Here is a 57671-nt window from a genome sequence, read left to right as displayed (position 1 = left end):
TGCGCCGGCCGGCAACAGGGCGCCTGCGAGAGGCAGGCACGAAAGGGCGAGTGCGCGCGCACGCGCGCGCTTCAGTGAATTCATGGCTTGCGAGTCTCCGGATTGAAATAGTGACTTTTGTTCTTCAGGTCGGTGCTGCATGTTTTTTTACTGCGGCAGGGAAATCGTCAGGCGCCGCCAGCCGTCAGCTGAGTGCTCGGCTACCAGCCTGCCGCCGACGCAGACTGCGGTGCGCGCGTCGTCCATCGGCACGAGGATTGAGACTTCCGCCCGCGGTTGTGGCATCCAGCCTTCACGTTCGACCGAGATGCGCAGCGCGCTCGCGTCGCTTTCGATCGTGACGTTCCAGCGGCCTTGCGCACCCGTGCGCCAGGCTTCGCTTTCGCCGTCGTCTTCGACGCAACTGCCGCGTGCGATGCCGACGCCTGCGGGCGGCACGGCGATGAACGCGCGCTCGTCGGCCGGACGGCCGAAGTGTTGTTCGGCGATGTTCAGCGGGATCACGCTGCCTTCGCGCAGCAATACAACCGGCTGCTCGAGCGGTGCGGGCAGCGTCACCGTCTGGCCGCCGTCGAACGCGTTGCCGCTCCAGTACGACACCCACCGCGTGCCTGAAGGCAGATAGACGTCGCGCTCCGACTGGCCCGCCTTGACCACCGGCGCGACCAGCATCGACGAACCGAGCATCATGTCGTCGCCGTCGGCGAGGCAGCGCGGGTCGTGCGGAAATTCCGCGAACATCGGCCGCGTGACCGGCTCGTACGCGCTATGCGATTGCCACAGCAACTCGTACAGATACGGAATGAAGCGGTAGCGCAGTTTGATCAGCGCTGCCACCTGGTGCGTGACTTCGGGGTGCATCCACGGTTCGTTGACGGTGCCGTCGTCATTCCACGAGTGAATGCTGAAGCGCGGCAGGAAGATGCCGAAGGCCACCCAACGTGCGAACAGTTCTGGTTCCGGCGCCGGGCCGGAGAATCCGCCAATATCGTGCCCGCTGTTCGACACGCCCGACATGGCGAGTCCGAGACCCATCTTCAGGTTGAAGCGCAGCGTTTCCCACGAGGTGTAGTTGTCGCCCGACCATGTCTGCACATAGCGGTGCATGCCGACGCCGCCCGAGCGGGAGACGAGAAACGGACGCCGGTCAGGCGCGTGCGCGCGCTGCGCGTCGTGCGAGGCGCGCATCATCAACTGGGTTTGCAGCACCTTCGCCTGGCGTGCCGGATACGCGTTGCCGAAGCCGCGGGCGATTGCGTCGGGCGTCCAGATCTCGAACTCGTTGTTGTCGTTCCACGTGGCCGCGATGCCGTGTGCGAGCAGGCTCTCTTTCACGCGCGCTTTCCACCAGGCGATGGTGTCGGGATTCGTGAAATCCAGATAGGCGCCGACTTCGTCCCAGAACTGCACCCATGCCGGTTCGCCGTCTTGCGCGGCGATCAGCAGACCCGAGCGGGCCACGTCGTCGAACGCCGGATGATCCTGCAGAAGGCATGGCTTGATGTTCGCGCACAGACGCACGCCGTGGTCGAGGTAGCTCTGCACGAAGCCGTCGATATCCGGAAACTTCTCGTGATTCCAGTTGAACACGTAGCGTTTCGCGCCGATCGACGTGTAGCCCGACGACAGATGGAACGAGTCGCACAGTATGTCGTGCTCGCTGCATCGTTCGATGAATTCCCCCATGCGCTGCTGCGCGTCGGGTGCGTCGGTGTAGCTCATGGTCGAGCCGGAGTAGCCGAGGCCCCACTTCGGCATCCAGGCCGGCCGCCCGGTCAGCCACGTAAAGCGGCGCACCGCGTGCAAGGGCGTGTCCGCCGAGGCGATGAAGTAGTAATCCAGATCACCATGCTCGGCGATGAAATGGCGGTAGTGACCGTGATAGTTGTCGAGCTCGCGCCCCATGTCGAAGCGGCAATCGGCGAGGGTGTCGTAAAACAGGCCGAACCCCGTCGACGTTTGCGGCTGCCAGGTGATGTAGAAGGGGATGTGCTTGTAGAGCGGATCGGTCGTGCGCGCGCTGTAGCCCATCGCGTCGATATTGCGCATCTCATAGCTTTGTTCGGCGCGATCGAGCGAACCGGCGCGCTCGCCCAGCCCGACGTACATTTCGTCCTTGCGGCGCTCGATGTAGTGGTACACACGCTCGTCCCACCAGCCGAAGTTATAAGCCTGGGTTTTGCGATCGTTCATGACGCGATGCCAGTCCGGCCCACGCAGAATGTCCCACGCGCATGCGCCGCCATCGAGCGTGACCGTCAGGCGGATGCGCGCGGTTTCAACCACGAGATGCGCAGCGTCGCCCGATACCTTGAACGGCGGCGGCGCGAAGCCGCTCATGTCGCGGCGCTCGCGGCCTTCGAGCGGCGTGTCGTCCGCGCCCGGCGCGATGGCCCAGGTGCGCGGTCCATGCAATTCGCCGTCGGGCAGCACCAGCACCCGGATGATGTCTTCCGCGAGCACGAACAGTTCGATCCGGCAGTGCGCCTGCGCGGTCAGAACGATATGGTTGCCGAGCTGGGACGACAGCGAAAAACGCGGCGGAGTTTTCAGGTTCATCGGTGAGCGCATCATGAGTCTTCGAGTAAGGTCAGGCAGGAGTGCTGGCGCTGCCGTTGGCCTGGCGCGGGCGTGCGTCGCTCGTGACGCCCCGCATCAGAATGATCAGCAGCGTGGCGCCGATGAGGTCGAAAGCGCCAAGGGCACCGAATAGCGGCGTGTAGCCGATCGAATCGGCCAGCGCGCCGACGAGCAACGAAAAGCCGAGGCCGCCGATCCACGCCGACATGCCCGCAAAGCCCGCCACGGTGCCAACCTCGCTCGGGTCGAACACGTCGGCTGCCAGCGTATTCACGAGCGCGGAGATCATCTGGTGCGCGAAGCCGCCAACACAAAAGAGGGCAATTGCCTGGTAGGGCGAAGCAACCAGGCCGATGCACGCCGGCCCGAGCATCATGAGAGCGCCAAGCGCCACGCCCGTGATGCGCGACCAGATCAGCGGCACGCGCAGATGCTTCATCAGGAACGGCGAGAGATAGCCGCCGAACAGCCCGCCCAGGTCGGCGGCAAGAAACGGCAGCCACGCGAACAGCGCAATCTGCTTCAGGTCCATGTGACGCTGGGTGGCGAGATAGAGCGGAATCCAGAAACTGAATGTCTGCCATGCCGGTTCCGCGAAAAAGCGCGCTTGCGCGATGGCCCAGAAACGGCGCGTGCGCAGGACTTCACGTATGCTGCGCCGCTGCGTCGTGGCCGGCGTGTGCCCGCTGATGATCGCGTCGCGCTCTGTCTCACTGATGCGAGGATGCCCGGTCGGCGAACGGTACAGCAGATACCAGGCAGCGGCCCAGACAAAGCCGAGCGCGCCGGTCACGGCGAACGCGCTTTGCCAGCCATAACGCAGCGACAGGAACACGACGAGCGGGGGAGCCAGCAGTGAGCCGAGCGAGGTGCCCGCGTTGAAGTAGCCGACCGCCACGGACTTCTCGCGATTGGGAAACCACTCGGCGACCACCTTCATGCCCGCCGGAATGGCGACGGCCTCGGTCAGCCCCATGAGCCCGCGCAATGCCGCGAGGGACAACCAGCCGCTCGCGAAGCCATGCAGGACGCCGGTCAGCGACCACAGGCAGGCGAACAGCGCAAAGCCCAGCCGCAAACCGATCAGGTCGATGATCAGGCCGCATATCGGCTGCATGATCGTATAGCCGACCTGAAAGGCGCCGACCACATAGGAATACTGCTGCGTGCTCATGTGCAGCAGCTTCATCAACTCCGGCGCCATGACGCCGAGCGCGTTGCGCGACAGATAGTTGACGATCGTCCCGAGGCAGACGAGTGCGATGATCCACCAGCGCAAACCTATGATTGTTTTCAAATCTGTCTCCGTACCCAATGTATCCGCTGGCTGGCCGCCGGGTGGGCCAGAATGCGCGAATTCGAACATTTATCGCTGTCTTGTGTCAGTCATCGTATCACTGATGTGGTGTGGAAACACCAGGGAAAACCATTGAATTTGAGGCGTTATGGCCTTTAAAGCCGGTGGAGTCGCGCCTTTCGCTGATTTTCCTTTATCGTAGAGATCGGACGACGGGTCACTTGAGAATGTTCATGTAAATGTTCTTTCGAACGAGAAATGTTCGTTTTTTGTTGCCGGGTGGGGAGTAGGGGTGCGAGGGCCAATCGCAGCGTGAGCGCGATAGGGTGCCGTCATGATTCGGTACCGTCGGTGGCATGCCGCGGGTCGTATGAAGCGGATCGCAAACAATCCGTGCGGTTTCAGATGCTGGAGTAGGGAGGTGGCGTGCGAGGCAATAATGATTCGCTATCCTATGTTTTGTAAATGCGCCCAATGCCGTTGTCCGTTCCCGACTCACCCTCCCGCAGCGACAACGTCCCCATTTATTTTGACCAAAGCTTGTCCAATGTAACGAGACGTAACAAGGCGATCAGGCAGGCGATGTTATGCATCAGTTATTACAAAGTTGAAATACGCGGAGCGCGGCCTTGCGCTATATTTCGCCCAACAACACATTCTTCCAAAGGGTGATCGATGAAGTCCGTCCGTCTTGTTCCACTTCTGATCGGGGTTTTCGCGTTGGGCGCATCGGGCGCCGCAATGGCCGGTGGCGTCAACATCGGCGTGAACATCGGCATTCCCGCGCCGGTGTACGTTGCTCCGGCGCCGGTCTATGCACCGCCGCCGCCTCCGCCGCCCCCCGTCGTCTATCAACCGGCGCCTGTGTACTACGGCTACGGCGGTCCGGCGATCGTGATCGGCTGGCACGGCGACCGCTATTGGGACGGGCGTCGCTATTGGGCGCGCGATGACTGGTATCGTCATCATCCCCCGGGCCGTTATGACTATGGCCGCGATCACTACGACAACCGTCACGGTTGGCACTAAGCGTCTGGATCACGGCTAATCGCGCTGTGGAATAAAAAACCGCCTTCGGGCGGTTTTTTTATTGGGCCTTCGCAAGCCGGCGGGCCGACGCGGCGCGACGGGGGAGGCCACAGGGCCACGCACTAATATGAAAGGCCCACTCGCTTATTCACCCACAGCGGCCATGCCGCCGACTACCGCGCTAAACCCGCTGTCGACGTGCACGATTTGCGCCGTCACGCCGGCGGCCAGATCCGAGAGCAGGAACGCCGCCGTGTTGCCGACCTGTTCGATCGTCACATTGCGTTTGAGCGGTGCGTTCTGTTCCACGAAGTCGAGAATCTTGCCGAAGCCTTTGATGCCGCTTGCGGCCAGCGTCTTGATCGGCCCCGCCGAAATGCCGTTCACCCGCACGCCTTTCGCGCCGAGCGACACTGCCAGATAGCGCACGCTGGCCTCGAGCGAAGCCTTGGCGAGACCCATGGTGTTGTAATTCGGAATTGCGCGTTCGGCGCCGAGGTAGCTCAGCGTGAGCAGCGAGGCCTGCGGCGTGAGCATGGACTGCGCGGCCTTGGCGAGCGCCGGGAAGCTGTACGCGGAAATGTCGTGCGCGATGCGGAAGTTTTCGCGCGTCATGCCGTCGAGGAAATCGCCGGCAATCGCCTCGCGCGGCGCGAAACCGATCGAATGAACGATGCCGTCGAGGCCCTCCCAGCGTTCCTTGAGCGAGATGAAGAGGGCGTCGATCTGTGCGTCGTCGGCGACGTCGCACGGGAACACGAGATCGCTGCCGAACTCGGTGGCGAACTCCGTGATGCGATCCCTGAAGCGTTCACCGACATAGGTGAACGCCAGTTCCGCGCCTTCGCGCTTGCAGGCTTGCGCGATGCCGTAGGCGATCGAGCGGTTCGACAGCAGTCCGGTCAGCAGGATACGTTTGCCAGCGAGGAAGCCCATGGTCTCTCCTATCGGGTTCTGCGTGCCGCATGGGCGCGCGCCGCATGCCCCGGATGTGCGAATTGCGCGGGTTTATTGGGTAGAATTCTCGCACACTGCACTTGCCCATAGACCAACAAGGCCCCCATGACAACTGGTTCGCGAAGGGTTCAAACGCCTCGCGCACTTCGGTGCAGCGCGCTTCATCAACCCTCGCTTCTCAGACCCTCGCGTGCCGGGTTCGCGGCGATGCCGCGCTCATGGCGCTCCGCATGCGCCGCGGCGATGTGCGGTGTGGTGGCCGTGGCCGGTTTGCTCGCGGCGCCTCGGGCGCACGCGGTCTATGCAATCGCGCAATACGGCGAGCCGAAATATCCGGCGGATTTCAAGCACTTCGACTACGTCAATCCCGACGCTCCGAAGGGCGGCACGCTGGTGCTGGCCAATCCAAGCCGTCTGACGAGCTTCGACAAGTTCAATCCGTTCACGCTGCGCGGTAATACGGCGCCGGGTGTGGACCAGCTGTTCGAAAGCCTGACTATCGGCAGCAGCGACGAAGTGGCGTCCGCCTACGGACTGCTCGCCGACGACATCAGCATCGCGCCGGACGGCCTGTCGACTACTTTCCACATCAACGCTCGCGCGCGTTTTTCGAACGGCGATCCGGTCACCGCGGACGACGTCAAGTTCTCGCTCGACACGCTGAAAAGTCCGCAAGCGGCGCCGCAGTTCGCGTCGATCTTCGGCGAGATCACGCGTGCGGTGGTCGTCGATCCGCGCACCATCCGCTTCGAGTTCCGCCAGCGCAATCGCGAGTTGCCGCTCCTCGCGGGCAGCATGCCGGTGTTCTCGCGCAAGTGGGGAATGAAGCCCGACGGCAGCCGGATTCCGTTCGACCAACTGGCGTTCGAAAAGCCGATCGGCAGCGGACCCTATCTGATCGAGCGATACGACAACGGCCGCACGATCACGTACCGGCGCGATCCGAACTACTGGGGCGCGGCGCTGCCGGTGCGCGTCGGCATGAATAACTTCGAGCGTATCGTCTATAAGCTGTATTCGGATGGCACGGCACGGCTGGAAGCGTTCAAAGCGGGCGAGTACGATGCGCTGGTCGAATATGTCGCGCGCAACTGGGTGCGGCGTGACATCGGCAAGAAGTTCGACAGCGGCGAACTGATCAAGAAGGAGTTCCCGCAACATAACGGCACCGGCATGCAGGGCTTCTTCCTGAATGTGCGGCGGCCGTTGTTCCAGGACGTGCGCGTGCGCAAGGCGCTCGATCTCGCGCTCGACTTCCAGTGGCTGGACCGCCAGTTGTTCTTCAACCAGTACACGCGTATCGACAGTTACTTCGCCAATACCGATTTGCAGGCGAAAGGGTTGCCTTCACCGGGTGAGCTGGCCTTGCTCGAGCCGTGGCGCGCGAAGCTCGATCCGGCAGTGTTCGGTCCGCCGCCAAAGCAACCGGACACCGATCCGCCAGGCTCGCTGCGCGCCAATTTGCTGGAGGCGCGCGCGTTGCTGCAACAGGCCGGCTGGACCTATCGCGACGGCGCGTTGCGCAACGCCAAGGGCGAGCCGTTCCAGTTCGAGATTCTCGACGATTCCGGTTCGTCCGCGCAGATGGAGCCGATCGTCGCGACGTATATCCGCAACCTGCAGAAGCTCGGCATTACTGCTACGTTCCGCGTGTCGGACTTTGCCGTGTATCAGAAGCGTCTGGACGACTTCGAATTCGACGCCACCACCATTCGCATGCCTGACGTGCAGGTGCCGGGGTCCGAGCAGATCGAGCGATTCGGCAGCAAGGCCGCGGATACGCACGGCTCGGACAATATGATCGGGCTGAAGTCGCCCGCGGTCGACGCGATCCTGAACGCGCTCGTGCATGCGCAAACGCGCGAGCAGCTGGTCGACGCAACGCACGCGCTCGACCGCGTGCTGATGCATGGCTACTATGCGGTGCCGCACTGGTACAGCGGGACGCACCGGGTGGCGTTCAAGCGCGGCCTCGCGTGGCCAAAAACATTGCCGCTGTACTATTCGGCGGAAGGCTGGATCACGTCGATGTGGTGGATTGCGCAGCCGCAGTCGCAGCCGGAGTCCCCGCCACAAGCGAACGCTCAAGCACAGCCACGCTAACGCGTCCTTCATTTACCCTCGCCGCACCGGAGCGCCGCCTATGTGGAGCTACATCCTCAAACGCCTGCTGTTGATGATCCCGACGCTGCTCGGCGTGCTGACGCTGACTTTCGTCGTGATCCAGTTCGTTCCGGGGGGCCCGGTCGAACAGATGCAGCACGAACTGCGCAAGGGCGCCGAGAACGGCGCGCCGTTCGGGCTGCGCGCGCATACCGGTGTCGACGCCCAGCAGATTGCGCAACTGAAGGCGCTCTACGGTTTCGACAAGCCGCCGCTTGAGCGCTATGTGCTGATGCTCAAGCGTTTCTCGACCTTCGATCTTGGGCAAAGCTATTTCCGCCATCAAAGCGTGTGGTCGCTGATCGTCTCGAAGCTGCCGGTGTCGATCAGCATCGGCTTGTGGACGTTCTTCCTGACCTACCTCATATCGGTGCCGCTCGGCATCGCGAAGGCGATACGCAATGGTTCGCGCTTCGATGTTGCCACGAGCCTCGTGGTGTTGATCGGCTATGCGATTCCCGGCTTCGTGCTGGGTGTTCTGCTGCTTGTGCTGTTCGGCGGCGCCTCGTTCCTGCAACTGTTCCCGCTGCGCAATCTCACCTCGGACAACTGGGCGCAGTTGAGCTTCTTCGGCAAGATCGTCGACTATCTGTGGCATATCGCGCTGCCGATCACGGCTTCGGTGGTGGGTAGTTTCGCAGTGGTCACCATGCTGACGAAGAACGCCTTTCTCGACGAGATTCGCAAGCAATACGTGCTGACCGCGCGCGCGAAGGGGCTGTCCGAAAAGCGTGTGCTGTGGAAGCACGTGTTTCGCAATGCATTGCTGCCGCTGATCGTGGGCTTTCCGGCGGCGTTCATCGGCGCGTTCTTTACGGGCAGTCTGCTGATCGAAACACTGTTTTCGCTCGACGGCCTCGGGCTGCTGTCATATGAATCGGTGGTGCGGCGCGATTATCCGGTCGTGCTCGGCACGCTATATCTGTTCACGCTGATCGGTCTGGCAACCAAGCTCATTTCCGATCTTTGCTACGTGTGGGTCGATCCCCGCATCCAATTCGAACAACTGGAGCGTTGATGAATCGAGCCCGCCTTTCCGCCGACGCGGCGGCGCGTAACGAGACGGCGCGCGCGTTCGTGTCGCCGTCGCCTGCGCGCCGTGTGTGGCAGCGCTTTCGCCAGCAACGCCTCGGCTACTGGAGTCTGATCGTGTTCGTCGTGGCGTTCGCGGCGAGCCTCGCCGGCCCGCTGTGGTCGAACGACAAGCCGCTCGTGGTGCGCTACGACGGCAGCCTGTATTTCCCGATGTTCAAGACCTACGCCGAGACCACGTTCGGCGGCGATTTCCCCACGCCGGCGGACTATCTCGACCCGTACATCAAGCATCGTTTCGATGCGCCGGGCAACTTCGCGCTGTATCCGCCGAATCGCTACTACTACGACACACTGAACTACTTTTCGAAAGCGCCAAACCCGGCGCCGCCGTCGCGCGACAACTGGCTCGGCACCGACGACCGTGGCCGCGACCTGTTCGCGCGCCTGTTGTACGGCTTTCGCGTCTCGGTGGAATTCGGCCTGGTGCTGACGCTGATCGGCACGATACTCGGCATTGCAGCGGGTGCCGTGCAGGGTTACTTCGGAGGACGTACCGATATCATCGGGCAACGCCTGATCGAAATCTGGAGTGCCATGCCCGAGCTTTACCTGCTGATCATTTTTTCGTCGATCTTCGAGCCCGGTTTCATTCTGCTGATCGTGCTGCTCTCGCTGTTCGGCTGGATCGGCTTGTCCGATTACGTGCGCGCGGAGTTTCTGCGCAATCGCCAGCAAGACTATGTGCGTGCGGCACGCGCCATGGGACTGTCGAACTGGCAGATCATGTGGCGGCATGTGCTGCCCAATAGCCTGACGCCCGTGATCACGTTCCTGCCGTTTCGCATGAGCGGCGCGATTCTCGCGCTGACCAGCCTCGACTTTCTCGGCCTGGGCGTGCCGTCTCCGACACCGAGCCTCGGTGAGCTGCTCGCGCAAGGCAAGGCGAATCTCGACGCCTGGTGGATTTCGCTGTCCACCTTCGGCGTGCTGGTCGTCATGCTGTTGCTGCTGACCTTCATGGGCGACGCGCTGCGCAACGCGCTCGACACCCGCATCTCCGATGCGATGCGCGCCGGAGGCAATCAATGAGCGCCAGCTTGCAAAACGACGCACAACGGGCCGCCGGCCCGCTGCTGGAGTTGGAGCGCCTGCGGGTGAGCTTCGGCGACACCGTCGCGGTGGACGACGTCACGCTCGCGATCCAGCGCGGCGAGCGGGTCGCGCTGGTGGGCGAGTCGGGTTCCGGCAAGAGCGTGACCGCGCTGTCCATCTTGCGCCTGCTGAGCGACGCCCAGGTGAGCGGATCGATCCGCTTCGACGGCGAAGAACTGCTCATCCGCAGCGAGCGCGAAATGCGCGGGCTGCGTGGCTCGGACATCGCGATGATCTTTCAGGAGCCGATGACCGCGCTCAATCCGCTCTACACGGTGGGCGACCAGATTGCGGAGACCATCGTCGTGCATGACGGCGTGAGCGCGAACGAAGCGCGCAAACGCGCCGTCGCGCTTCTGGGGCGCACCGGTATCGCGGAGCCGGGCAAGCGCGTGAACAGCTACCCGCATCAGCTCTCCGGCGGCCAGCGCCAGCGCGCGATGATCGCCATGGCGCTCGCGTGCCGTCCGCGTCTGCTGCTGGCCGATGAGCCGACCACGGCGCTCGACGTGACGATCCGCGCGCAGATCGTCGACCTGCTTCTGGAACTGCAGCGCGACGAAGCGCAACGTCGCGGCATGGCGGTGCTGCTGATCACGCACGACCTGAATCTGGTGCGCCACTTCGCGCAACGCATCGCGGTGATGGAGAAGGGCGTGCTGGTGGAAAGCGGACCGGTCGAGCAGGTGTTCGAATCGCCGCAGCATCCGTACACGCAACGTCTGCTGGCGAGCCGGCCGGAACGCGCGGTCGTGCCGGTGTTGCCGATTTCGCCGGTGCTGCTGGAAGCGCGCGACGTCTCGGTCGACTTCAAAACGAAGCTGCCGGGCATGGGCGGCTGGTTCCGCTCCGGACGGTTTCGCGCGGTGGCGGACGCGAGCCTGTCCGTGCGCCAGGGCGAGACGCTCGGCATCGTCGGCGAATCGGGCTCCGGCAAATCGACGCTGGCGATGGCGCTGCTCGGCCTGCAACGCACCGCGCACGGCGAGATCGAATTTCAGGGCAGGGCGCTTGGCAGCTATCGCGGCGCCGATCAGACCGCCTTACGGTCGAATATGCAAGTTGTCTTTCAGGACCCGTTCAGTTCGCTTTCGCCGCGTCAGACCATCGAGCGGATTGTCGGCGAAGGGCTCGCGCTGCACCGGCCGAATCTGAGCCCGCCCGCGCGGCGCGACAAGGTGATCGCGGTGCTGCGCGAAGTCGGCCTCGATCGCACGGTGCTGCAACGTTATCCGCACGAATTCTCCGGCGGGCAGCGTCAGCGGATCGCCATTGCGCGCGCGCTGGTGCTGGAGCCGAACATCCTGATCCTCGACGAACCGACCAGCGCGCTGGACGTTTCAATCCAGCAGCAGGTCCTGAAATTGCTAGCTGGGTTGCAACAGAAGTACAACCTTGGCTTCGTTTTCATCAGTCATGATCTGGCTGTGATCGGGGCGATGGCGCATCGTGTCGCGGTCATGCAAAACGGATCGATTGTCGAAAGCGGGGAGGTTGAGAAGATTTTTGCGACACCCTCCCACCCCTACACTCGAAAGCTGTTGAAAGCCGCGCTTGATCATTGATTTTTCACCCTTTCACCAATTGGGTGCGTGTCCCGATTGTATTTTTCTATTTGTTTTGACAGTTGAATACTTACTGGCTAGTATCGACCAAACTTTTTTCCGTAGACCTCTGTTTTTTAGGCAGAAAATACCGACCAATGCAGCACAGAAACCTAACCCAGGCTTGCACGCGCGTCGTCGCCGGGATGTTCATTGGCGTCTTGATGGCAGCAACTCCCGGCGCGTTCGCCGACGAAGTAAGCAGTTTTAATCAGAATGCCTCAAATTCGACCCTCAACGGGTCGAATTCTTTGTCTACTCCCTCCATTCCCAACACCCAGGCAGGCGCTCCCGATAGCGACAGCGGGGCCAAATCGTTCCTGTCCGGCATGGCCGGAAAAGCGGGCGACGTGGTCGTCGGCGCGCTGAACATGATCGGCGTGCGCTATCGCTGGGGCGGCAACACGCCGGATTCGGGGCTCGATTGCAGCGGCTTCGTCCGTTACGTGTTCCAGGACACGCTCGGTATGGCGCTGCCGCGCCGCGCCGAGGAAATGAGCCGGGTGGGCGAAAAGGTGCGCGTGAGCGACCTGAAGCCGGGCGATCTGGTGTTCTTCAATACGATGCGCCGTACGTTCTCGCACGTCGGCATCTATATCGGTGACAACAAGTTCGTGCATTCGCCGTCCACCGGCAGCACGATCCGCGTCGACGACATGGATAGCGGCTACTGGGAAAAACGCTTTACGGGTGCGCGCCGGATCGAGACGTCCTATCAGGACAATCAGGATCTGCGCAAGCGCGTGAACGCCTCAATCGGCGGCAATCAGTAACTGATTTGTCTGCAGCATAGAAAAGCCTGCTTCGCATGAAGCAGGCTTTTTGTCTTTGTGCTGCAACCGGGCCGCTTACACCGCCGTGCGGCTCGCCGCGAGCTTGCGTTGCAACTCCGGCATCATCTTCGCCACCGCTTCCTCGCCGGCCAGAATCGCGGCATTGCGCTGCGAGAAATCGCTGCCGCTCATGGCGGCCAGATTCGGCCGGATCACGATGTCCGCATACTTTTCGAGTTCATAGGTCTTGATGGTCTGGCCCATGATCGTGAAGGTCTGCATCAGCACGTCGAACGAGCTGGCCGTCAGGCCGCTTTCAGGACTCTGCGAGATATCCACGGCAATCACGAAGTCCGCGCCCATCTTGCGGGCGAACGAGGCCGGCACGGGGCTCACCAGGCCGCCGTCGACGTATTCGTGGCCGCCGATCTTCACCGGCTCGAAAATCGACGGCACGCTGCACGACGCGCGCACCGCGATGCCTGTGTTGCCGCGCTGGAACAGGATCGGCTGGCCGGTCCTCAGGTCGGTGGCGACCACGCCGAGCGGCTTGGCCATGTTTTCGATCGGACGATTTTTGAGCGTCGTGTTCAGATAGTTCTGCAGCGCGACGCCCTGCAGGAAGCCCCGCGTGCGGAACGGCATGGCCCAGTCGCTGATCGACGCTTCGTCCATGGTCAGCGCAAGCTTGTTCAATGCGAAGCCGTTCATCCCCGACGCGTAGAGCGCGCCGACCACCGAACCGGCGCTCGTGCCGGCCACCAGATCGACCTGGATGTTGCGCGCCTCGAGCGCCTTGATCACGCCGATGTGTGCAAAGCCGCGCGCTGCGCCGCCGCCGAGCGCGAGCCCGACGCGGATCGGCCGCTGCGGTTTGTCGACGGGCGGCGTGCCGGTAGTGGGTGTGGCGGCGACTGGCGCACTGGTTTGACTGCCGGTCGTGGTGCAGGCGGCCAGCACGGCGGAAGCGGCGGCCAGCGAAAAGTTGCGGCGGGCGAGGCGGGGTGACGACGGTTTCAACGAATTCTCCAGCAACGGCACGAGCGACGCGATCAGCGTGGCCGTGGGCCGCATTCAGGCGGATAGTCAGACGGATGGCGCCGCCGGCGGCGATGCCATGCGCGGTGGCTCTATTCCCAGCCGTAGCGCGCGCACATCATAAATCAAAGCCTCGCGAGCGCGGCGGCGCTGTAATGAAACGTTGCAGAGGAAGTCCTCGGGCGCTGCGTTGCGTGTCTTGCCAGCGGTTATAGGCTCTTTTTTGAGCACCGGGGTACCCCATTCAAACGTCGGGACGGACATTTCAGCGCGCGGTCGAACGCGCACTCAGCGCGGCTGCCGATATGGCACGCGCGCCGCAACTGGCCATTTGGACGAGGGCTGGCAATCCGCTCGTGAAAGGTATAATTCGCCTCTCGTTTGTTATTTCCTTCGTGTCCATGCACGGCGTAGTTCTGCCGCATGGGCGCGGTCCGCTGCCGCGCTTCACAGGTGAATTCCGCCCGGGCGCCGGCGCCTGTCTTCCGAGTAATCGCTAATGACCACCTCTGTTCGTACCCGTTTCGCACCGAGTCCCACCGGCTTCATCCACCTCGGCAACATTCGCTCCGCGCTGTACCCGTGGGCGTTCGCGCGCAAGATGAAAGGGACCTTCGTGCTGCGGATCGAGGACACCGACGTCGAGCGCTCCACCAGCGAATCCGTCGACGCCATTCTCGAAGGCATGGCGTGGCTCGGCCTCGATGTCGATGAGGGCCCGTTCTACCAGATGCAGCGCATGGACCGTTATCGCGAGGTGCTCAAGGAGATGCAAAGCGCGGGGCTCGTGTACCCGTGCTACATGTCGACTGAAGAGCTCGACGCGTTGCGTGAGCGTCAGCGTGAAGCCGGCGAAAAGCCGCGCTATGACGGCACGTGGCGCCCGGAGCCGGGCAAGGTGCTGCCGCAGCCGCCGGAGGGCGTGCAACCAGTGCTGCGCTTCCGCAATCCGCTCACCGGCGTGGTGGCATGGGACGACGCCGTGAAGGGGCGCATCGAGATCTCGAACGAAGAACTCGACGACCTCGTGATCGCGCGTCCGGACGGCACGCCGACCTACAACTTCTGCGTGGTGGTCGACGATCTGGACATGCGCATCACGCACGTGATCCGCGGCGACGATCACGTGAACAACACGCCGCGGCAGATCAACATTCTGCGCGCGCTCGGTAGTGAGCCGCCGGTGTACGCGCACTTGCCGACCGTGCTCAACGAGCAGGGCGAGAAGATGAGCAAGCGCCACGGCGCGATGAGCGTGATGGGTTACCGCGACGCCGGTTTCCTGCCGGAAGCGGTGGTCAACTATCTGGCACGTCTGGGCTGGTCGCATGGCGACGCGGAAATTTTCTCGCGTGAGCAGTTCGTTGAATGGTTCGATCTGGAGCACCTGGGCAAGTCGCCGGCGCAGTACGACCATGACAAGCTGAACTGGCTGAACGCGCACTACATCAAGGAAGCAGATAACGCGCGTCTCGCGGAGCTGGCCAAGCCGTTCTTCGCCGAGCTGGGCATCGACGAGGCCGCGCTCGCGCAGGGCGCGGATTTGACCGCCGTGGTCGGCTTGCTGAAGGACCGCGCGTCGACGGTCAAGGAGATCGCCGCGAACGCCGCAATGTTCTATCTCACGCCGGCGCCTGACGCCGAGTCGCTCACCCAGCACGTGACCGACGTGGTGCGTCCGGCGCTTGCCGATCTGGCTGCCGCGCTCAAGACAGTGGAGTGGACCAAGGAAGCAATCGCCGCAGCATTGAAGGCAACGCTTGGCGCGCACAAGCTGAAGATGCCGCAGCTGGCCATGCCGGTGCGCCTGCTGGTGGCGGGGACGACACACACGCCGTCGATCGACAGCGTGCTGATGCTGTTCGGCCGTGATGTCGTGGTGGGCCGCATCGAAAAGGCGCTTGTTTAAGGGCGCTTGCGTGTGCCGTGAGAGGGTTTGCATGCGGCTTGTGAAAAAAGTCGCATGCAATTGCTCAAAGGGTATTTACAAGACGCAAATTGGCCTCTAGAATCTCGTTTCTGTTCTGCAAGGGGGGTATAGCTCAGCTGGGAGAGCGCTTGCATGGCATGCAAGAGGTCAGCGGTTCGATCCCGCTTACCTCCACCATCAGAGCAGAGTGAAGTGGTTCCGAAGCTTGGAACTTGTAGCAAAAAAGACTTCACAAACGGTTGTAACGTAGTTAAAATAGCGGTCTTCGCAGATAACGAAGCGAATAACTGAGAAGTTAGCGTAAGTTAGCAGCGAATTAAAGACAGATCTGAAAAGATTATGTCCCCTTCGTCTAGAGGCCTAGGACATCACCCTTTCACGGTGAGTACAGGGGTTCGAATCCCCTAGGGGACGCCAAACATCAGCGTCGCTTGGTAGTAAAGCAGCGCAGCTTGCAGAGAAATAACCGACGCTCGCAAGCCAGGGTGTAAAGACTGGAGTGGTAGTTCAGTCGGTTAGAATACCGGCCTGTCACGCCGGGGGTCGCGGGTTCGAGTCCCGTCCACTCCGCCAGACAAAGCCCGTTCATCCAAACCTGAACGGGCTTTTTCATTAAAGGTGTAAGCAGTACGTTGTCCCCTTCGTCTAGAGGCCTAGGACATCACCCTTTCACGGTGAGTACAGGGGTTCGAATCCCCTAGGGGACGCCAGCAGATCGGCGTCGTTCGGTTGGAAGTTTGATCGATGCAGTGGTGGATGAGCCAAGCTCACAAGCCATGTTGTAGAAATCTGGAGCGGTAGTTCAGTTGGTTAGAATACCGGCCTGTCACGCCGGGGGTCGCGGGTTCGAGTCCCGTCCGCTCCGCCAGATTTGAGAAAGCCCACTTCGAAAGAAGTGGGCTTTTTTTATTTCCGCCGTTTTTATTCCCCTGATCTTCGCGTCCAGGTATGCTCGGGAAAAACAGCCATTGCCAGCACGCGCGGCCTGTTTTACCGTTGACCGACTTACCTTCGTCGCTCCACCATGTTCGATCCAACCGAAGCCCCGTTGCCGTTTCATCTGCGCGAAGCCAGCATGGATGATTTCGAGTTCGCCGAGGCGCTGACTCGCAACAACATGGGTGGCTACTATCGCCGTCATCATCTGGTCTGGCGCGGTGATCTGTTTCTCGGCAGCTGGCGCGAGTCGGAGAATTTTATTCTCGAGATGGATGGTCAACCCATCGGCGTGCTGCGGATCACGCAAGAGGGCGATTCTCTGCATATACGTGACGTGCAGATCGCCGAAGGATACCGCCGGCTCGGTGCCGGAACCTATCTGCTCGATGTCTCGCATCAATGGGCACGCGAGCGCGGGCTGCGCGAGCTGCAGTTGCGCGTGTTCGTTGACAATCCCGCTGCGCGGCTCTATCAGCGCAAAGGTTATAAGCTGGCCGGGCCGCGTCTTGCCCAGCTCGGCGCGATCCGTCATCTGGCGCGGCGGGTCTGAGCGGCGCGGGCGCGGTGAGCTAACAGGTTCGCTCAGCGCTGGTCGCCGCTCGTGGAATCCGCACGATCCTGCGCCGTCTCGTCGTCCACTTCGGGGCCGGCAGGTTCGCCGTTCGCCGCGCGATGTTCCGAGCCCCGCTCGATAAACGCCCGGGGACTCTCACCAAACGCGCGGCGGAACATCGCGGAGAATGCGCTCTGACTCTGGTAGCCCAATTCCTGTGCGACATGCGAGAGCGGCCGTCCCTGGCTCAGCAGCGGAATCGCGCGCGCCAGAATCGCCTGCTGGCGCCATTGCGAAAAACTCACGCCCAATTCCTGACGAAACAGCCGCGCAATCGTGCGCGTGCTTGCGCCCACGCTAGTCGCCCATTGTTCGAGCGACTCGCCATGCGTCGGGTCCGCGATCACGGCTTCGCACAGCGCGCGCAGACGCTTTTCGTTGGGCATCGGCACCGACAGCGGCAGCGGTTCCGAGCGCGTCAGTTCGTCGAGTGCGAGTGCGCCGAGCAGTCGCTCGCGCGTGACGGAAATGCCGGGTGTATCGAGCGCGGCAATCACCTCCCGCAGCAGATCCGAGACTTCAACCACGCGTGGCGAATCGAGGCCGGCCGGCACGGTGCTTTCGGTGATGTAGAGCGTGCGCAGAAATGCGTCTTCGACGGCCACCACTTCGTGCGTCACATGCGGCGGCACCCAGATCGCGCGTGAAGGCGGCACCATCCACGTCGTGCCGGTCGTCGCGACGCGCAGCACGCCGCGCGACGCGTAGGCCACCTGGGCCCATGCGTGCGTGTGACGGGCGATGCGCCACCCCGAGGGCATGGGCCGCGAGCGCACGCGGATCGGGTGGGCGTCGGTCGGCTGGAACTCCGGCGGAATGTCGGCAAAGCGGACGGAGCTCGACGAGTCTGAGTCGACAGATGCGGTCATGGCGTAGATCGATTCCGGTTGAAAGCCGCGGCCTTGCAAGGGTAATCCCGGCGTGCCTCTCATTGTAGGTGTTGCCTGCAAGCGGGCGTTGCATAATGTCCCGATTGCCCGACCCGAGGAGAACTCCATGAGCTTTGCTACCGCGGACTTGTGCGATGCACACGAAGACCAACTGGCGCTCGGCACCTTGCGCGTGCTCGACCCGGTCTTTCATCTGTTTAGCCGAACCGAATGTTTCAGCGGCGAAGCGGTCACGCTGAAGGTGTTCGAAGACAACGCGCTGGTGCGCGCCACACTCGAGGAGAAGGGCGCGGGCCGGGTACTGGTGGTGGATGGCGGCGGCAGTCTGCGTTGCGCGCTGGTGGGCGGCAATCTGGCCCAGATCGCGGAACAGAATGGCTGGGCGGGGATCGTCGTGAATGGCTGCGTGCGCGACGCGCTGGAACTCAACGAGATCAACGTCGGCGTGGCGGCCTTGACGACCTGTCCGCGACGCGGCCAGAAACGCGGCACCGGCGAGCGCGGCGTGGTAGTGCAATTGCCTGGCGCGCTGGTACAACCCGGTGAATGGATCTACGCGGATATCGATGGTGTGCTCGTGGCGAGCACGCCGCTAAACTGAAACATCAGCAACCCGATCCTCATGCAAGGAGATCAAACGACGATGCAGACAGTCTTTGTATACGGCACGCTGCGAGCCGGTGAAGTGAACGACATCAGCAAGGCCGCGGCACGCCACGAGATTGCCGCGCCCAACCGGCTCGGCACGGCCACGGTCCGCGGCCATCTGTTCGACTTCGGCTCGTATCCGGGCCTGCTGGTCGACGAAGGCGGTATCGACGTGGTCGGCGACGTCTATGAGATCGACGACGAACTGGTCGCTGTGCTCGACGAAATCGAAGCGGTATTCCCCGGTGTCGAAGACCGCTTTCTCGCGCGTGAAGTGATGGTGAAGGTCGACGGCAACGTCGTGAACTGCCGCTTCTATCCCGTCGCGCCGTCCGCGGTGAAGGGCTTGCCCGAAATCAGGTCGGGTGACTGGGTCGAGTACCGCAGCACGCGTTGAAGTGACTGGCTGACGTTACTCGCCACCGCACGTAGCGGTGGAAAAAGCAGTGGCGAAAAAAACGGCCCGGCAGGCATGCGCCTGTCGGGCCGTCCGGTCGGTCAGCCTTGTGACCCAAGCCGTTTGCACGCCGTGCGTGGGCACGTGCGTGAAAACAGGCTTGCTACTGCGTCGTCCGTTGTGGCTCATGCATCGGCTGCATGAGGCCTTTCGCCTGCCTCAGATTTCCTCGTACAGCGGCAGCGTCAGGAAGTCGGTGAACTGCTCCGAAGTCGACATCTCTGCGAAGATCTGCGCGGCGCGGTCGTACGGTTTCGTATCGCCGCCCACGGCCTGCTTCACCTTGTCGAGTTCCTGTGCCGACAGTTCACGCACCAACTCGGCGGTGACCTTGCGGCCGTCTTCGAGCTTGCCCTTCGGAGAGCGGATCCATTGCCACACCTGCGAGCGCGAGATTTCCGCCGTGGCGGCATCTTCCATCAGGTTGTGGATCGGCACGCAGCCATTGCCCGCGAGCCACGCACCCAGGTAGTGAATGCCGACGTTGATGTTGTTGCGCAGGCCGCCTTCGGTGATCGGCGCTTCCGGACGGAAGTCCGTCAGATCGTTGGCCGTAACCTGCACGTCGTCGCGCTGCTTGCCGATCTGGTTGGGCTTGTCGCCGAGCACCTTGACGAACTCTTCCATCGCGATCGGCACGAGGCCCGGATGCGCCACCCAGCCGCCGTCGTAGCCGTCGCCGGCGTCGCGCGCCTTGTCGGAGCGCACGCCGCCCATGGCCTTGTCGTTCGCCGCCGGATCGTTCTTGATCGGAATCAGCGCGCTCATGCCGCCGATAGCGGGTGCATTGCGGCGATGGCACGTCTTCAGCAGCAGCAGCGCGTAGGCACGCATGAACGGCGAGGTCATCGTGATCTGCGAGCGGTCGGCGAGGCAGAAGTCGCGGTCCGCCTTGAACTTCTTGATCGCCGAGAAGATGTAATCCCAGCGGCCGGCGTTCAGGCCCGAGCTGTGTTCACGCAGTTCGTACAGGATCTCGTCCATCTCGAACGCGGCGACGATCGTTTCGATCAGCACCGTTGCGCGGATCGTGCCGCGCGGCACACCGACCGCTTCCTGCGCGGCGACGAAAATGTCGTTCCACAGGCGCGCTTCCAGATGGCTTTCCATCTTCGGCAGATAGAAGTACGGGCCCGAGCCGCGTGCAACGAGTTCTTTCGCGTTGTGAACCATGAAAAGCGCGAAATCGAAAATGCCGCCCGACACCCGCTTGCCGTCCACCTTCACGTGCTTTTCGTCCAGATGCCAGCCGCGCGGACGCACGATCAGCGTGGCGACCTTGTCGTTCAGCTTGTACGACTTGCCGTTCTGTTCCAGCGAAATCGTGCGGCGCACCGCGTCGTTCAGATTGATATGGCCGGTGATCTGGTTATCCCAGCTCGGCGCATTTGAATCTTCAAAGTCGGTCATGTACGAATCCGCGCCGGAATTCAGCGCGTTGATGATCATCTTGCGCTCGACCGGACCGGTAATTTCCACGCGGCGGCATTGCAGGTCTTGCGGCAGCGGCGCGATGGTCCAGTTGCCTTCACGCACGCTTTGCGTTTGCGCGAGGAAGTCGGGACGCTCGCCGGCGTCGAGCCGCTTCGTGCGTTCCACCCGTGCCTGCAGTAATTGCTGGCGGCGCGGCTCGAATGTGCGATGCAGCGCGGCGATGAGTTCGAGCGCTTCGCGCGTGAGAATCGCTTCATAGCCCGGCTTGATCTCAGCCGTAATTTCCATGCCCTGCGGCAGCGACAATGATGACTGCGGATTCGCCATGTTTTCTCCTTGGTCGGTCAGATTGCAAAGATGCAAATGTTGAGGTGCGGTTGATGAACGTCGTGGAAGCCAACGGTTGCCGTCATGCGCCAGGGCTGTGGCGCGGACGGTTTCCGCCGGGGCCGTTGATGCGGCCGGGCGACGCGGGGGTTTTCAGAAAAGCGAGCAGATCGGTCATGCCTCCGCCCGCGCCGTGCGGCGTGACGCCCAGTTCTTCGACAGGTGCGTTTTGCCGGTTGAGCCAGAAAGTGGTGAAGCCGAACCACGTCGCGCCCGCCACGTCCCAGCCGTTCGACGACACGAAGACGATCTCGCGCGCTTGCGCGCCGAAGGCCTGGGTGCCGAGCGTGTAAGCGGCGGGCGAGGGTTTGTAGGCGCGCACGGCGTCGACGGAAAGAACGTGGTCGAACAGGCCCGTCATGCCGGCGCTTTTCACGGCGATGTCGAGCATTTGCGGATTGCCGTTCGAGAGAATTGCCAGACCTGGGCGAAGAGCGGACTCGCTGCCCGCGGCTGCCGCCGAAGTGAACGGCGCGTCGCGCAACTGGCGCAGTGCGGGCACGGCATCGGGGAAGGCGGACAGGCACGCGTATTCGTCCATCAGGCGCTTTTCGGCCGTGCGGCCCAGCGTGAGCTGAAGCTTCTTCGCGGCGAAGCGCAACGCGTCGAGCGTAATGTCCCAGAATGGCCGGTAGTGAGTGCCGGGCGCACCGGCCGGATCGGCCAGCGTGCGCAACTGCGTGTATTCGATCTGTTTCTGCCGCCACAACTGCGAGAGTGCGTCGCCGTGGCCGGGGAACATCTGCTCTGCCGCAGCGATCACCGAATGCACGTCGAAGAGCGTGCCGTAGGCGTCGAAAATCACTGCTTTAGGGAAGAGTGTCGTTGTGGCCGACATTGCCGTGCGCTCCTATCAGAGGTCAGGGTGGATTGTATTAGTGATGCTCTATGCTAAAAAAGAGGCTAAACATCACTTGATCTTTTACTTTCATACACCTAATCTGACGCGCACCGACCACTTTCCCGCGCCACTCCGAGGGGACTACCTTCGCGGCGTCGCGGCTTCAATTGCTCATGGACCGTTTCAAGCAGATCGAGACTTTCGTGACCGTCGCGGCTAAAGGCAGCCTGTCCGCCGCGGCGTCGGCCGAAGGCGTCGCCCCGGCGATAATCGGCCGCCGCATCGACGCGCTCGAGGAGCGCCTCGGCGTCAAATTGCTGGTACGCACCACGCGCAAGATCACGCTGACCTTCGAAGGCTCGGCCTTTCTCGAAGACTGCCAGCGCATCATTCACGACATGCAGAACGCCGAAGCCAGCGTCTCGGCGGGCGGTGTGAAAGCGAGCGGCCATTTGCGGCTCTCCGCGCCGGCGGGTTTCGGACGCCGGCACGTGGCGCCGCTGGTGCCCGCTTTCACGGTTGCGCATCCGGACGTGTCGATCACGCTCGATCTGTCCGACCGCCTCGTCGATCTGGTCAACGAGGGGTTCGATTGCGCGGTGCGCCTCGGCGAACTGCCGGACTCGTCGCTGGTATCGCTCAAGCTCGGCGAGAACCGACGTGTGTGCGTGGCGTCGCCGTCGTATCTGAGCCGGCGCGGCGCGCCGCACAGCCTCGCCGACCTGGCGCACCACAACTGCCTGGCTCTCGGGGCGAGCGCCAACCAGCAACGCGGCTGGGTGTTCCAGCACGACGACAAGGTCGTCTCGATCAAGGTGTCCGGCACGATGGAGTGTTCGGACGGCGCGGTCCTGCACGAGTGGTGTCTCGAGGGCTACGGCCTCGCGTGGCGATCGTGGTGGGAGGTGGGCACGGATATCGCGGCCGGCCGGCTCGTGAGCGTGCTCGACGAGTTCGCGGCGCCGCCCATCGGCATTCATGCGGTGTTCCCGCAGCGCCGCCATTTGCCGCTGAGGGTGAGACTGTTCCTGGATTTTCTCAAGCATACGTACGGCCATCCCGGCTACTGGGGCTGACGCCGGCCGGCGCTGACCGGCAGCGCGAGGCCTTGCCCAACGGCGACGGCGCCGCGAACAGGGGGTTTCCGATATGCGGACAGACCCTCGGCGAATCCATGCCCGCATTTCCGCGACCTACAATCGATTGAAGCGGCTTGCACGCCGAGCCTTGTTGGACGCAGACGCCGCGCTGCGCGCAGCCGGCGACGGAGGGCAATATGTTCAGGCACATCCTGGTTCCGACCGACGGTTCAGACCTGTCGCGCAAGGCGATCAACGGCGCCATCGATCTCGCTCAGGCAGTCAACGCGCGCATCACCGCGTATGCGTGTCTGCCGCAATATCCGTACTCGCCGTTCTCCGACGTGGCGATCGAACCGCCCTCCGAATTTCTCGAACGCAGCGAGCGCGAAGCGCGGGTGCATCTGCGCGAGGTGGAACTGGCCGCGCACCGCGTCGGTGTCTCCGTCGACAGCCGTACCAGCGTGCACCCGGCACCGTATCTCGGCATTATCGAAGCGGCGGAGCGGGGCGCCTGCGACGTGATCTTCATGGCGTCGCACGGACGTCGTCGTCTCGGTAGCCTGCTCATCGGCACCGAAACGCAGCGGGTACTGACGCATACGAAGATTCCGGTGATCGTGTATCGCTGAATGGCCCGGCGTACGCAGCGTCCAGCACCTCGCGCGCGTCGAAAAAAACGCGCCGGCGGTGAAGCCGGCGCGCACTGTGTTCGCCGCACAATGGGTTGTGCTGGCTTTTGTCCCCCCGTCTCCCAGATTCCGCTGCCGGATTTCCGCCGTCGGCGCTGTTCAACGCACGCTCCGACGGCCCGGCTCTCCCTGTGACGGCGGCTCTCTCGCGAAGCCGTTTGACCGTCTGTTTGCCTGGTTCCCGCGATCAGACCGCAGTGTTGCTTAAGCGACCTTCTTGTCGAAGAACTGTTCGTCTTCCGTCGAGCCGTGCAGCGCGGTCGTCGATGCTTCGCGCTCGACCGTTTGCGTCACGGCGTCGAAGTAGCCGGTGCCGACTTCGCGCTGATGCTTGACCGCGGTGAAACCCTTCTCGGCCGCGGCGAACTCGGCCTGCTGCATTTCGACGAAGGCGGTCATCTGGTTGCGGGCATAGCCGTGCGCCAGATTGAACATCGAGTAGTTCAGCGCGTGGAAGCCGGCCAGCGTGATGAACTGGAACTTGTAGCCCATCGCGCCCAGTTCGCGCTGGAACTTGGCGATCGTCGCGTCGTCGAGGTTCTTCTTCCAGTTGAACGACGGCGAGCAGTTGTACGACAGCAGCTGGTCCGGGAATTCCTTGTGGATCGCGTCGGCGAATTTCTTCGCGAACTCGAGGTCCGGCTTGCCCGTTTCACACCAGATCATGTCGGCGTACGGCGCGTAGGCGAGGCCACGCGAGATCGCCTGTTCGAGACCCGGCTTGGTGCGGTAGAAACCTTCCACCGTGCGCTCGCCCGTCAGGAACGGCTTGTCGTTGTCGTCGATATCCGACGTGATCAGGTCCGCCGCCTCCGCGTCGGTGCGAGCCAGCAGCACGGTCGGCGCGCCGGAGACGTCGGCGGCCAGACGCGCGGCGGTCAGCTTGGCGACGGCTTCGCGAGTCGGCACGAGCACCTTGCCGCCCATGTGGCCGCACTTCTTCACCGAAGCGAGCTGGTCTTCGAAGTGCACGCCTGCGGCGCCGGCTTCGATCATGGCCTTCATCAGTTCGAATGCGTTCAGCACGCCGCCGAAGCCGGCTTCCGCATCGGCCACGATCGGCTGGAAGTAGTCGACATAGCCTTCGTCGCCCGGATTCTTGCCTTCCGACCACTGGATCTGGTCAGCGCGCGTCAGCGTATTGTTGATGCGCTTCACGACGAGCGGCACCGAATTTGCCGGATACAGCGACTGGTCCGGGTACATTTCGCCGGCGACGTTCGCGTCGCCCGCCACCTGCCAGCCCGACAGATAGATCGCCTTCAGGCCGGCCTTGACCTGCTGCATGGCCTGGTTGCCGGTCAGCGCGCCGAGCGAGTTGACGAACGGCTCGCTGTTCACGCTGGCCCACAGCTTTTCCGCGCCGCGCTTGGCGAGCGTGTGCTCGACTTGCACCGAACCACGCAGGCGGATCACGTCTTCGGCCGAGTAGTTGCGCTTCACGCCTTTCCAGCGCGGATCGGTTTCCCATTGCTGCTGGAGTTGCTTCGCTTGCTCTTGACGGGACATGACGGGCTCCTTGGTTGCCTGGATGAGCGAATATGCGTTCGTCAAAGCGTCTGGCCTGTTAGGCGTTTCGTTTCGCGAACTCTTATATAAGAGTCTAGGCAAATCAATGGTCGCGCAGTAGTCGCCACCAAGCGTTTTTCCAATATTTATTTCTGTTTTAAATCAATGTATTGGATTGTGTGTTTCGCATTGCGCAATGATTTTTTCCATCTTGCAATAGGTCGTCTTGTGCCGTGCAGCACGATTTTTTACGACTTAAAAAAATTTTCCACATCGTGAAATTTGGGGCGTGCTGGAGTACGGACGAAAAAAAACCGGTGCCTGAGCACCGGTTTTTTCTGACTGACCTCGCTTAGCTGCCGCGGCGAGCCGTACGCGGGCCGTCGCTGCGGCGTGCGCCGTAGCCGCCGTCACGCGAACCGCCGTAGCCTTCACGCGAACCGCCACCGAAGCCGCCTTCACGCGAGCCGCCGCCAGCCGACTTGCCGGCCCAGCCGCCACCGCTGCCGCTGCGCGAACCGCCGCCGTTACCGGCCGGCTTGCCCGAACCGCTACCGAAGCGACGGCCACCGCCGTTGCCACCGCCCGGACGGCCGCGGCCGCCAAAGCCAGGACGGCCGTTGCCCGACGGAGCCGACTTGCGCGGCTCGAAGCCTTCGACGACGTTGACCGGCAGCGGGGTGCGCACGAAGCGCTCGATACGCTTGAGCGCGCCCTGTTCCGCGTGATGCACGAGGCTCACCGCGATACCCGAGCGGCCGGCACGGCCGGTACGGCCGATGCGGTGCACGTAGTCTTCAGCGAACTTCGGCAGGTCGTAGTTGAACACGTGCGTGATGCCCGGGATGTCGATACCGCGAGCGGCGACGTCCGTTGCCACCAGCACGCGCACGCGACGCTCGCGCAAGGCCTTGATCGTGCGGTTGCGCGCGCCTTGCGGCAGATCGCCGTGGAGAGCTGCCGATTCGAAACCGGCGTCGGCCAGACGGCCGGCCAGCTGGTCGGCGTCCATCTTGGTTGCCGTGAAAACGATAGCCTGGTCGAGGCCTTCATCACGCAGCAGATGGTCCAGCAGACGATCCTTGTGATCGCGGTCGTCGACGTAGTGGACGGTTTGCGCGATGTTGGTACGTTGTTCCAGACGCTGAACGATCTCGATACGCTCCGGATCCTTCAGCAGGCGGCTCGTCAGCGAACCGATCTTGCCGTCGAGCGTGGCCGAGAACAGCATGGTCTGGCGCGTGGCCGGCGTCGCGGCAACGATCGTTTCGATGTCTTCGATGAAGCCCATGTCGAGCATGCGGTCGGCTTCGTCGAGCACGAGGATCTGCAGTTGCGACAGATCGATGCGGCCGCGTTCCAGGTGGTCGATCAGACGGCCCGGCGTGGCGACCAGGATTTCCGGATTCTTGGCGAGCAGCATCAATTGCTGGCCGTAAGCGACGCCGCCCAGAATGCTGACGGTGCGCAGGCGCTTGAGGTGCTTGCCGTACGTGGCGGCGGCGGTGGTGACCTGCATCGCGAGTTCGCGAGTCGGCGTCAGAACCAGCATGGTCGGACGGGCAACCGGCTGCGGCCGGCGGCCACGGTTGCCGTCAGCCGGACGCGGTTCGCGCGGCTGGCTGGCTTGCGCCTTTTGCAGTTGCGAGAAACGCTCGATGGCGGGCAGCATGAACGCGGCGGTCTTGCCCGAACCGGTCGGGCTCGAAACCAGCAGATCGCGGCCGGCGATACCGGCGGGGATCGCGCGTTGCTGAACCGGCGTCGGGTTCTGATAACCAGCGGCGGTCAGCGCGGAGACGACATCCGCGGAAAGACCGAGCGACGCGAACGTCGGGCCGGTGGGCGCTGCGGCTTCAGCGGCGACGGCTTCCGGAGCGGCAGCAACGGCTGCGGCTTGTGCGGGTGCGTCGGCGAGACCGAGGGCTTGATCGGCGATGGCGTTCAACGGGCTGGAGGTGTTGCTCGAAGTCATGAGAATCCTTGGTACACAGGGAATTAAAACGTCGGCGCCAATCGGCATACCCAAGTCGTCGGATTCAGCGAGCAAAGAAGCAGCGAGCAAATCGAAAAACGGGGGCAGCTCGCGACAATTAAGGCGAGCTTTTTGTTAGAAGCTGTATCGGATGCGACATGCCAACACGGCGTGCCGCCAGCCTGGGACATGATCGCCCGTAGGGGGCTAGGCAGGAGGGGACAGGTTCTAAACTGGATTGGAGCTAAACGCTACGAGGCGCTGCGCCGCAAAGGCCGCTGGAGACGAGCCGGGCAAAGCAGTGAAGCGCAGGCCGCATTGTATAGGGTTTTGCTGCACTGCGCCACTTTTAAGAGTTTTCTCAAGCGAAAAAGTTTGCACCGGCCGCGCTGCGGGCGCCCGGCCGGTCGGCCTCAAGGGCCGGCAGCGCTCGAATCAGGGCCGGTTCATGAAGCCCGTTCAGGCCGACGCGCCGCTTTTGAGCGATTCGACGAGCTCGACGTATTGCTGCTTGGCGGCGTCCTGCGCGGTGCCCTTGAGCGCCGCCCACGCGTCGTACTTGTATTTGCCGACGATGTCGGTGAAGCCGGGCTTGTCGCCGTGAACGTCGCCTTCGCTAGCCTGCTTGAAGAGGGCATAGAGACGCAGCAGCGTCAGGTTGCCCGGCCGCTCCGGCAGCTGCTTCACATCGTCCTGGGCCTGGGTGAACTGCGTGTTGATGTCGGTCATGGTCGTTTTGCCCGCCGGGCGGGTTGGGGTTAAGGTTGGCTGACGATCATAGCAATTGCATCCCGCCGCGGGGCCGAGGGCTTATTCCAAACACCGCCCGGCGAGCCGGGGGGCGACCCAAACCACATCTGCGCGCGCCGCGCCGATTACAATACGGTCCATGACTCAAACTGTGCTCCTTGCCCTCGATACTTCGGACGAATTCAGCTCGGTGGCGCTTCTGTCCGCTGCCGGCAATGCAGGTGGCGATGCCGCCGGAACAACGCCTGCCGCTGTGCGGCTCTGGGTGCGCCACGAGCAAACCGGCGCGGTCTCCAGCACGCGCCTGCTACCCGCCATCCGCGAACTTTTCGACGAAGCCGGCCTGACGCTGGCGGAATGCGACGCCATCGCCTTCGGCGCCGGCCCCGGTTCGTTCACCGGTCTGCGCACGGCGACCGGCGTTGCCCAAGGTCTTGCGTTCGGCCTGAATCTGCCGGTCGTCCCCGTCAGCACGCTGCTGGCCTGCGCGGAAAGCGCCCGGCTGCGCGATCCAGCGGCGACGCGCGTGCTTGCCGCGCTCGACGCCCGCATGGACGAGGTCTACTGGGCTGATTACAGCTGGGACGAAACGCAAGGCGAATGGCGCACGGTTCAGACGGCTTCCTTGGATGCGCCGGAGCGGCTCGTGCTGCCGGACGTGCCATTCACGCTGGCGGGCAACGCCGCGGCGGCATTCGGCACGCGATTGCCGGCGGTCGCCGCCGCGCGAAGCGTCGATGGTGAAGCGCTGCCGCATGCGGTGCCGCTCGCGCACGCGGCGTTGCGCGCGCTGCGTGCCGGACGTACGGTGCCGGCCGACCAGGCCGCGCCGGAATACGTGCGGGACAAGGTCGCGCAGACCACCGCTGAGCGGATGGCCGGGAAAACCGAACAGGCCGCGCGCGCCGCTGAATCCGCACAATCCGCACGAACTGAACATCCCGCGCATGACGCGTCTGATGGCGAGGGCCGGCAATGAGCGGGGTGTTGCTCGCGGACCGCTACATGTCGCCGATGACCGAAGGCGACCTGGACGAAGTCGCCGCCATCGAGAAAATCGCTTATGAGTTTCCGTGGAGCCGGGGCAACTTCGGCGACTCGCTGCGCAACGGCTATTTCGGCATCTGTCTGCGGCATGTCACGGGCACGCTGATCGGCTATTGCGTGCTGATGCCGGTCGTCGATGAAATGCATCTGCTCAATCTGTGCGTGACACCCGCCGCGCAGGGCGCTGGTGCCGGGCTCGCGCTGTTGCGCGAAGCGGTGCGGATTACTCGCGCCGAAAAACTCGAGGGACTGCTGCTCGAAGTGCGGCCGTCGAATCATCGGGCGATCCGCCTCTATGAACGCTTCGGCTTTGCGTCGATCGGCCGGCGCAAGAACTATTATCCGGCGAGGCATCGCAGCCGGGAGGACGCCATTGTGATGCGTTTCTCGTTTGCTACGGAGGGCGCGGATGGCGCTGCATGAATCGGTACTGGAAGAGTTCGGACTCGCGCCGCTGTGGGTGCGACGTGGAATGGCGCCGGCGCGGGAGACGGCCGCGGACGGGCAGCAGGCCGGTGCTGAGCAGAACACCGGCCGTGCAGATGCGCGTGACGAGGTGTCCGAGCCGCATGCCGCCGTGCTACCACCGGTCACCGCACGGCCGGTTGTGCGTGCGGGCGAGGAGCGGCAAGCCAGTGAACAGACGATTCAGCGAGCCGTTCAGCGGACCGATCAGCGAGTTGACGAGCAAGCCGATGTCCCATCACCGCCAGACGAGCGCCGTGCGGCTGTTCGTGCCGACCAGTCACCGTCCGCAGCTAACGCACGTGAACGACTCGACGAGCGCCAGCCTGACGCCCGCCCGCGCCCAAGCGAGCCCGCGCAGCAATCGCGCCCTGCTGAGCCGCCCGCGTTCGACGGACCACCGCCCGACGACGACTTCGCATGGTTCGACGACCTGCCGGCTCACGCGCCGTCTGAAGCGCGCCAGCAAGCCCCCGCGGCACCGGCCATCCACACGCTCGACTGGGATGCACTGAGCGCGCGCGTCGCCGCTTGTGAAAATTGCCGCCTGTGCGAGAAGCGGACGAACACGGTGTTTGGCGTCGGCGATCGCAACGCCGACTGGATGCTGATCGGCGAAGCCCCGGGCGAGAACGAGGACCGTCAGGGCGAGCCGTTCGTCGGCCAGGCGGGCAAGCTGCTCGACAGCATGCTGCGTTCGCTCGCGCTCGCGCGCGACACCAATGTCTATATCGCCAACGTGATCAAGTGCCGCCCGCCTGGCAACCGCAATCCCGAGCCGGACGAAGTCGCGCGTTGCGAGCCTTATCTGCAACGCCAGGTCGCGCTGGTCAAGCCGAAGCTGATCGTCGCGCTCGGTCGCTTTGCCGCGCAGAGCCTGCTGAAAACCGACGCAAGCATTTCGTCGCTGCGTGGCCGCGTGCACGAATACGAAGGAGTGCCGGTGATCGTCACGTATCACCCGGCGTACCTGTTGCGCAGCCTGCCCGACAAGGCGAAGGCCTGGGCCGACCTGTGCCTCGCACGTGACACGTGGCGCGCGGCGGGCGGCGCGCCGTCGACCGCACCCCGGTGATGGCCGTTGGTGCGCCGGCGGCGCATCCGGCGTCCGCATCCGCGACCCACGGTGGAAGCATCGCCGCGTTGCTCGACTCGCTGCGAGATCCGGCTGTGCGCGATCTCGCGTGGTTGCTGCTGAGCCCCAATCTGTTGCGCCCGCAACCACCGGTGGGTGCGCTTGCGGCGCTGTTCGACAATCAGCAGGAAGCGCAGGCGTGCCTCGCCTGGCTGCGCGCGCTCGACGCCGCGCCGGCCCCTTTGCACGACGATCTTGCAGCGAAGCGCATCACGCGTCTGGGCCTCTATGCCGAACGCCTGCTCGGCTGGTTTCTGCAACACGGACCGGCGGCGCGGCTGGTCGCGGCGGGCGTGCAGTTGCGGCGCGCGGGCGTCACGCTCGGCGAATGCGATTTTTTGGTGCGGACGCAACAAGGTGTGCGGCTGCATTGGGAACTGGCGGTGAAATGCTATCTGCACGCGGGCGTTGCGCGCGATCAAGCAACGTCGTACGCATCCACGCAGTTGTCCGAGCCGGAATCTGCGCGGTTATCCGACTACGTCGGCCCGAATCTGAAAGACCGCTTCGACCTCAAACTCGCGCATGTGCTGAATCATCAGTTGCCGCTGAGCGCGCGCGAAGAGTTTGCGTCGGTCGGCTACGCGGGTCCCTGGATACCGCAGATGTTCATCAAAGGCTGGCTGTTTTACCGGCAGGATGAGACGCCGCTCGACCCCGTCGAGCTCGACCCGGCGCATGGCCGCGGCTGGTGGGTCACGCGCGCCGACTGGCCGGCTTTCGCGGCGGCGCAGGCAGGGAAGTGGCGGCCGTTGCCGCGGCTGGAATGGCTCGCGCCGCAGCGCCATGAACCGGGCGAGGCGCAGGCCGGGGAATTGGCCTTGGTCGATGCGCAGACGCTCGTCGCGCAAACATCACAGCAGCACGGGCCCGCGATGGTCGCCGCGTTCTCCGAAGACAGCGCGGGCAATCTGATCGAACGCTCGCGCGGCTTCATCGTGCCGGACGAGTGGCCCGGGCAGGCGCAAGACTACGCGCGGCGGTAACAGCGATAAGCGCGGCAACAGCGGTAGCAGCGGCAGGTCCGCAGAAGGGCGCCGCCTACCACCAGCGATAAAAATGATGCACCGGCCCGACGCCGCTGCCGACGTCGAGCCGATCACTCGCCTGCAGCGCACCGGTCAGATAACTCTTCGCGTCGGAGACAGCGCTCGCCAGATCGTCCCTTTGCGGAATCAGCGCGGCAATCGCCGACGACAGCGTGCAGCCCGTGCCGTGCGTATTCTTCACCGGCACGCGTGGGCCGCCAAGCCGCAGCGTGCCGCTGTCCTGCACCAGCCAGTCAGGACTGTCCGTTGCGCTCAGATGGCCTCCCTTCATCAGCACGGCGCGGGCGCCGAGCGCGCGCAATGCTTCGCCTTGCTCGACCATGCCGGCTTCATCGGCCGCGGCTTGCACGCCGAGCAACGCGGCGGCTTCCGGCAGATTCGGCGTCAGCAGATCGGCGAGCGGCAGCAACTCGTCGCGCACCGCTGCGACGGCGTCCGGCAGCAGCAACGCGTGATTGCTTTTTGAAATCATCACCGTGTCGAGCACGATGTGCTTCGGCTTATACCGGCGCAGCGCGTCGGCGACCGCGCGCGCGATCCCGGCGTTAGCCAGCATGCCGATCTTGACGGCGTCGATGCGGATATCGTCGAACACCGCGTCGAGCTGCGCGGTAACGAAGGCCGGGTCCGGTGCATGAATGGCCGTGACGCCACGCGTGTTCTGCGCGGTGAGTGCGGTGATCACGCTCGCGCCATAGGCGCCGAGCGCCGAGAAGGCCTTCAGGTCGGCCTGAATGCCGGCGCCGCCGCCGGAATCGGAACCGGCGATCGTCAGCACATTGGGAATCGGTTGAGTCATGGCAAGGCGGGAAAGAAGAAGGTGCGGGCACGCCGATGACGGCCAACCCGCTGTGTGTCAGTGCTTGGCTTCGCCGATCAGCGCGACCGAGTCGAATGTGCGCTGATTCGCCTGGTGGCGCCGCATCACGAGCCACATCATCAGGCAGACGAAGGTGCCGAATAGCACGATCACTACGGCAACCGGCACGTCGAGCCACACCAGCACCGCGTACAGGCACAGCATGACGAGCACTGAGAGGTTTTCATTGAAGTTCTGCACGGCAATCGAATGGCCCGCAGACAGCAGTACGTGACCGCGATGCTGGAGCAGCGCGTTCATCGGCACGACGAAGAAGCCCGAAAGGCCGCCGACGATCATCAGGAACACATACGCGACGATCAGATAGCCCGGCACATGCATGCGGCCGAAATAGAAACCCCAATGCGCCGGGAACAGACTACGCGTATAGAACGCCATCAGCATCACGGCGATACCCATCATGATGCCGACCGGCAGCACCGAGAGCGATTTCTTCAAGGGGATGCGCGAGGCCGCGAAGATCGCGCCGGCCGCCACGCCCACGGCGACCACCGCCTGCAGAATGGCCGCCTCGGAGAGCGACATGCCGAGCGACACCTCGGCCCACTTCAGCACGATGAATTGCAAGGTCGCGCCGGCGCCCCAGAACAGGGTCGTGACGGCGAGCGAAATCTGCCCGAGCTTGTCACGCCACAGCACGAGGAAACAGTCGGCAAAATCCGTGATGAGGCGGATCGGGCCGCGTTCCTGTTTCGGATAACGCGCGCCGGTGTCGGGGATACGCAGATTGAACAGCGCGGCGACCACGTAGATTGCCATGATTACCAGCATGGCCGCTTCAGCCGGCGTGTTGACGGTGGGAATGTGCTGCCGCAGGATCGGCGCGGCAATGTGCGGGCTGATCAGCGCCCCGCCCAGCACCGTGCCGAGAATGATCGAGCCGACCGTGGTGCCTTCGATCCAGCCGTTCGCGGCGACCAGCCGGTCAGGCGGCAGAAGCTCGGTGAGAATGCCGTATTTGGCGGGCGAATAAGCCGCCGCGCCGAAACCCACAATGCCATAGGCAATCAGCGGGTGTGCGCCGACCAGCATGGTGACGCAGCCAACCACCTTGATGGTGTTGGTGACGAACATTACGCGGCCCTTCGGACGCGAGTCGGCAAAGGCCCCCACGAACGCGGCAAGCACGACGTACGACAGCACAAAGAACAGCTTGAGCAGCGGCGTCATCCAGTTCGGGGCGTGAAGATCTTTCAGCAGTGCGATAGCGGCGATCAGAAGCGCATTGTCGGCCAGCGACGAAAAAAACTGCGCGGCCATGATGGTGTAAAAGCCTTTTTTCATCTGATGCGATGCTGTCCTCGCTGCGGCCTGTCCGCCCCGGCCGTTTGCAAGGCGTCCGGGCTTATGCCGTTCGAAATGGGTTGTGCGCACGGCTTTATATCATGAAAATAGCTGGATTCGGACTAGCAAAATCCTTGATCGCACCGCCCAGCAAGCCGCCGAGCACTGAAAACGCCCTGTAAGCTGCTGATTCGCAAGCGTCTTTACGAAAATATCCTATGCCGCGCCCGCTCTCAGCCACGATTCACACCTCCGCTCTCGCCAATAATCTCGCCGTTGCCCGCCGCTACGCGCCAAAGTCCAAAATCTGGGCCGTCGTCAAGGCCAACGCGTACGGGCATGGGCTCGCGAAGGTTTTCCCGGGCCTGCGCGCAACCGACGGCTTTGGATTGCTGGACCTGGAAGAAGCGGTGAAGTTGCGTGAACTGGGCTGGGCCGGCCCGATTCTGCTGCTCGAAGGCTTCTTTCGTCCCACCGACATCGACGTGATCGACCGCTACAGCCTGACCACCGCGCTGCATTCGGACGAACAGATGCGCATGCTCGAAATGGCGCGTCTGTCCAAACCGGTCAACATCCAGTTGAAAATGAACACCGGTATGAATCGCCTCGGCTACACGCCGGAAAAATTCCGTTCCGCATGGGAGCGGGCGCGCGCCTGCCAGGGCGTCGGCCAGATCACGTTGATGACGCACTTTTCGGACGCCGACGGCGACCGCGGCGTCGCCTTCCAGGTGGAAGCGTTCGAGCGCGGCGCGCAAGGCATTGCCGGCGCGCGCAGCCTTGCCAATTCGGCGGCTACGCTGTGGCATCCGGCTACGCACTTCGACTGGGTCCGCCCGGGCATCATCATGTACGGCGCGTCGCCCTCCGGTGTCACGGCCGCGATCGCGGGCACCGGGCTGCAGCCGGCCATGACGCTCGCCTCGGAGCTGATCGCCGTGCAAACGCTCACCGAAGGCAATACGGTCGGCTACGGCTCGGCGTTCAGGGCGCGCGGGTCGATGCGCATCGGCGTGGTGGCGTGCGGCTACGCGGACGGTTATCCGCGGGTGGCGCCGGAAGGCACGCCGGTTATCGTCGACGGGGTGCGCACGCGGATCGTCGGACGTGTCTCGATGGACATGCTCACGGTCGACCTGACGCCGGTTCCCACCGCCAACGTCGGCTCGCGTGTCGAGCTGTGGGGCGCGGCACTGCCGATCGACGACGTCGCGCAGTCGTGCGGCACCATCGGCTACGAGCTGATGTGCGCCGTGGCGCCGCGCGTGCCGGTGCGCGCCGAGTAATGACGCAGGACGGCGCAGGACGGCACGGCCCTGCGTTGGCGCAGGGCTCGATCCAGAACAACAGCAATCACAGCAAAAAAACAGCAACTCAGGCAATCGCGCGTGGCTAAACCCAAAACGTTGTACATCTGTAGTGAATGCGGCGGACAGTCGCCGAAATGGGCCGGCCAGTGCCCGTCATGCAATGCGTGGAACACGCTGATCGAATCGGTGGCGGAGGCGCCCTCTACGCACCGCTTCCAGTCGCTCGCCAAAAGCGCGCCGGTACGCCGTCTCGCCGATATCGATGCGTCCGACGTGCCGCGCTTTTCAACCGGCGTGAGTGAGTTCGATCGCGTGCTCGGCGGCGGTCTGGTGCCGGGCGGCGTGGTGCTGATCGGCGGCGATCCGGGCATCGGCAAATCGACGCTGTTGCTGCAGTCGCTCGCCGAAATCGCCGCTGACAAACGCGCGCTTTATATCAGCGGCGAAGAGTCGGCGGCGCAGATTGCGTTGCGCGCGCAACGGCTTTCCCTGCTGGAGCCCGGCTCGAAAGCCAGCGAATTGCAGCTGCTCGCAGAAATCCAGCTCGAAAAAATCCAGGCGACGATCGCCGATCAGCGGCCCGACGTCGCGGTGATCGATTCGATCCAGACGGTGTACTCCGACGCTCTGACTTCCGCGCCCGGGTCGGTTGCGCAGGTGCGCGAATGCGCGGCGCAGCTGACGCGCATCGCCAAGCAGTCCGGCACGACCATCATCATGGTCGGCCACGTGACCAAGGAAGGCGCGCTGGCCGGGCCGCGCGTGCTCGAACATATCGTCGATACGGTGCTGTACTTCGAAGGCGACACGCATTCGTCATATCGCCTTGTGCGCGCGATCAAGAACCGCTTCGGCGCGGTCAACGAGCTCGGCGTCTTCGCGATGACCGAGCGCGGCCTGCGCGGCGTGGCCAATCCGTCGGCGCTGTTTCTGTCGCAGCACGAGCAGTCGGTGCCGGGTTCCTGCGTGCTGGTGACGCAGGAGGGCACGCGGCCGCTGCTGGTCGAAGTGCAGGCGCTGGTGGACGCGGCCAACGCGCCGAATCCGCGGCGCCTCGCGGTCGGGCTGGAGCAGAACCGTCTCGCGATGCTGCTGGCGGTGCTGCACCGGCACGCCGGGATCGCCTGTTTCGATCAGGATGTCTTCCTGAATGCGGTGGGCGGCGTGAAGATCACCGAGCCCGCCGCCGACCTGTCCGTTCTGCTGGCGATCCATTCGTCCATGCGTAACAAGCCGCTGCCGAAAGGCCTCGTGGTATTCGGCGAAGTGGGCCTCGCGGGCGAGATCCGGCCCTCGCCGCGCGGCCAGGAGCGTCTGAAGGAAGCCGCCAAGCTGGGCTTTTCGGTCGCGGTCATTCCCAAGGCCAACGCGCCCAAACAGCCAATAGAAGGCTTACAGGTCGTTGCGGTCGAGCGCATCGAGCAGGCCATCGACCGGGTCCGCACGCTAGAGTAGACGGGGATTGCGGCGTCCGGAGGCACCCTTCGTTCCGTAATGGCCCGTAAATATCTCCTTATTGGCTGTAACCTACCCGACATTCCTTTTTCCTAAGCTGCTGGGGTATGCATCTCCCCTGATGCCTGAAAAAGGATCGCGCCTTGAAACAGCCCTATGAAACCGTAGCCGAGCGCCCGATGCAGGTGCGCGGCTGCCGCGTCTCCGAGCCCATTCGCCAGCCTTGGGGCGGCGCCTGCCGGATTGTCGAGTGGATCGACACGGCGGGGCAGATTTCGCGGCGGGTGGTGGCCGAACACGTCACCGCCGCCGAGGTGCGCGCCACGATCAGCCGCAATGTGGAAGGTCGTAAGCACATGCTGTACGACGACGAAAAAACGCCGCGCCAGACCTTGCCGCGGCAGACGGCCGCGCGGCGCTGAGGTTCTTGCCGGGGCAGGATGGCTGGCCGCGTTACCGCCGTGTTACCGAACCGCGCGGTCGCCGTCGTTTTCGGTTTTGCTCTGGCCCGTCGCGGTCTCGGCCATCGGATTGAACAGCGGATGCCGTGCGGCTTCCGCCGCCGTCAGCACCGGCGAAACACAGCAGTCCAGCGGCTCCAGCAGCACCACCCATTCTTCGAGCGGACGCTTGCCGATTATCCCGGCGAGTTCCTGTGTCAGCGAGTCTGCGTCCGGGCCGCCGATCGCCTGGCCGAGGCTCCAGTGACGCGTCGCCCATTCAGGGCGGTCGAGCGCCATGCACAGCGTTTCCCAGAACTTCAGTTCGAGCGCGCCGACCGCGAGCCAGCGGTTATCGAGCGTGCGGTACAGGTTGTAGCAGGGCACGCCGCCGTTCAGCAGTCCCTCGCCGGCGGCCGGTGCCGCCCCCTCATTGGCAAGCGCGACTTGCGCCACGACGTTGTGCGCGTAAGTGGCGTGCGTCATCGATACGTCGACGAAGCGGCCCTCGCCGCCGCGCGCTACGTGCCACAACGCCGCGAGAATCTGCGTGACCGCGCTCAGCGCGCCGCCGAGCAGGTCGGCAATCTGGAAATTCGGCAGGACCGGCGTGCCGTCGCGGCTCATCAGCTGGTCGAGCACGCCCGCATAGCCGATGTAGTTCAGATCGTGGCCGGCATGGTCGGCAAACGGACCGCTTGCGCCGTACCCGCTGATCGCGCAGTAGACGAGCCGCGGGTTGGCCGTACGCAGCGTGGCGTAGTCGAGGCCGAGCCGCTCCATGACGCCTGGCCGGAAACTCTCGATCAGCACGTCCGCGTCCGCCGCGAGCGCGTACAGCACATTGCGTCCCGCAGCGGATTTGAGGTCGAGGCGGGTCTCGCGCTTGCCGCGATTCACCATCCGGTAGAACGCGCCGGGCCGACCGGCGACGCGGTCGCTCGACGATTGCATCATCGTGCGGGTCGGATCTCCCGCGCCGGGGGCCTCGATTTTCAGCACGTCGGCGCCCAGTTCGGCGAGCCGCAGGGCGGCCACCGGACCGGGCAGCAGGCGTGTCAGGTCGAGCACGCGCAGCCCTTGCAGCGGGGGCGGCACCGCTGCGGCGGACGCGGTGGTCGAGGACTCGGCCGATGAGGTGGCCGACGAATCAGGCGTTGAGACGGATGATGTCGCGGATGACAAAGCCAACCTCCCGTCGATGCCGGCGCGGCCCGGAAACTGTATGCCGCTAGCCGATTTGCTCGAGTTCCTCGTGCGTCTCGAGCCATTCGGCTTCGAGCGTTTCGAGGCGCGCATTCACATCTGCCTGACGGCGGATAGCCTCCGTCAGTTTGCTTTTCTGCTCCGGCTCGTAACTCGCCGGATCGACCACGTACGCGTCCAGGTTCGCTTTCTCCGCGTTCAGCGCGTCCATTTCCTTTTCGATCTTCGTGATGCGGCTTTGCAGCGGCTTTTTCAAATGCGCGAGCTTCTGGCGCGTCTCCGCCTCGAGGCGCCGCTGTTCCTTGCGGTTCACGCCGCTGTCGGCGCCGCCGTCGCTGCCGTTGGCACCGTTCGATGCGGCGCCCGCCTTGAGCGCCGCGCGTTGTTCGGCGGCGTGTTGCAGTAGCCAGTCGCGGTAATCGTCGAGATCGCCGTCGAATTCCTGCAAGCGGTGCTTCGCGACCAGCATGAACTGATCCGTCGTGGCGCGCAGCAGATGCCGGTCGTGCGAGACCAGAATCAGCGTGCCTTCGAATTGCGCTAGCGCCATGGTCAGCGCGTGGCGCGTTTCGAGATCCAGGTGGTTGGTCGGCTCGTCGAGCAGCAGCAGGTTGGGCTTTTGCCAGATGATCAGCGCGAGCGCGAGGCGCGCCTTTTCGCCACCCGAGAAAGGCGCGATCTTCGACGTGGCCATTTCCCCGGAGAAGTTGAAGCTGCCGAGGAAGTCGCGCAACTCCTGCTCACGCGTGTCCGGCGCGAGACGCGCGAGGTGCTGCAGCGGCGTGTCGTCGGCGCGTAGCGTTTCAAGCTGATGCTGCGCGAAGTAGCCGATCCGCAGGCCTTTGCCTTCGCGCACATGACCGCCGAGCGCCTCGAGCGTGCCGGCGAGCGTCTTGATCAGCGTGGACTTGCCCTGGCCGTTCGCTCCGAGCAGGCCAATGCGCTGACCGTTCTGGATCGACAGCATGACGCGATCCACGATCGGAATCTCGACGCCGGGATCGCTCTCGCTGCGGTAGCCGCAGCGCACGTTTTCCATCACCATCATCGGATTCGGCGCGGAATCGGGCGTGCGGAACTCAAACGTGAATGGCGACGCCGCGTGCGCCGGCGCGATCAGCTCCATCTTTTCCAGCGCCTTCACCCGGCTCTGCGCCTGGCGCGCCTTGGTGGCCTGCGCCTTAAAACGGTTGATGTAGCTCTGCAGATGCTCGACCGTGCGCTGCTGCTTCTCGTACGCGCTCTGCTGCAGCGCGATCTGCTGCGCGCGCAGCACTTCGAATTGCGAGTAGTTGCCGCCGTAGCGCTTGATCTGCTGCTGCTCGAGATGCAGGGTGACATTGCAGACCGAATCGAGGAATTCGCGGTCGTGCGAGATCACGAACAGCGTGCCCGGATAGCGGTGCAGCCAGTCTTCGAGCCAGACAATCGCGTCGAGGTCCAGGTGGTTGGTCGGCTCGTCGAGCAGCAACAGGTCGGAGCGGCACATCAGCGCCTGCGCCAGATTCAGCCGCATGCGCCAGCCGCCCGAGAAGCTGCTGACCGGCTCGCGCGTCTGTTCGAGCGTGAAGCCCAAGCCGAGCAGCAAGGCTTCGGCGCGGGCCGGCGCGGTGTAGCCGTCGGCGTCGGCGAACGCGGCGTGCGCTTCGCCTTCGGCCGCGCCGTCATGCGCGGCGGAGGCGGCGGCAATGCGCGCTTCGATCGAGCGCAACGCGGCGTCGCCGTCGAGCGTGTAGGCGAGGGCGGTTTTGTCCGCGGCGGGCGTTTCCTGCGCGACGTGGGCAATCTGCCAGGTCGGCGGGATGGAAAAGTCGCCGCCGTCCGCATGCAGTTCGCCGAGCAGCACGGCAAACAGCGTCGACTTGCCCGCGCCGTTCGCCCCGATCAGACCGGCCTTCTCGCCGGGGTTGAGGGTGAACGTGGTGTTGTCGAAGAGCGGCTTGGTGCCGCGCGCGAGGCTAAACTGGTTGAAGCGGATCACGACGAGGCCGGCGAAAGAAAAACGCTATTTTAGACTGCCGGGGCGGACACCGGGCGCTCAACCAGGATCGGCCATCCGGCCGACTGTATTGGCGAGGCTTTTGGCATAGACTGACGGCTTTCGCAGGGGAGAACACATGACATCGATTTATTCGTTTTCGGCACACACACTCGGCGGCGCGGAAGTCAGCCTCGATCAGTATCAAGGCAAGGTCCTGCTGATCGTCAATACGGCGAGCGAATGCGGGTTCACGCCGCAGTACGCCGGCTTGCAGAAGCTGTATGACACCTACGCCGCGCGCGGACTCGCGGTGCTCGGTTTTCCGTGCAACCAGTTCGGCAAGCAGGAGCCGGGTGACGCCGCGCAGATCGGCAGTTTCTGCGAAAAGAACTACGGCGTGACCTTCCCGATGTTCGACAAGGTCGATGTGAACGGTGCAAACGCGCATCCGCTGTTTCGCTATCTGACGGGCGAGGCCCCGGGGCTGCTCGGTCTCGAGGCGATCAAATGGAATTTCACCAAGTTCCTGATTGGCCGCGACGGCAACGTAATGAAGCGCTACGCGCCGCTGACCAAGCCCGAGGCGATTGTCGAGGATATCGAAAAGCTCTTGTGATCCTGTGATCACTGCACGAGGCGCGGCCGCGAGCCGGCCGGCGCCTTTACAGGATCGGCGAGAAAAGACGCGCCACATGCATGAGCACGCGTCGCACGGCGCCTGCTTGCCGGTACTCGGTGCGGTCGATCTCGCGCGACTCGGCAAAGTCGTTCAGCAGCATCGTTTCGACCTCCTGGGCGAAGCCGCGATCCACGGTCAGCACCATGATTTCGAAGTTCAGCCGGAACGACCGGTTGTCGAGATTGGCGCTGCCGATGGCCGCGGCCGCGCTGTCGATCAGCACCACCTTCTGGTGCAGGAAACCTGGCTGGTAGCGGAAGATCCGGATCCCCGCGCGTAGCGAGTCGTACGCATACAGCTTCGAGGCCGCGAAAACGACGCGGTGGTCGCGCCGGCTCGGAATCAGAATGCGCACATCCACGCCGCGCAGCACCGCGAGACGCAACGCCGAGAACACGGCCTCGTCGGGCACGAGGTAAGGCGTGGTGATCCAGATCCGTTCGCGCGCCGCGTTGATCGCTTCGACAAAGAAGAGCGAGCAGGTCTCCTGTTTGTCCGCCGGGCCGCTCGGCACGACGACGCAGTGCATGCACGTGCCCTCAGCATGGTCGGCGGCGGGGGCGGGCGGCATATCGAACTCGGGTAACTTCTGCGTGGCCCAGTGCCAGTCTTCGGTGAAGACGAACTGGATGCTGGCCACCGCCGGGCCGCGCACTTCGATATGCGTGTCGCGCCAGGGCGAGAGCGGCGGCTTGCCGCCGAGATATTCCACGCCCACATTGTGTCCGCCGACAAACGCGCGTTCGCCGTCCACCGCGACGATCTTGCGGTGATTGCGGAAGTTCAATTGCAGACGGTTGACGAACCGGCGATGGGTCGCGAAGGGATGCGTCTCCACGCCGGCTGCGCGCAGCGCCGCCACGTAGCGCTGCGGCAGATCGAAGCTGCCGATGCTGTCATACAGGAAGTAGACACGCACGCCTTGTTGCGCTTTGGCGATCAGCGCGTCTTTGAGCATCTCGCCAAGCGCATCGTCGCGCACGATGAAGAACTGCACGATCAGATAGTGACGCGCGCTCTCGATCGCCTCGAAGATAGCCTCGAAGGTCGCCGCGCCGTTGACCAGCGTGCGCACCGAATTGCCAGGCAGAAACGGCATGCCGCCCAGACGCGTGAGCGAATGCACGAGCCTGATGCCGAGTTCCGCCGTAGGCAGCCCCGCTGACGAAGCGTGCGTATCCCATACCGGCGGATGCGCGCGCGCGCGTAGCATGGCGTTGGCGACCCGGCGCGCGTCGGCGTAGCCGGCGAACTTGCTGCGGCCGAGGAACAGATACGGTATCAGCGTCAGATAAGGCATCGCGACCAGCGACACGGCCCACGCGATCGCACCCTGCGAGGTGCGGGTGTAGAGAATCGCGTGGCAAGCCGCGACCACGCCGAGAACGTGGGCGAGGGCAACCAGCGTGCCGACATGAAGCAGATCGAATTGCATAAGCGGGCGAAGGGTTGGCGAAGCGCTGCCTGGGCGGTCTCCCGGAGCGCCGGGGACCATGTCCATCTTACCGAACGAGCGTGCGTATCGCCTACCTGGTCAGATCAAACAATGAACGCACGGCTGCCGCTTTGCCGTGCGCATCGTTTCATGATGCGATCGAACCGCGATCAACCTTCAGACCGGCAGATCGGCCGCCTGAATCAGGAACACGTTGTCGTCGCCGGCACTGGTCGACAGCCACACCAGGTCGAGACCGCCGAAGGCCGCCTCGACGTGCGCGCGCTCATTGCCGATCTCGACGACCAGCACGCCGTCCTCGGTCAGCCAGTTGCGCGCTTCGGCGATGATCCGGCGCACGATATCCATGCCGTCGGCGCCACCCGCGAGCGCCATGTCCGGCTCGTGCTTGTATTCGGCCGGCAGTTCCTTCATGGACGCCGCGTTCACGTAAGGCGGGTTGCTGATGATCACGTCGTAGCGGCGCTCGGCGAGCGGCGCGTACAGGTCGCCTTCGAACAGCGCGACGCGGTCGTCGAGCTTGTAGTCCGCGACGTTGCGCGTGGCGACTTCCAGAGCAGGCGCCGACAGATCCACCGCGTCGATGTCCGCATTCGGGAACGCATGCGCCGCGAGAATCGCGAGGCAGCCTGAACCCGTGCACAACTCCAGCACCGCGCTCACCTGCTCGGGATCTTCCACGTAGGGCTGCAAACCGTCCTGCAGCAACTCGCCGATGAACGAACGCGGCACGATCACGCGCTCGTCCACGTGAAAGCGGAAGCCGTGCATCCACGCTTCCTGCGTGATGTAGGCGGCCGGCACGCGCTCGGTGGCGCGGCGTTCGATCACGTTCAGCACGGCGTCGATTTCGGCGGCGGAGAGGCGCGCGTCGAGAAACGGCTCCAGCAGGTCGAGCGGCAGATGCAGCGTATGCAGGACCAGATAGGCGGCTTCGTCGTAGGCATTGGCCGAACCGTGGCCGAACGATAGCTCGGCCTGGTTGAAGCGCGACACCGCGAAACGCAGCAGGTCGCGGACGGTGGAAAACGGGAGCGTCATCGCAAATAGTCCTCGGTCAGGCGATCAGTTGTTCTAGCACGCGGCGGTACACGTTCTTCAGCGGCTCGATGTGTGCGACTTCGATATGTTCGTCGATCTTGTGGATGCTGGCGTTCAGCGGACCGAATTCGATCACCTGCTCGCAGATGCGCGCGATAAAGCGGCCGTCCGACGTGCCGCCGGTGGTCGACAGTTCGGTGCTCACGCCGGTTTCGTCCTTGATTGCCTTGGCAAGCGCGTTCGACAAATCGCCGCGCGGCGTGAGGAACGGCAGGCCGCTCACGTTCCACTGCAGATCGTATTCAAGGCCGTGCCTGTCGAGAATCGCGTGCACGCGAGCCTGCAGGCCTTCCACCGTGCTGGCCGTCGAGAAGCGGAAGTTGAACATCACGTCCGCGTGGCCCGGAATCACGTTGGTCGCGCCGGTGCCGCCATGAATGTTCGACACTTGCCACGTGGTGGGCGGGAAATATTCATTGCCGTCGTCCCAACGCTCGGCGACCAGCTCGGCCAGTGCGGGCGCGAGCAGATGCACCGGATTTTTCGCCAGATGCGGATAGGCGATATGGCCTTGCACGCCCTTGACGATCAGCTTGCCCGACATCGATCCGCGCCGGCCGTTTTTCACCATGTCGCCGAACTGCGCGCTCGAAGTCGGTTCGCCGACTACGCAGTAGTCCATGCGCTCGCCGCGCGCCTGCAGCGCTTCGACGACCTTGACGGTGCCGTCGGTGGCCGGGCCTTCTTCATCGCTCGTAATCAGGAATGCGATCGAACCGCGATGCGCCGGATGCGCCGCGACGAATTCCTCGCTCGCCACCACGAAGCCGGCGATCGAGGCCTTCATGTCCGCCGCGCCGCGGCCGTACAGCTTGCCGTCGCGATGGGTGGGTTCGAACGGCGCCGAGTGCCACTGTTCGAGCGGCCCGGTCGGCACCACGTCGGTATGGCCGGCGAACGCGAGCAGCTTGCCGCGCGTGCCGTCGACGCCGCGCTTGACGGCCCACAGGTTGGTCACGCCGTTCGATTCGATGGTCTCGTGCTCGAAGCCGAGCGCGGACAGGCGCTCGATCAGGATGCGCTGGCAATGCTGATCGTCGGGCGTGACGGAGGCACGCGCGATCAGTTGTTCGGTAAGGGCGAGGGTGCCGGACATGGATTCAATACAAGCCACTTTGAAATGAAAAAATGCCGGCTGGCGGTTTGGCACCGCAGCCGGCAACAGCTTTTCAGCCACGCGGCGAGGCCGCGTTTTACTACGTGTTGCGTTCAGTGCAGCTCGCCGTTTCGCTTCACAGCGTCGTCTTGCATTACGCAAACAGCGCCGCGTACTCGTCGGCGGAAAACCCGAGCGACTTGACCCGCCCGTTGACCACCAGCACCGGCCGCTTGATTACCGACGGCTTGTGGATCATCAGCGCGATCGCGCCCGGCTGCGTGTCCGCGGCCGCCTTCATGTCGTCGGACAGGGCGCGCCACGTGGTGCCGCGACGGTTCAGCAGCGCGTCGAGCTTGACGTCTTTCAGCCAGTCCTGCACGAGCGGCTCGGTCACGCCGGCCTTCTTGAAGTCGTGGAACTCGAACTCGACGCCATGCTCTTCCAGCCACACGCGGGCTTTCTTCACGGTGTCGCAGTTCGGGATGCCGTAGACCACGGTTTTGGTGCCGCGCGCCATCAGTCGCCTCGCAGCAGCTCGTTCAGGCCGACCTTCGCGCGCGTCTTGGCGTCCACCTTCTTGACGATCACGGCGCAGTAGAGGCTGTGCGAGCCGTCCTTCGACGGCAGGTTGCCCGCCACCACCACCGAACCCGCCGGAATGCGGCCGTACGTGACTTCGCCGGTTTCGCGGTCGTAAATCTTGGTGCTCTGGCCGAGGTACACGCCCATCGAGATCACCGAGTTTTCTTCGACGATCACGCCTTCCACCACTTCCGAGCGCGCGCCGATGAAGCAGTTGTCTTCGATGATGACGGGGTTGGCCTGCAGCGGCTCCAGCACGCCGCCGATGCCCACGCCGCCCGACAGGTGCACGTTCTTGCCGATCTGCGCGCACGAACCGACGGTGGCCCACGTGTCGACCATGGTGCCTTCGTCCACGTACGCACCGATGTTGGTGTACGACGGCATCAGCACGACGTTCTTCGCGATGAACGAGCCGCGGCGCGCGATGGCGGGCGGCACCACGCGGAAGCCGCCGGCGGCGAAGTCTTCAGCGGTGTAGTTGGCGAACTTCGACGGCACTTTGTCGTAGAACTGGCTGTAGCCGCCGGCGGCCATCGGGGCGTTGTCTTCCAGGCGGAACGACAGCAGCACGGCTTTCTTCAGCCATTGATTGACGACCCAGTCGCCGTCCTTCTTTTCGGCGACGCGCAGCGCGCCCTTGTCCAGTTGTTCGATGGCGTGGGCGACGGCTTCGCGCACGTCGGCCGGAGCGGCCTTCGGCGACAGTTCGGCGCGGTTTTCCCAGGCGGTATCAATGATCTGCTGAAGTTGTTGCGACATATGCGTGCTTTATCGAAGAGTTGAAGTCTGAAGAAGGGGATGCGGTGCCCGGGGCGTTCGCCGGCAAGCCGGCAAAAAACTCAACCCGCGAGCGCGCGGCAAAAATCGACGATTCGCTGTGCGCCTTGCGTGCATTCGTCGACATCGGCGACGAGCGCCATGCGCACGAAATTGCGGCCAGGGTTCACGCCGTGCGCGGTGCGCGCGAGGAACGAACCCGGCAGAACCGTCACATTATAGTCGGCGTAGAGGCGCTGGGCGAACTCGGTGTCCGACAGGCCCGTGCGCGAGACGTCCGCCCACAGGTAGAACGCGGCGTCCGGCAGGCGGCCGTCGAGCACCTCGGCGAGCATCGGCGTGACGGTGGAAAACTTCTGCACGTATTTCGCCCGGTTCTCGCGCACGTGGGTTTCGTCATCCCAGGCCGCGATGCTGGCATTCTGGAACACCGTCGACAAGGCCGCGCCGTGGTATGTCCGGTATAGCAGGAAGTCCTTGAGGATGGCCGCGTCGCCCGCCACGAAGCCCGAGCGCATGCCCGGCACGTTCGAGCGCTTGGACAGGCTCGACAGCATGACGAGCCGCTCGTAGCCGCGGCCGAGCCGGTGCGCGGCTTCCAGGCCGCCGAGCGGCGGGTTGGCTTCGTCGAAATAGATTTCGGAGTAGCACTCGTCCGAGGCGATCACGAAGCCGTGGCGGTCCGACAGCGCGAACAGCTGGCGCCAGTCGTCGAGCGTGAGCACCGCGCCGGTCGGGTTGCCCGGCGAGCAGACGTACAGCAGTTGCGTGCGCGCCCAGATGTCGGCGGGCACGGCCGAGTAGTCGCAGGCAAAGTTGCGTGCAGGGTCGCTGTTCACGAAGTACGGCTGCGCGCCGCCGAGGAGCGCCGCGCCTTCGTAGATTTGGTAGAACGGGTTCGGACAGAGTACGATCGCAGGCTCGCCGTCAGCATTCCTGTTCGGGTCGAGCACGGTTTGGGCGAGCGCGAACAGCGCTTCGCGCGAACCCGACACGGGCAGCACCTGGGTTGCCGGATCGAGCGGCGGCAGGCTGTAGCGCTGCGTGACCCACTTCGCGATCGACTCGCGCAGGGCGGGCGTGCCGATCGTGGCCGGATAGGCGGACAAACCGCCGAGCGAGGCCACCACCGCGTCGCGGATCAGCGCGGGCGTGGGATGTTTCGGCTCGCCGATGCCGAAGCTGATATGCGCGAGGCCGGCACGCGGCGTGACGTCCTTGAAAAGCGCGCGCAGCTTTTCGAACGGGTAGGGCTGAAGGGAGTCGAGTAGCGGGTTCACTGGGCGGATCGAGCCTGATCGAGGGTGGGCGCAGACGGATGCAGGAAGAAGCCGGGCATGCGCGCCGAAGGCAAAGCGCGGGAAAACGCGCCAAACGGACGGCAGTGGACGGTAGTAGCAAGCAGATGATTATAGCGTGGCGCGCCGGCACACAATGGTGCGAGCCGCGCAACCCGCCAGGCGGCGCAGCCAATGCGCGGCAGCGGGAACGGCGCGAACCGCGGACGGTTCGCGCAGAAAGGAAGCAGGAGCAGCAATGTACGCAGCAGTACCGCAGACACCCGGACCCGCCAGGCGCGCGCGCGCCGCGGTCCTTGACCGTAACAGCACCATCCGCGGCTTCGGCAGGAGCCCGGCACCATGACCAACTGGCTTCGCAATGGCTGGCCGACGCTCGCGATCATGCTGGGCGCCTCGGTGTGGGGGATGATCTGGTATCCGCTGCGGATGCTGGCGGCGCTCGGCGTGACCGGCACCGCGGCCAGTGCGCTGACGAGCGCCGCAGGATGCCTGTTCGTGCTGCTGGTGCGCTACCGCGCGCTCAAGACCGTGCGCTGGCACTGGTTGCTGCCGGCACTGGCGCTCGCCGCCGGCGTGACCAACATTGGCTTCGTGTGGGGTTCGATCCACGGCCAGGTGATGCGTGTGCTGCTGCTGTTCTACCTCACTCCGGCGTGGACCGCGCTGTTCGCGCATTTCATCCTGCATGAGCGGCTGACCTGGTCCGGCGCGGGTCTCGCGGCGCTGTCGCTCGCCGGCGCGATGACCATGCTGTGGTCGCCGCAACTGGGCCTTCCGATGCCTGGCAATCTCGCCGAATGGGCGGGCCTGATGGGCGGCATGGGCTTTGCCATGAGCAACGTGCTGATTCTCAAGACGAGCCGCGTCCTGCCGGATATGAAGCCGGAAATGCGCACCGCGACCGTGTTCGGCGGCGCGGCGATTTGCGGGGCGTGCGCGTCGCTGTTCGAGGCCATGCCCGCGCCGCCCACCGGCGCGCATCTGGGCACGGCTGCGCTTCTGGTGCTCGGCCTCGGTTTTCTGCTCGCCTCGAACAATATGCTGGTGCAGTACGGGCTCGCGCGCGTGCCGGCCAACCGGGCGTCGATCATCATGCTGTTCGAGCTCGTGGTCACGGCATTGTCGGCATGGCTCTTCGCCCGGGAGACGCCCGGCCCGCGCGAATGGGCGGGTGGCGTGTGCATCGTGCTGGCTTCGGCGCTGTCCAGTTGGGTGCATCGTACCAAGTCCATGCCGCCCGATCCGGAGGTTCAGGACGAAAGTCTCGCCAGCGGGCCAGGCGCTGAGATCGACGGCCGTAAGGACGGTAAGAATCGCCCACGTGCGATGGTATGATTCCCCCTCATTGGCTGACGCATGCTTGAGCGTGTAAAGTCGGCGCCCGTATCTCGAGGGTTTGCGAAGCTTCGCGGGCCGTTGCGCTGTATCGGCGAACGGCTGGCGCGGCCATCGCGAGCCACCTTTATTTTTTCCCTTTTTCAAACAGCGAAATCGCCGTGCGTCTGACCTCGATCAAACTCGCTGGCTTCAAGTCATTCGTCGATCCCACGCATTTCCAGGTCCCGGGCCAGCTAGTCGGCGTGGTGGGGCCGAACGGGTGCGGCAAGTCCAACATCATCGACGCGGTGCGCTGGGTGCTCGGTGAATCGCGCGCCTCCGAGCTGCGCGGCGAATCGATGCAGGACGTGATTTTCAACGGCTCGACCGCGCGCAAGCCGGGTAGCCGCGCCAGCGTCGAACTCGTGTTCGACAACGCCGACGGCCGTGCCGCCGGGCAGTGGGGCCAGTATGCCGAAATCGCCGTCAAGCGCGTGCTCACGCGCGATGGCACGTCGAGCTACTACATCAACAATCTGCCGGCGCGCCGCCGCGACATTCAGGACATCTTCCTCGGCACGGGTCTCGGGCCGCGCGCTTACGCGATCATCGGGCAGGGCATGATCGCGCGCCTGATCGAGGCGAAGCCGGAAGAACTGCGCGTGTTCCTGGAAGAAGCCGCGGGCGTCTCGAAGTACAAGGAACGCCGCCGCGAAACCGAGAACCGTCTGCACGACACGCGCGAGAATCTGACGCGGGTCGAGGACATCGTCCGCGAACTGGGGGCGAACCTCGAGAAGCTGGAAGCGCAGGCCATCGTCGCCACGCGCTACAAGGAACTGCAGACCGACGGCGAAGAGAAGCAGCGGCTGCTGTGGCTGTTGCGCAAGAACGAGGCCGGCGGCGAGCAGGAACGTCAGCAGCGCGCGATCGAACAGGCTCAGATCGACCTGGAGGCGCAAACCGCCAAACTGCGCGAAGTCGAGGCGCAGCTCGAAACGCTGCGGGTCGCGCATTACTCCGCCAGCGACGCGATGCAGGGCGCGCAAGGTGCGCTGTATGAGGCGAACGCGGAAGTCAGCCGGCTCGAAGCCGAGATCAAGTTCATCGTCGAATCGCGCAACCGCGTGCAGGCGCAGATCGCCGCGCTGAACGCGCAGCGCGAGCAGTGGCAGTCGCAAGCCGAAAAGGCGCAAGGCGATATCGAAGACGCTGAGGAACAACTCGCCGTCGCCGAAGAAAAGGCCGCGCTGGCCGAAGAAGAAGCGGCCGCGAAGCACGACGCAATGCCCGCGCTCGAAGCACGCTGGCGCGACGCGCAAGCCGAGCTGAACGCCGAGCGCGGCGGCATCGCGCAGACCGAACAGGCGCTCAAGCTCGAAGCCGCGCATCAGCGCAATGCCGATCAGCAATTGCAGCAGCTGCAGCAGCGTCACGAGCGGTTGAAGTCGGAAGCGGGCGGTCTCGACGCGCCGGACGAAGCGCAGCTCGAAGACCTGCGCATGCAGCTTGCCGAGCACGAGGAAATCCTGCACGACGCGCAGGCCCGTCTAGCCGACGCACAGGAAACGCTGCCGCGTCTCGACGGCGAGCGCCGCGCCGCGCAGGAGCGCGTGCAGTCGGAAAGCGCACAGATTCATCAGCTCGACGCGCGCCTTGCCGCGCTCAAGCAGTTGCAGGAAAACGTCCAGACCGAAGGCAAGATCCAGCCGTGGCTCGACAAGCACGAGCTGGGCAGCCTGCCGCGTCTGTGGAAGAAGCTGCATGTCGAAGCCGGTTGGGAAAACGCGCTCGAAGCCGTGCTGCGCGAGCGGCTCGCGGCGCTCGAGGTGTCGAACCTCGACTGGGTCAAGGCGTTCGCCACCGACGCGCCACCCGCCAAGCTCGCTTTCCATGCACCGCCCGTGGCCGGTCAGCCGGCCGCCACGCTGCCCGCGCTGCGGCCGCTGCTGTCGCTTGTGCGCATAGACGACGCGGGCATCCGCGCGGTCCTGAACGACTGGCTCGGCCTCGCGTTCGTCGCCGACGATCTGCAGCAGGCGCTCAGCATGCGCTCGCAATTGCCGGAAGGCGGCTCGTTCGTCGTGAAGGCGGGTCACGTGGTGACGCGGGTCGGCGTGCAACTGTATGCCGCCGACTCCGAACAGGCCGGCATGCTGGCCCGTCAGCAGGAGATCGAGAATCTGGCGCGCCAGGTGCGCGCGCAAGCCCTGCTCGCCGACGAGGCGAAGGCTGTCGCGATTCGCGCCGAGGCCGCCCACACGCAAGCGGCGCAGGCGTTGACCGAGTTGCGCCAGCAGGCGGAGCGCGCTACCCAGCGCGTGCACGCCTTGCAAATGGATGTGCTCAAGCTCACGCAGGCCCACGAGCGTTACACGCAGCGCAGCACGCAGATTCGCGAGGAACTCGAAGAGATCACCGCGCAGATCGACGAGCAGCGCGCGATGCGCGCGGAGTCGGAAGCGAATTTCGAGCGCCACGATGGCGAGCTCGCCGAATTGCAGGCGCGTTTCGAAGACCATCAACTGGCCTTCGAGGCGCTCGACGAAGAAGTGACCGCCGCGCGCGGCCAGGCGCGCGATCTCGACCGTGCCGCCACCGACGCGCGCTTCGCCGCGCGCAACATGGCGAACCGTATCGACGAATTGAAGCGCAGCATCCAGGTCGCGCACGAGCAGAGCGAGCGCGTCGCGGCGTCGCTGGAAGATGCGCGCGCCGAACTGGAAACGATCAACGAGCAGACCGCGCATACGGGCTTGCAGGACGCGCTCGACATCCGCGCGGTCAAGGAAGAGGCGCTGCATGCCGCGCGTCTCGAACTGGACGACCTGACCGCCAAGCTGCGCGCCGCCGACGAATCCCGTCTCACCGCCGAGCGTGCGCTGCAGCCGCTGCGCGACCGCATCAACGAACTGCAGCTGAAGGAGCAGGCGGCGCGCCTGAACGGCGAACAGTTCATCGAGCAGCTGGCCGCGGCTGGGGTGGACGAGGCCGAATTGCAGGCCAAGCTCACGCCGGACATGAAGCCGTCGTATCTGCAAGGCGAAGTCACGCGCATCAACAACGCGATTACCGCGCTTGGTCCGGTCAACATGGCCGCGCTCGACGAACTGAAGGCGGCAAGCGAGCGCAAGACCTTCCTCGACTCGCAGTCGGCCGACCTGACGAGCGCGATCGAAACGCTCGAAGACGCGATCCGCAAGATCGACGCGGAAACGCGCACGCTGCTGCAAGGCACCTTCGACGAAGTGAACCGTCATTTCGGCGAACTGTTCCCACGCCTGTTCGGCGGCGGGCAGGCGAGGCTGATCATGACCGGCGACGAAATTCTCGATGCCGGCGTGCAGGTCATGGCGCAGCCTCCGGGCAAGAAGAATTCGACGATCCACCTGCTGTCGGGCGGCGAAAAGGCGCTGACCGCAACCGCTCTCGTGTTCGCGATGTTCCAGCTGAATCCGGCGCCGTTCTGTCTGCTCGACGAAGTGGACGCGCCGCTCGACGACGCCAACACCGAACGTTTCGCGAACCTCGTGCGTGCGATGTCGGACAAGACCCAGTTCCTGTTCATTTCGCACAACAAGATCGCGATGGAAATGGCGCAGCAGTTGATCGGCGTGACCATGCAGGAGCAGGGCGTGTCGCGGATCGTTGCGGTCGACATGGAAACGGCTGCAGGTTTCGCCCAGAATATCGTTTAAGTTAAGCTGCGCGGGCGCCCGTGTGCAGCGCAGCGGCCATTGGCCGCGCGACACATGGGGTGAACGCCTTGGCGTGCAGATAGAAGAATTGCTGATGGAGCATGCATGGACGAGTTGACACTCGGTTTGATCGGCGCGGGAGCCGTGGTGGTCGGGGGCGTGGTCGTGTACAACGCGTGGCAGGGCGCGAAGGTGCGCCGGAAGATGCCGCGGCCGATGCCGGCCGAGACCGCCGACAACTTTGCGCGGGACGATCAGGAAGAACAGAGCCCGTTCATCGAGCCGGCCCGGCCCACCACGCGCCGCGAGCCTGTGGTGGGTTCGGACGCGGCGGCCGAGACCACCGCTGCGCGCGTCGAACCGACCTTTGGCGGTTCCGCGGCCGCGCCGCTCGACACACCGGCCGATATCCAGGCTGAGATGACTTCGCCGAACGGTTACCCCGAAGCCGGCGATGTGGCGCAGGCCGAAAGCGGCGAGGGCGCTGAATCGGCCAAGGCCGCGCAAGCCGCCGCGCGTTCGTCCGACGAGCCGGCCGAACCGATTCTGCCGGCTGCCACGACGATCTCGTCGGCGCCGCCGGCTATCGTCGATCGCCGGATCGACTGCATCGTACCGATCCGTCTGAACGGCACCGTGGCGGCCGACAAGGTGATTCCGCTGGCGCAGCGTCTGCGGCGCGCGGGCAGCAAACCGGTGCACATCGAGGGCAAGCTCGAAGGCGGCGGGTGGGAACTGCTGCAGAACGGCGCACGCTACGAAGAACTGCGCGCGGCCGCGCAATTGGCGAACCGCAGCGGCGCACTCAACGAACTGGAGTTTTCCGAGTTCGTGACCGGTGTGCAGCAGTTCGCCGACGCGCTGGATGCGTCGCCGGAATTTCCCGATATGCTCGAAACGGTCGCAATGGCGCGCGAGCTCGACGGCTTTGCCGCGCAGTGCGACGCGCAGTTGTCGATCAACGTGCTCTCCGACGGCGCGCCGTGGTCGGCGAACTACGTGCAGGCAATCGCGTCGCAGGACGGTTTGCTGCTCTCGCGCGACGGCACGCGCTTCGTCAAGCTCGACGCGAAGCAGAGCCCGGTATTCATGCTGCAATTCGGCGACACCAACTTCCTGCGCGACGACCTCACGTACAAGGGTGGCCAGATGATCACGCTGGTGCTCGACGTGCCGGTGGCCGATGAGGACATCCTGCCGTTCCGCCTGATGTGCGATTACGCGAAGTCGCTGGCCGAGCGCATCGGCGGACGAGTGGTCGACGACGGCCGCCGTCCGTTGCCGGAATCGGCTTTGCTCGCGATTGAAAAGCAGTTGATGACGCTCTACGCGAAGCTCGAACAGGCCGGCATTCCGGCGGGGTCGCCCGCCACGCGGCGTTTGTTCAGCCAGTAATCTCCGCGTTAGACCGGTTTCTTCAACGGCCGCACGATGTGCGGCCGTTGTCATTTCCGGCGGCGTAGTCACGCGTTTCCGCGGGGTGCAAGCGCGATGCGCCGCGGCCAGCCATTCGGCCGATGTAAAGGGGCACGCTTCCTGCGATAATCCAATGTCCGATTTCACCGAAGAAACCTCCGACAGCATGGCCCGAACTCCCGTCCCATCTCCAGCAACCCATGCTCCGGCCGAACGGGCCGCGTGGCTGCGCGCGGAACTTGAACGCGCCAACTACGCGTACTACGTGCTCGACCAGCCGGACCTGCCCGATGCGGAATACGACAAGCTCTTCAAGGAACTGGAGGGTATCGGGAGGGAGCATCCGGACCTGATCGTGCCGGAGTCGCCCACCCAGCGCGTGGGCGGCGAGGCGGCGAGCGGCTTCGGGCAGGTCGTGCACGACCTGCCCATGCTGTCCCTGAACAACGGTTTCGCGGACGAAGACATCGTCGCGTTCGACAAACGCGTAGGTGATGCGCTCGGCAAGAACGCGAGCGAACCGCCGGTGCCGGTCGATTACGCGGCGGAGTTGAAGTTCGACGGCCTCGCCATCTCGTTGCGCTACGTCGACGGCACGTTTGTCCAGGCGTCCACGCGCGGCGACGGCACCACCGGCGAGAACGTGACCGGCAATGTCCGCACGATCCGCTCCATTCCGCTCAAGCTCAAGGGCAAACGCATACCGCATGTGCTCGACGTGCGCGGCGAAGTGCTGATGTTCAAACGCGACTTCGAACGCCTGAACGAACGCCAGCGGGCCGCGGAGCAGAAAGAATTCGCCAATCCGCGCAATGCCGCGGCAGGCAGCTTGCGCCAACTCGATTCGAAGATCACCGCGCAGCGTCCGCTGTCGTTTTTTGCCTATGGAATCGGCGTGCTCGAAGGCATGGAGATGCCGGCTACCCATAGCGAGCTGCTCGACTGGTACAAGGAACTCGGTTTGCCGGTGAACGGCGAACGGGCCGTGGTGGAGGGTGCCGCGGGCCTGCTGGGGTTCTTCCACACAGTCGGCGAGAAACGCGAGACGCTGCCGTACGACATCGATGGCGTGGTCTACAAGGTCAACCGGCGCGACGAGCAGGATGCGCTCGGCTTCGTGTCGCGCGCGCCGCGTTTTGCGCTGGCGCACAAATTTCCCGCGCAGGAAGCGCTGACCAAACTGGTCGCGATCGACGTGCAGGTTGGCCGCACCGGCGCGATCACGCCGGTGGCACGGCTGGAGCCGGTGTTCGTCGGCGGCGCGACCGTCACCAATGCCACGCTGCATAACGAAGACGAAGTGCGGCGCAAGGATATCCGCATCGGCGACACAGTGATTGTCCGGCGTGCCGGCGACGTGATCCCCGAGGTGGTGAGCGCGCTGCTCGACCGCCGCCCGGACGACGCGCGCGAGTTCGTGATGCCCACGAACTGCCCGGTGTGCGGCTCGAGTATCGAGCGGCTGCCGGACGAGGCGATTGCCCGCTGTACCGGTGGCCTGTTCTGTCCGGCGCAGCGCAAGCAGGCGCTGTGGCATTTCGCGCAACGGCGCGCGCTGGATATCGACGGTCTCGGTGAAAAAATCATCGATCAGCTGGTCGAGCAGAACCTGGTGCGCACACCGGCCGATCTGTTCAACCTCGGCTTTGCGACGCTCGCCGAGCTCGACCGATTCGCCGAAAAATCCGCACAGAACTTGCTTGATTCACTCGAGAAGGCCAAGCACACCACGCTGGCGCGCTTTATCTATGCGCTTGGCATCCGCCACGTGGGCGAATCGACCGCGAAGGACCTGGCGAAGCACTTCGGCTCGCTGGATCCGATCATGGACGCGTCGGTCGAAGCGTTGCTGGAGGTCAACGACGTGGGACCGGTGGTCGCCGAGTCGATTCATCAGTTCTTTGCCGAAGACCACAACCGCACGGTGATCGAGCAGTTGCGCGCGCCGGGCAAGGTGTCCTGGCCGGAGGGGCCGCCCGCGCCGAAGGCGCCGCAAGGCGTGCTGGCCGGCAAGACGGTGGTATTGACCGGCACTTTGCCGACCCTCGGCCGCGAAGAAGCGAAGGAAATGCTGGAGGCGGCTGGCGCGAAGGTGGCCGGGTCGGTGTCGAGGAAAACAGACTATGTGGTGGCGGGGGCCGAAGCGGGCAGCAAACTGGTGAAAGCCGAGGAACTCGGCGTCCCCGTACTCGACGAAGATGGTATGCGTAAGCTCCTGGAGGGGCATTCATGATCCACGAAATTCTCAAGATGGGTGATCCGCGCCTGCTGCGCATTGCCGAGCCGGTTGATCACTTCGACACGCCCGAATTGCATGAACTCGTGAAAGACATGTTCGAGACCATGCACGACGCGAATGGCGCGGGCCTCGCCGCGCCGCAGATCGGCGTCAATCTGCAGGTGGTGATCTTCGGTTTCGGGCACAACGAGCGCTATCCGGACGCGCCGCCGGTGCCGGAAACCGTGCTGATCAACCCGACCGTCACGCCGGTTTCGCTGGACATGGAAGAGGGCTGGGAAGGCTGCCTGTCGGTGCCGGGTCTGCGCGGCGCGGTGAGCCGGTTTTCGATGATCCGGTATCACGGCTTCGATCAATACGGCAAGCCGATCGACCGTGTGGCCGAGGGCTTTCATGCGCGTGTCGTGCAGCACGAATGCGATCACCTGATCGGCAAGCTGTATCCGATGCGGATCAACGATTTCGCGAAGTTCGGCTTCACGGAAGTGCTGTTTCCGGATATGGATCCGGGTAACGACGACTGAGGTCGCTGTCTGCCGTCTGTCGCAATATATGCGGCAACAAAAAACCCACGCCGAGGCGTGGGTTTTTTTATTGAGTGAGCGTCAGACGCGCGGCGTCAGAACGACTCGTCCGGTGACAGATAGCGCCACTGCCCCGGCGGCAGCGCGCCCAGCATCACGCGGCCCACTCTGACGCGCTTCAGGCCGATCACTTCGAGGCCGACCAGTTCGCACATGCGGCGGATCTGGCGCTTCTTCCCCTCGCGCAGGACGAAACGCAATTGCTCGCCGTTCTGCCAGCTGACCTGCGCCGGTTTCAGAGGCAAGTCGTCGAGCGACAGGCCGTGGCGCAACAACGCGAGGCTTTCCGGCGGGAAATGGCCTTCGACGTCGGTGGTGTGCTCGCCGAACGACACGCGCACCAGATACTCCTTGTCGATCTCCGAATGACCGCCAATCAGCTGTTTCGCGATGCGGCCGTCCTGAGTCAGCACCAGCAGCCCCGTCGAATCGATATCCAGCCGGCCGGCCGGCGCGAGCTGCCGTAAATGCGCGACGGAGAAGCGGATGTCCGAACGGTCGCCTTCCCAGCGATTCTCCGGCGTGACCAGCGTGATGGCCGGCTGATAGCCGTCCTCCGCCTGACCCGAGACAAAGCCCACGGTCTTGTGGATCAGCACCGTCACCTGGCTCGCTTGCGCGGCTTCGGCTGCGGGGTCGATTTCGATACGCTGGTCGGGGCGAACTTTGGTACCGAGCGTATCGACGCGTTCGCCGTCCACCAGCACCCAGCCTTTTTCGATCCACTCGTCGGCCTCGCGGCGTGAGCACAGGCCGAGTTCGGACATCAGTTTCGAGAGACGCAAGGTGCCCGGCGCGTCTTCGTAGTCGCGGCGCGGCGTGCGCGGGGCGGCATCGGGTTCGGCGTGGCGCTCGGCGCGTGGGGCGGCGCGCGGCTTGTCGGCGCGCGCGGGACGGTCGTCGCTGAAGCGGCGTGTAGCAGCCGGCAGTGCCTTGTCGAAGGTGCGGGCAGGACGTTCGGTGCGCTCGGACCGTTCAGCGCCGCGTGCCGGACCGTCGCCGAATTCGCCTCGGGCCGGTGCACGATCGCCACGACTGTCGCCCTCGTCGCGCGGAGCGCGTGCCGGGCGGTCCGAACGGTCGCCGTCCGTGCTTTCCACGGGTTTCACGACGCCGCGCCCGCCACGTGCCGCCGCGCCTCGTTCCCCTTCGAAACGGCGCGGCGCCCCGTCCCCACTGTCGCTCCCACACACGCTGCGCCCCTCATCCCCGCACGGCGCGACTTCGTCCCCACCCCCCGCTCCCTACTCGCGCGCCCGATGCCCCCCCGCCTCGGCCGCGTCGGCGGTCCGCCGCCGCTTCTTCCGCCTAGCACGCTGCGCGTCCTCGCTCCGACTCCCCACCACGCAGCCCACCACGTCTCCGCCTCACTGCAGTCGCACGTGCCGTCTC

General features: G+C 64.3%; 47 protein-coding genes and 5 tRNA genes (1 of these 52 running past the window's edge). 30 read left to right on the top strand and 22 right to left on the bottom strand.

The window, feature by feature from the left end; genetic code table 11:
- From A6V37_RS20365 to A6V37_RS20355, 3 genes are all read right to left on the bottom strand, one after another.
- Positions 1-84 carry the 5' portion of a porin gene (locus A6V37_RS20365; RefSeq protein WP_064266043.1) on the bottom strand. 1104 nt of this gene lie to the left of the window's left edge, so only the first 84 of its 1188 coding nucleotides appear in the window; it begins with the start codon at positions 82-84; its stop codon lies beyond the left edge, outside the window.
- A gap of 63 nt (positions 85-147) precedes the next feature.
- The gene (locus A6V37_RS20360) at positions 148-2571 is read right to left on the bottom strand and encodes a glycoside hydrolase family 31 protein (protein ID WP_064286281.1); all 2424 of its coding nucleotides are present in this window, start codon (positions 2569-2571) and stop codon (positions 148-150) included.
- 19 nt (positions 2572-2590) lie between these two features.
- A complete protein-coding gene (locus A6V37_RS20355; RefSeq protein WP_064286274.1) occupies positions 2591-3877 on the bottom strand; it encodes an MFS transporter in 1287 nt (428 codons plus the stop codon).
- 675 nt (positions 3878-4552) lie between these two features.
- Between A6V37_RS20355 and A6V37_RS20350 the strand changes: the two genes are divergently transcribed.
- On the top strand, positions 4553-4906 hold the full coding sequence (locus tag A6V37_RS20350; RefSeq protein ID WP_064286273.1) for a hypothetical protein: 354 nt from the start codon (positions 4553-4555) through the stop codon (positions 4904-4906).
- Positions 4907-5050: 144 nt separating this feature from the next.
- Here A6V37_RS20350 and fabI read toward each other — a convergent pair whose 3' ends face one another.
- Positions 5051-5842 carry an enoyl-ACP reductase FabI gene (gene fabI / locus A6V37_RS20345; protein ID WP_064266040.1) on the bottom strand — a complete coding sequence of 264 codons (792 nt, stop codon included), beginning with the start codon at positions 5840-5842 and terminating at the stop codon, positions 5051-5053.
- Between the two features lie 126 nt (positions 5843-5968).
- Between fabI and A6V37_RS20340 the strand changes: the two genes are divergently transcribed.
- The 5 genes from A6V37_RS20340 to A6V37_RS20320 all read left to right on the top strand — a co-directional run bounded on the left by A6V37_RS20340 (position 5969) and on the right by A6V37_RS20320 (position 12590).
- Positions 5969-7966, top strand: a complete 1998-nt coding sequence (locus A6V37_RS20340) for an extracellular solute-binding protein (RefSeq protein WP_082902603.1) — start codon at positions 5969-5971, stop codon at positions 7964-7966.
- Positions 7967-8006: 40 nt separating this feature from the next.
- Positions 8007-9044 (top strand): microcin C ABC transporter permease YejB, encoded by a 1038-nt coding sequence (locus A6V37_RS20335; RefSeq protein WP_064286272.1) that lies wholly within the window; start codon positions 8007-8009, stop codon positions 9042-9044.
- A complete protein-coding gene (locus A6V37_RS20330) occupies positions 9044-10150 on the top strand; it encodes an ABC transporter permease (RefSeq protein ID WP_064286271.1) in 1107 nt (368 codons plus the stop codon). Before A6V37_RS20335 ends, A6V37_RS20330 begins: the two co-directional genes overlap by 1 nt.
- Entirely contained in the window at positions 10147-11778 is a 1632-nt protein-coding gene (locus tag A6V37_RS20325) for an ABC transporter ATP-binding protein (RefSeq protein WP_064266036.1), read from the top strand. Before A6V37_RS20330 ends, A6V37_RS20325 begins: the two co-directional genes overlap by 4 nt.
- A 137-nt stretch (positions 11779-11915) precedes the next feature.
- Positions 11916-12590 carry a C40 family peptidase gene (locus A6V37_RS20320; RefSeq protein WP_064266035.1) on the top strand — a complete coding sequence of 225 codons (675 nt, stop codon included), beginning with the start codon at positions 11916-11918 and terminating at the stop codon, positions 12588-12590.
- Between the two features lie 75 nt (positions 12591-12665).
- Here the strand turns inward: A6V37_RS20320 and A6V37_RS20315 are convergent, their stop codons facing one another.
- A complete protein-coding gene (locus A6V37_RS20315; protein WP_064266091.1) occupies positions 12666-13610 on the bottom strand; it encodes a patatin-like phospholipase family protein in 945 nt (314 codons plus the stop codon).
- 517 nt (positions 13611-14127) lie between these two features.
- Between A6V37_RS20315 and gltX the strand changes: the two genes are divergently transcribed.
- The 7 genes from gltX to A6V37_RS20280 all read left to right on the top strand — a co-directional run bounded on the left by gltX (position 14128) and on the right by A6V37_RS20280 (position 17047).
- Positions 14128-15537 carry a glutamate--tRNA ligase gene (gene gltX, locus A6V37_RS20310; protein ID WP_064266034.1) on the top strand — a complete coding sequence of 470 codons (1410 nt, stop codon included), beginning with the start codon at positions 14128-14130 and terminating at the stop codon, positions 15535-15537.
- 122 nt (positions 15538-15659) lie between these two features.
- Positions 15660-15735: transfer RNA gene (locus tag A6V37_RS20305), tRNA-Ala, on the top strand.
- A gap of 164 nt (positions 15736-15899) precedes the next feature.
- Positions 15900-15975, top strand: a tRNA-Glu gene (locus A6V37_RS20300).
- 79 nt (positions 15976-16054) lie between these two features.
- A tRNA-Asp gene (locus A6V37_RS20295) sits at positions 16055-16131 on the top strand.
- Positions 16132-16192: 61 nt separating this feature from the next.
- Positions 16193-16268 (top strand) — tRNA-Glu (locus A6V37_RS20290).
- A gap of 81 nt (positions 16269-16349) precedes the next feature.
- Positions 16350-16426, top strand: a tRNA-Asp gene (locus A6V37_RS20285).
- 156 nt (positions 16427-16582) lie between these two features.
- Positions 16583-17047: a GNAT family N-acetyltransferase gene (locus A6V37_RS20280; protein ID WP_064266033.1), complete on the top strand. Its 465-nt coding sequence runs from the start codon at positions 16583-16585 to the stop codon at positions 17045-17047.
- A 32-nt stretch (positions 17048-17079) separates the two neighbouring features.
- Here A6V37_RS20280 and A6V37_RS20275 read toward each other — a convergent pair whose 3' ends face one another.
- Complete coding sequence (locus tag A6V37_RS20275; RefSeq protein WP_064266090.1) at positions 17080-17979, bottom strand: AraC family transcriptional regulator; 900 nt, start codon at positions 17977-17979, stop codon at positions 17080-17082.
- Between the two features lie 127 nt (positions 17980-18106).
- Between A6V37_RS20275 and rraA the strand changes: the two genes are divergently transcribed.
- Both rraA and A6V37_RS20265 read left to right on the top strand, forming a co-directional pair.
- The gene (gene rraA, locus A6V37_RS20270) at positions 18107-18601 is read left to right on the top strand and encodes a ribonuclease E activity regulator RraA (protein WP_064266032.1); all 495 of its coding nucleotides are present in this window, start codon (positions 18107-18109) and stop codon (positions 18599-18601) included.
- A gap of 42 nt (positions 18602-18643) precedes the next feature.
- Positions 18644-19045, top strand: a complete 402-nt coding sequence (locus A6V37_RS20265; RefSeq protein ID WP_064266031.1) for a gamma-glutamylcyclotransferase family protein — start codon at positions 18644-18646, stop codon at positions 19043-19045.
- Positions 19046-19264: 219 nt separating this feature from the next.
- On the opposite strand, the gene aceB is transcribed toward A6V37_RS20265, so the two are convergent.
- Positions 19265-20866, bottom strand: coding sequence for a malate synthase A (gene aceB / locus A6V37_RS20260; protein ID WP_064286270.1), 1602 nt, complete (start codon positions 20864-20866; stop codon positions 19265-19267).
- Positions 20867-20948: 82 nt separating this feature from the next.
- Entirely contained in the window at positions 20949-21764 is an 816-nt protein-coding gene (locus A6V37_RS20255; RefSeq protein WP_064266029.1) for a haloacid dehalogenase type II, read from the bottom strand.
- Positions 21765-21940: 176 nt separating this feature from the next.
- Here A6V37_RS20255 and A6V37_RS20250 point away from each other — a divergent pair, with 176 nt between their 5' ends.
- On the top strand, positions 21941-22843 hold the full coding sequence (locus A6V37_RS20250; RefSeq protein ID WP_064286269.1) for a LysR family transcriptional regulator: 903 nt from the start codon (positions 21941-21943) through the stop codon (positions 22841-22843).
- A 200-nt stretch (positions 22844-23043) separates the two neighbouring features.
- Positions 23044-23478: a universal stress protein gene (locus tag A6V37_RS20245; RefSeq protein ID WP_064286268.1), complete on the top strand. Its 435-nt coding sequence runs from the start codon at positions 23044-23046 to the stop codon at positions 23476-23478.
- Positions 23479-23742: 264 nt separating this feature from the next.
- Here A6V37_RS20245 and aceA read toward each other — a convergent pair whose 3' ends face one another.
- From aceA to A6V37_RS20230, 3 genes are all read right to left on the bottom strand, one after another.
- Entirely contained in the window at positions 23743-25047 is a 1305-nt protein-coding gene (gene aceA / locus A6V37_RS20240) for an isocitrate lyase (RefSeq protein ID WP_064266026.1), read from the bottom strand.
- Positions 25048-25399: 352 nt separating this feature from the next.
- On the bottom strand, positions 25400-27022 hold the full coding sequence (locus A6V37_RS20235; RefSeq protein ID WP_064266025.1) for a DEAD/DEAH box helicase: 1623 nt from the start codon (positions 27020-27022) through the stop codon (positions 25400-25402).
- A gap of 459 nt (positions 27023-27481) precedes the next feature.
- Positions 27482-27751: an acyl-CoA-binding protein gene (locus tag A6V37_RS20230; protein ID WP_064266024.1), complete on the bottom strand. Its 270-nt coding sequence runs from the start codon at positions 27749-27751 to the stop codon at positions 27482-27484.
- Between the two features lie 160 nt (positions 27752-27911).
- Here A6V37_RS20230 and tsaB point away from each other — a divergent pair, with 160 nt between their 5' ends.
- The 4 genes from tsaB to A6V37_RS20210 are packed head-to-tail and all read left to right on the top strand — an operon-like array spanning position 27912 to position 31405.
- The gene (tsaB, locus tag A6V37_RS20225; RefSeq protein WP_064286267.1) at positions 27912-28751 is read left to right on the top strand and encodes a tRNA (adenosine(37)-N6)-threonylcarbamoyltransferase complex dimerization subunit type 1 TsaB; all 840 of its coding nucleotides are present in this window, start codon (positions 27912-27914) and stop codon (positions 28749-28751) included.
- A complete protein-coding gene (rimI, locus tag A6V37_RS20220; RefSeq protein WP_064266022.1) occupies positions 28748-29242 on the top strand; it encodes a ribosomal protein S18-alanine N-acetyltransferase in 495 nt (164 codons plus the stop codon). Before tsaB ends, rimI begins: the two co-directional genes overlap by 4 nt.
- A complete protein-coding gene (locus A6V37_RS20215) occupies positions 29229-30359 on the top strand; it encodes a uracil-DNA glycosylase (RefSeq protein WP_064266021.1) in 1131 nt (376 codons plus the stop codon). The genes rimI and A6V37_RS20215 overlap by 14 nt, the downstream gene beginning before the upstream one ends.
- Positions 30359-31405 (top strand): DUF1853 family protein, encoded by a 1047-nt coding sequence (locus A6V37_RS20210; protein ID WP_064266089.1) that lies wholly within the window; start codon positions 30359-30361, stop codon positions 31403-31405. The genes A6V37_RS20215 and A6V37_RS20210 overlap by 1 nt, the downstream gene beginning before the upstream one ends.
- A 55-nt stretch (positions 31406-31460) precedes the next feature.
- On the opposite strand, the gene thiD is transcribed toward A6V37_RS20210, so the two are convergent.
- Both thiD and lplT read right to left on the bottom strand, forming a co-directional pair.
- Positions 31461-32267 (bottom strand): bifunctional hydroxymethylpyrimidine kinase/phosphomethylpyrimidine kinase, encoded by an 807-nt coding sequence (thiD, locus tag A6V37_RS20205; RefSeq protein ID WP_064286266.1) that lies wholly within the window; start codon positions 32265-32267, stop codon positions 31461-31463.
- A 57-nt stretch (positions 32268-32324) separates the two neighbouring features.
- Positions 32325-33632 carry a lysophospholipid transporter LplT gene (gene lplT, locus A6V37_RS20200; protein WP_064266019.1) on the bottom strand — a complete coding sequence of 436 codons (1308 nt, stop codon included), beginning with the start codon at positions 33630-33632 and terminating at the stop codon, positions 32325-32327.
- Between the two features lie 218 nt (positions 33633-33850).
- Here lplT and alr point away from each other — a divergent pair, with 218 nt between their 5' ends.
- From alr to A6V37_RS20185, 3 genes are all read left to right on the top strand, one after another.
- On the top strand, positions 33851-34921 hold the full coding sequence (alr, locus tag A6V37_RS20195) for an alanine racemase (protein WP_064266018.1): 1071 nt from the start codon (positions 33851-33853) through the stop codon (positions 34919-34921).
- Between the two features lie 102 nt (positions 34922-35023).
- The gene (gene radA, locus A6V37_RS20190; RefSeq protein WP_064266017.1) at positions 35024-36400 is read left to right on the top strand and encodes a DNA repair protein RadA; all 1377 of its coding nucleotides are present in this window, start codon (positions 35024-35026) and stop codon (positions 36398-36400) included.
- A 143-nt stretch (positions 36401-36543) separates the two neighbouring features.
- On the top strand, positions 36544-36822 hold the full coding sequence (locus A6V37_RS20185; RefSeq protein ID WP_064266016.1) for a DUF2866 domain-containing protein: 279 nt from the start codon (positions 36544-36546) through the stop codon (positions 36820-36822).
- 42 nt (positions 36823-36864) lie between these two features.
- Here A6V37_RS20185 and A6V37_RS20180 read toward each other — a convergent pair whose 3' ends face one another.
- Complete coding sequence (locus A6V37_RS20180) at positions 36865-37926, bottom strand: CaiB/BaiF CoA transferase family protein (RefSeq protein WP_064266088.1); 1062 nt, start codon at positions 37924-37926, stop codon at positions 36865-36867.
- Positions 37927-38071: 145 nt separating this feature from the next.
- On the bottom strand, positions 38072-40027 hold the full coding sequence (locus tag A6V37_RS20175; protein ID WP_064266015.1) for an ATP-binding cassette domain-containing protein: 1956 nt from the start codon (positions 40025-40027) through the stop codon (positions 38072-38074).
- A 136-nt stretch (positions 40028-40163) separates the two neighbouring features.
- Here A6V37_RS20175 and A6V37_RS20170 point away from each other — a divergent pair, with 136 nt between their 5' ends.
- Positions 40164-40643, top strand: coding sequence for a glutathione peroxidase (locus A6V37_RS20170; RefSeq protein ID WP_064266014.1), 480 nt, complete (start codon positions 40164-40166; stop codon positions 40641-40643).
- Between the two features lie 46 nt (positions 40644-40689).
- On the opposite strand, the gene cls is transcribed toward A6V37_RS20170, so the two are convergent.
- The 6 genes from cls to dapC form a co-directional block, all read right to left on the bottom strand.
- Positions 40690-42141: a cardiolipin synthase gene (gene cls, locus A6V37_RS20165; protein WP_064286265.1), complete on the bottom strand. Its 1452-nt coding sequence runs from the start codon at positions 42139-42141 to the stop codon at positions 40690-40692.
- Positions 42142-42318: 177 nt separating this feature from the next.
- Positions 42319-43203 (bottom strand): 50S ribosomal protein L3 N(5)-glutamine methyltransferase, encoded by an 885-nt coding sequence (gene prmB, locus A6V37_RS20160; protein WP_064266012.1) that lies wholly within the window; start codon positions 43201-43203, stop codon positions 42319-42321.
- Positions 43204-43219: 16 nt separating this feature from the next.
- The gene (gene dapE / locus A6V37_RS20155; protein ID WP_064266011.1) at positions 43220-44359 is read right to left on the bottom strand and encodes a succinyl-diaminopimelate desuccinylase; all 1140 of its coding nucleotides are present in this window, start codon (positions 44357-44359) and stop codon (positions 43220-43222) included.
- 154 nt (positions 44360-44513) lie between these two features.
- A complete protein-coding gene (locus tag A6V37_RS20150; protein WP_064266010.1) occupies positions 44514-44879 on the bottom strand; it encodes an ArsC family reductase in 366 nt (121 codons plus the stop codon).
- Entirely contained in the window at positions 44879-45706 is an 828-nt protein-coding gene (gene dapD / locus A6V37_RS20145; protein WP_064266009.1) for a 2,3,4,5-tetrahydropyridine-2,6-dicarboxylate N-succinyltransferase, read from the bottom strand. The genes A6V37_RS20150 and dapD overlap by 1 nt, the downstream gene beginning before the upstream one ends.
- Before the next feature lie 80 nt (positions 45707-45786).
- A complete protein-coding gene (gene dapC / locus A6V37_RS20140; protein WP_064286264.1) occupies positions 45787-47004 on the bottom strand; it encodes a succinyldiaminopimelate transaminase in 1218 nt (405 codons plus the stop codon).
- A gap of 360 nt (positions 47005-47364) precedes the next feature.
- On the opposite strand from dapC, the gene A6V37_RS20130 reads away from it, so the two are divergent.
- The 5 genes from A6V37_RS20130 (at position 47365) to def (ending at position 56219) form a co-directional block, all read left to right on the top strand.
- The gene (locus A6V37_RS20130) at positions 47365-48360 is read left to right on the top strand and encodes a DMT family transporter (protein WP_064266006.1); all 996 of its coding nucleotides are present in this window, start codon (positions 47365-47367) and stop codon (positions 48358-48360) included.
- Positions 48361-48521: 161 nt separating this feature from the next.
- Positions 48522-52040, top strand: a complete 3519-nt coding sequence (gene smc / locus A6V37_RS20125; RefSeq protein ID WP_064286263.1) for a chromosome segregation protein SMC — start codon at positions 48522-48524, stop codon at positions 52038-52040.
- Between the two features lie 105 nt (positions 52041-52145).
- Positions 52146-53435, top strand: a complete 1290-nt coding sequence (locus tag A6V37_RS20120; RefSeq protein WP_064286262.1) for a cell division protein ZipA C-terminal FtsZ-binding domain-containing protein — start codon at positions 52146-52148, stop codon at positions 53433-53435.
- Between the two features lie 187 nt (positions 53436-53622).
- Positions 53623-55689 (top strand): NAD-dependent DNA ligase LigA, encoded by a 2067-nt coding sequence (gene ligA, locus A6V37_RS20115; RefSeq protein ID WP_064286280.1) that lies wholly within the window; start codon positions 53623-53625, stop codon positions 55687-55689.
- The gene (def, locus tag A6V37_RS20110) at positions 55686-56219 is read left to right on the top strand and encodes a peptide deformylase (protein ID WP_064266003.1); all 534 of its coding nucleotides are present in this window, start codon (positions 55686-55688) and stop codon (positions 56217-56219) included. The genes ligA and def overlap by 4 nt, the downstream gene beginning before the upstream one ends.
- A gap of 95 nt (positions 56220-56314) precedes the next feature.
- Here the strand turns inward: def and A6V37_RS42465 are convergent, their stop codons facing one another.
- Entirely contained in the window at positions 56315-57388 is a 1074-nt protein-coding gene (locus tag A6V37_RS42465) for a pseudouridine synthase (RefSeq protein ID WP_425262283.1), read from the bottom strand.
- Positions 57389-57671 lie beyond the last annotated feature (283 nt).

Source organism: Paraburkholderia ginsengiterrae (genome assembly GCF_001645125.1).
Lineage (GTDB): Bacteria > Pseudomonadota > Gammaproteobacteria > Burkholderiales > Burkholderiaceae > Paraburkholderia > Paraburkholderia ginsengiterrae.
This window is presented reverse-complemented; position numbering and strand designations above follow the sequence as displayed.

Bases quoted from the DNA above. Each gene is read 5' to 3' on its own strand.
- A6V37_RS20360 (WP_064286281.1), bottom strand. From the start codon at position 2,571: ATGCGCTCACCGATGAACCTGAAAACTCCGCCGCGTTTTTCGCTGTCG.
- A6V37_RS20350 (WP_064286273.1), top strand. From the start codon at position 4,553: ATGAAGTCCGTCCGTCTTGTTCCACTTCTGATCGGGGTTTTCGCGTTG.
- fabI (WP_064266040.1), bottom strand. From the start codon at position 5,842: ATGGGCTTCCTCGCTGGCAAACGTATCCTGCTGACCGGACTGCTGTCG.
- A6V37_RS20340 (WP_082902603.1), top strand. From the start codon at position 5,969: ATGACAACTGGTTCGCGAAGGGTTCAAACGCCTCGCGCACTTCGGTGC.
- A6V37_RS20335 (WP_064286272.1), top strand. From the start codon at position 8,007: ATGTGGAGCTACATCCTCAAACGCCTGCTGTTGATGATCCCGACGCTG.
- A6V37_RS20330 (WP_064286271.1), top strand. From the start codon at position 9,044: ATGAATCGAGCCCGCCTTTCCGCCGACGCGGCGGCGCGTAACGAGACG.
- A6V37_RS20325 (WP_064266036.1), top strand. From the start codon at position 10,147: ATGAGCGCCAGCTTGCAAAACGACGCACAACGGGCCGCCGGCCCGCTG.
- A6V37_RS20320 (WP_064266035.1), top strand. From the start codon at position 11,916: ATGCAGCACAGAAACCTAACCCAGGCTTGCACGCGCGTCGTCGCCGGG.
- gltX (WP_064266034.1), top strand. From the start codon at position 14,128: ATGACCACCTCTGTTCGTACCCGTTTCGCACCGAGTCCCACCGGCTTC.
- A6V37_RS20280 (WP_064266033.1), top strand. From the start codon at position 16,583: ATGTTCGATCCAACCGAAGCCCCGTTGCCGTTTCATCTGCGCGAAGCC.
- A6V37_RS20275 (WP_064266090.1), bottom strand. From the start codon at position 17,979: ATGACCGCATCTGTCGACTCAGACTCGTCGAGCTCCGTCCGCTTTGCC.
- rraA (WP_064266032.1), top strand. From the start codon at position 18,107: ATGAGCTTTGCTACCGCGGACTTGTGCGATGCACACGAAGACCAACTG.
- A6V37_RS20265 (WP_064266031.1), top strand. From the start codon at position 18,644: ATGCAGACAGTCTTTGTATACGGCACGCTGCGAGCCGGTGAAGTGAAC.
- aceB (WP_064286270.1), bottom strand. From the start codon at position 20,866: ATGGCGAATCCGCAGTCATCATTGTCGCTGCCGCAGGGCATGGAAATT.
- A6V37_RS20255 (WP_064266029.1), bottom strand. From the start codon at position 21,764: ATGTCGGCCACAACGACACTCTTCCCTAAAGCAGTGATTTTCGACGCC.
- A6V37_RS20250 (WP_064286269.1), top strand. From the start codon at position 21,941: ATGGACCGTTTCAAGCAGATCGAGACTTTCGTGACCGTCGCGGCTAAA.
- A6V37_RS20245 (WP_064286268.1), top strand. From the start codon at position 23,044: ATGTTCAGGCACATCCTGGTTCCGACCGACGGTTCAGACCTGTCGCGC.
- aceA (WP_064266026.1), bottom strand. From the start codon at position 25,047: ATGTCCCGTCAAGAGCAAGCGAAGCAACTCCAGCAGCAATGGGAAACC.
- A6V37_RS20235 (WP_064266025.1), bottom strand. From the start codon at position 27,022: ATGACTTCGAGCAACACCTCCAGCCCGTTGAACGCCATCGCCGATCAA.
- A6V37_RS20230 (WP_064266024.1), bottom strand. From the start codon at position 27,751: ATGACCGACATCAACACGCAGTTCACCCAGGCCCAGGACGATGTGAAG.
- tsaB (WP_064286267.1), top strand. From the start codon at position 27,912: ATGACTCAAACTGTGCTCCTTGCCCTCGATACTTCGGACGAATTCAGC.
- rimI (WP_064266022.1), top strand. From the start codon at position 28,748: ATGAGCGGGGTGTTGCTCGCGGACCGCTACATGTCGCCGATGACCGAA.
- A6V37_RS20215 (WP_064266021.1), top strand. From the start codon at position 29,229: ATGGCGCTGCATGAATCGGTACTGGAAGAGTTCGGACTCGCGCCGCTG.
- A6V37_RS20210 (WP_064266089.1), top strand. From the start codon at position 30,359: ATGGCCGTTGGTGCGCCGGCGGCGCATCCGGCGTCCGCATCCGCGACC.
- thiD (WP_064286266.1), bottom strand. From the start codon at position 32,267: ATGACTCAACCGATTCCCAATGTGCTGACGATCGCCGGTTCCGATTCC.
- lplT (WP_064266019.1), bottom strand. From the start codon at position 33,632: ATGAAAAAAGGCTTTTACACCATCATGGCCGCGCAGTTTTTTTCGTCG.
- alr (WP_064266018.1), top strand. From the start codon at position 33,851: ATGCCGCGCCCGCTCTCAGCCACGATTCACACCTCCGCTCTCGCCAAT.
- A6V37_RS20170 (WP_064266014.1), top strand. From the start codon at position 40,164: ATGACATCGATTTATTCGTTTTCGGCACACACACTCGGCGGCGCGGAA.
- cls (WP_064286265.1), bottom strand. From the start codon at position 42,141: ATGCAATTCGATCTGCTTCATGTCGGCACGCTGGTTGCCCTCGCCCAC.
- prmB (WP_064266012.1), bottom strand. From the start codon at position 43,203: ATGACGCTCCCGTTTTCCACCGTCCGCGACCTGCTGCGTTTCGCGGTG.
- dapE (WP_064266011.1), bottom strand. From the start codon at position 44,359: ATGTCCGGCACCCTCGCCCTTACCGAACAACTGATCGCGCGTGCCTCC.
- A6V37_RS20150 (WP_064266010.1), bottom strand. From the start codon at position 44,879: ATGGCGCGCGGCACCAAAACCGTGGTCTACGGCATCCCGAACTGCGAC.
- dapD (WP_064266009.1), bottom strand. From the start codon at position 45,706: ATGTCGCAACAACTTCAGCAGATCATTGATACCGCCTGGGAAAACCGC.
- A6V37_RS20130 (WP_064266006.1), top strand. From the start codon at position 47,365: ATGACCAACTGGCTTCGCAATGGCTGGCCGACGCTCGCGATCATGCTG.
- A6V37_RS20120 (WP_064286262.1), top strand. From the start codon at position 52,146: ATGGACGAGTTGACACTCGGTTTGATCGGCGCGGGAGCCGTGGTGGTC.
- ligA (WP_064286280.1), top strand. From the start codon at position 53,623: ATGGCCCGAACTCCCGTCCCATCTCCAGCAACCCATGCTCCGGCCGAA.
- def (WP_064266003.1), top strand. From the start codon at position 55,686: ATGATCCACGAAATTCTCAAGATGGGTGATCCGCGCCTGCTGCGCATT.